Source organism: Paenibacillus amylolyticus (genome assembly GCF_050990605.1).
Taxonomy (GTDB): domain Bacteria; phylum Bacillota; class Bacilli; order Paenibacillales; family Paenibacillaceae; genus Paenibacillus; species Paenibacillus amylolyticus_H.
In genome coordinates this window covers 230,687-288,357 of record NZ_CP158832.1, presented here as the reverse complement: position 1 = coordinate 288,357, position 57,671 = coordinate 230,687, and the positions used below count along the sequence as shown (strand labels likewise).

Below are 57,671 nucleotides of genomic sequence, written 5' to 3'. Positions count from 1 at the left end.
ACCCCCGGGTCAACGGAGCCATCACCATTCGGTTTCTTAATTGCCACTGATGAATCGTTACCGGGCTTAATAGTGTTGAACGTTTATTCATGTTATCCATGTCATATCCCTACTCTCTTCGTCATTAAGGATATTGTACGGCGGCTCTGATATATCGTAAAATGATTGAAATATATAGTTGTATCTCTCAGAGAGATACCTGACATCACCATCTGCCGAATTAATTGAAGGTAATCCACGTTCAGGAGGATACAAATGGAGCTTTCCGATATCGATATTGTTCTCGCGGTGGCACGTTCAGGCAAAATCTCACAGGCCGCCAAAGAACTGAATTACGCACAATCCAATGTCACTACGCGCATCAAAAAACTGGAGCAGGAATATCAAATTCAGTTGTTCAACCGATTTCCCAAAGGTGTTGTACTGACCTCCAAAGGAGAACAGTTCGTCCAGTACGCCACACAGATTCACAACCTTTTGCACGATCTGAAGCAGGATATGACCGATCCGGGTGAGCCTTCCGGCACGCTAAAAATCGGCATTGTGGAAACGGCGGCATCCAGCCGTTTTATGGAGATTCTGAATGAATATCAGTTAACCTACCCGAAGGTATCCATCTCACTCGTTAATGCCACTTCACCCAAAGTACTGCGCAAGAAAATACAGGACGATGAGATTGATGGTGCCTTTATCAGCGGTGCTTGTGTGAAGGAGGGTCTGAAGGTGGAATATGAGATGCAGGACACGGTTCATATCATCTCCAAGCGCATGGATACACCACCCGAGAGCCTGTGCCAAGTATCCTGGGTTGTTTTCCCTGAGGGCTGTCCGTATCGTGAAATGACTGAAGAATTTCTGCAGGAAGAAGGGTTATCCGCACGCAATATCATCGAAGTGAGTACGATGGAAAACCTGCTCAGCTGTGTGGAATCTGGTGTTGCTTTTACCCTAATGCCGTGCAGCGTTATTCACAAGAAACCGGATCATTTCTCTGTATTCGACGTAGCCGAGCGATTCACACATACTTCAACGACCTTTGTTCGCAGTGAGGGTCGTTATGTCAGCAGTGCGCTGGATCAATTCATGAAGCTGCTGAATCAGAAGTGCATTACTTTTTGATGTAGGTAACTTATACTACTACACCATCACACGGAACATTGCCCTTATTACGCATTACTTAGATGGGGGCAGGGGTGCTGGTTGCAAACCAAAAAAAACACTCCGAAGAGTGTTTTTTTGTCGTCATTTTTCCCTCTACACCATATATAATTAACGCTTACTCCACCTTGAATCTTGCAGCTGATTCAGCCAGCTTTTGCGTCAATTGATCGATCGTATCGACCATATTCGCCAACTGCTGCACCGTGGAAGACTGCTCCATCATGGTTGCTGTTACTTCCTCAACCGAAGCTGATACTTGCTCTCCTGAAGCCGACAAGCTATGGGCTGACTCCAGTACGTCATCCTTGTTCTGCAACATCTCTTGCATCTGTCCTGCCATCGTGGCGATCTGTTGATTAATGACCGTCACCTTCTCCAATATCATATCAAATGCCTGACGAGTCTGAATGACAAGCTCATCCTGCCTGGACGAGATGGTGTGAATTTCGGCAACACTTTGGTTGTTCTCAGCGACATCGGCCAGATTCTGCTCGATAATGCTGGAGATTTCCTTGGACTGGCGGGAACTCTGCTCTGCCAGATTGCGGATCTCCTCGGCCACAACCGCAAATCCTCTACCATGCTCTCCAGCCCGTGATGCTTCAATCGAAGCATTCAATGCAAGCAGATTGGTCTGCTTCGCAATCTGACTGATGGCTTCCGTGATCTGACTAATACTGCCCGAACTTGTGTGAAGTTTGACGGTAATCTCCGAGATTTTCTCCACTTCCCGTTCATTCACCTCATTGATACGCATCAGTTCATTGACAACTTCATTCCCGTTGTGGAATACCGTTTCGATCTCATCTGCTCTTGCCTTCACATCCTGTGCACTGCTGTTCATGGCAGCCACTTTATCCCCAAAGCTGTTGAATTTGCCAGCAATCTGCTCGGTATCTTCCGATTGAGCCTCCATGGCTTTTGCAATCCCCATGGACGTCGCCGATGTCTCATCAATGGATCTTGCTGTCTGTTTGGATGTTTCCTCCAGTTCCTGAGTGCTTGCCTGGAGAATATGAATCGAACTATTCATATCGGTAATGAGATTCCTGTTCTGCTCCACCATACCATTAAAGCTCTCCGCCAGATCCTTGAATTCACTTTTATATCTGCCATTGGCCTTAACGGTCAGATTGCCTTGCGCAAGCTGTTGGAACAGCCCGATCAGACGAATGATAGGTCTTGTAATACTGCGAGAAATCAGCAATCCCACACCAATAGCCAGAGCAACTCCGATCAATGTCACGATAATCATCTGGCGCTGCATATCCTCTAGTGGACGTTTGATATCATCATAATCATCAATAATGACCACGGAGAGATCTGCACCAGGAATCTGATTAACGCGATAATAGATGTTATCTCGATCCATCGAAGTGATTTTCACTTTGTCAGTGGCTCTGGCCTCGATAATTCCCATCGCTTCCTTGTCCGCTTCCAGCGTTTGTCCCACAATGGAAGGGTCCAGTGAATCATACATGATGATGCCGCTCCGGCTTAGCACTTCAACTCTGCCTTGGGCATTGATTTTAATGTCTCCGAGTTGTCCCAGGAAAAAGCTGCTGTCCACCGACATGGCGAACACACCCAGTATATTCCCCTGTTCATCGGTGATAGGCTCCGAGAATACAATAATGAGCTTCTTGCCAGCCTTAGAGACGACCGCGTCACTGATGAAGGATTTCCCCTGTATGGACTCCTTAAAATATTCCCGATCTCCCCGTGACTGCCCAATGACTTCCGGCATGGTTCCTGCCACCATTGTTCCTTCCTTGTCAAACACGAACAAGTCCGGCTTGGAGCCTTCCGTATCAGATATACTGTCGGTGAGAATCGTATTTGCTCTATTGAAATATGGATTCTCATCTGTAAAAAAGGTTTCATCTGTCATTTCGTTCGTATCACGCAACTTTAAGAGTTCTTTAAAAGTATTATGTACGGATATCGCATGACTCATCTGTTGCTGAAGCTGCATCGCTGTCCAGAGCCCTTCCCCAAGGCGGTCAGCCATTACATTAATCTCATCTTTGCTTTTCCTGACCACAACATCAGATGAAATCATATAACTTGTGGTCGTTGCACCAAGCAGAACCAGAACGACCAATACACTGATCATGAAAGGCAGCTTGATTTTAAGCGACATATTTTTGACCTTATGCCCTGCCCCTTTTGTTTTCCCCATTTCCTTCTCCCCACTTCCCTGAACCATCTGCATCTGAACGATGTACATACATTATCGGAAAAATCCATAGTGAAATTGATCAATTAGGGAGATATTGCCACTGTTTTTCTTTTTTTATTCTGATAGCCACATAAAAAAATGGCCTGTTAGATCGACACTACCCATCTTTGGAATGGATGTTGCCGTTACCTAACAGACCGTTTACAGATTGGATAATATGATATGATTCTATTACGTTACTTGCGCAATCTCCGGGAACTCAATGCGTGGTGGCCATTCTGCAAGAATGTACTGCGCGTATTCTTCATCTGTTCGATCCGTCGCTCAGCCAGACGATCTGCGGCAACATAGGTAGCGATGCCCTCAGTACGTGAGCTTTCGAATATTTTCTCCAGATTCGAATAGATCTCTCCGATCTTGCTCCACGCTCGATCCGCATTATAACCATTCAACTCATCCGCAATGTTAATTACGCCACCTGCATTGATAACATAGTCAGGCGCGTATACGATGCCCATATCATACAGTTGATCCCCATGACGGGTCTCCAGCAGCTGATTATTGGCACAGCCCGCTACAACCTTTGCCTTAAGTGTCTTGAGCGTATCATCATTAATCGTGCCGCCCAGTGCACATGGGGCATAGATATCGCACTCCACACTAGTAATATCTGCGGGATCAACAGCTGTCGCGCCGAAGCGATCCACAGCCTGTTTCACCGCGTCCTTATGGATATCCGTAACGATCAGATGTGCACCTTCCTCATACAGATATTTGCACAGATGCATCGCCACATTGCCTACACCTTGGACCGCTATCGTTTTACCCTCCAGCAGATCGGTACCGAATGCTTCTTTGGCTGACGCCTTGATCCCACGATATACACCCCAAGCCGTTGCAGGTGATGGGTTACCGGATGAACCATAGCTCGGCGAGATGCCTGTCACATAATCGGTTTCCTGATAGATCAGGTTCATGTCCTCTTCCGTTGTTCCCACATCTTCGGCCGTGATATAACGTCCGTTCAACCCTTGAATATATCGTCCAAATGCCCGAAACATGGCTTCGTTTTTGTCACGCCGCGGATCTCCGATAATAACGGTTTTGCCGCCGCCCAGATTCAGGCCAGATACTGCATTCTTATATGTCATACCACGGGCAAGGCGCAGGGCATCTTCAATGGCTGCTTCTTCTGAAGCGTAAGTCCACATCCGTGTGCCTCCCAGCGCAGGGCCGAGTGTTGTGTCGTGTATGGCGATAATTGCTTTTAACCCTGAATTTCGATCCTGGCACAGAACCAGTTCCTCATAATCGTGTTGCTCCATTGCTTCAAACCAACTCATGTGCTAACCGTCTCCTCCAACCATTTTTGCGATCCAATCGCATTCTTCTCTGTTTATTTACCATCCTCTATTGTACCCACGAATACCCATTTTGTGCAAAATCACATCGCAATTAGAGAAGCATCGAACGATGTCTCTCATATGGCGGGAGCAAAGCTGTCGAATTTCAGATTATAATTTTATCGTCTATCAATAGAAAAACCTCTCTCCCTTACAGGAGAAAGGTACTCTTCCCTCAACATTCTCATCTTAATCACCCCAAGTAGGTCACTTGATCGTTCCATTTAAGGGAGCGTTTCAACCACATTGATTGGATGCAAATCGCCATCTACAGCGAAAGAAGCCTGTCCCGTCTCCTCGGAGACAACCAGCACAACCGCGTCCGTTATTTCACTCAATCCCAGTGCAGCCCGATGACGGGTGCCTATCTTTCGTTCATGCACTTCCGCCTGCGATAAAGGCAACACATTCCCAGCGGATACAATCTGATTGCCACGAATGAGAACAGCCCCATCATGCAGAGGCGCACCGGGGATAAACAGCGATTCCAGCAACGCATGCGTCACTCTTGCATCCACAGCCACGCCTGAGTGAATGATCGTCTCCAACGGAACTTCCCGTTCAATCACAATCAGTGCACCATATCTCCGGTCAGACAGATGCTGTACGCTTGATGTTAACTCGGCAAACTTCTCGGTAAAAGGTGACAGATAACAATCCAGATAAAAAGAAGAGGCGAGCACCTCGATCTGTTTAATCTCCGCTCGAATCTCTGCAAACTGCCCCAACAGACAGACACTGTCATTGTCAAAACGGGATAACGTCATGTTCATTCGATCCGCCACACGATGCAGATCTGCCTTGAGCTTCTGCCTCATCAAGGAACTGTTACAGTCTGCTTGCTGAGTCATCATTCGCCGCCTCCTCTGGTTGGGTTGGGCTTCACGCCACATCATTAGTACCCATACCTTCCCCTCCGGATCAGTTATTTATGCAATGGCAGGGTTGCAGGGACTAATCTTCGTCGTAATTGCAACTGGTATAGTAGACAAAAAAGAGCCTGTCCGCAAACCTTCACGGTCAGACCCTATCTGCAAGATGATTGATGCCCTGTCTATTTCACTTATTGTGCTTTGCCGTATGAACCTGCCTTAAATGTAGTCGGGTCATACCATTTGTACCCTGCCGCGGGTGTAGCCCATGGTTCAAGTTGCGGCTCGGTGGACGCAGCCGGAGCTTCGATAGGAAGCAGGCTTGTTGCCGTATCCAATGTCAGTCCTGGCACTTGTGCCAGACTGGTGTAGCTCTCTTTGACCGCGAGCCATTTCACAGTATTTACAAGGAAAGTGGCATCGTCCACTTCTTTGAATCCATCATAGGTCTTCTTGGTGGCGCCGGTCTCTTCACGCATATATTTCGGAGTCGCATCTTCTACCGGTGAAGAATCACCGATAAATGCGGCTTTACCCGCACCAACCTTTGCAATGGCAGCATATGCTCCTTCAGCTCTTCCACCACCATTGTATACGCCCTGATCCACAGCATTGCCCCACTTGGACACACCACTTGGTACATAAACCAAGCCTTTGGCCTTGTTGGGGTCTATAATTGCAATGGTCGATCCCGCATGCATGGCTACAGAGTTAACACCAGCCGTAATGCCGAAGGATTGTACAGGTGCAACGATATCCGATGCGTTCGCATCGCCGAGAGCATTATAGCGGAAACGAACACCAAAGTTGGTCGCGAGCCAGTCTGAGCTAATTACCCCCTGCATGGCAGGTGATTCCGCTTCGGCCGAGGACATGCCTTTGGCTGGATTCAGGAAGGCACCACGGCGATAACCGTTGAATACTTCGGACGAATCCCAGCGGTTTTTGTTACGATCTGCATTATAGTGATCGGAGATGAAGAAGATACTTCCTCCGTTCTGTACGTACTGCACCAGCGCAGCCTGCTCAGTCGCTTTGAACGGCACGTTGGCTTCGCCGATGACAAATACGTGGTAATCTTTCAATTTATTATAGGTGATGGCTTGCTCACCAAATGTGTACGGGATACTGCGTTCCAGCTGATCCACGGCAAAGCCTGCGTTTCGCAAACCATTAGCAAAATCCGAAAATGCCCCGTCAATAATCCAGTCGGCAGCACCTGCTGTCTGGGCGTGGGTATTATCGAACAATACTTTTTTGCCGGTGCCATCCGGCAGTGTTGTACCTGGGTTCGGTTCTGGATCAGGATTGGTTGTTCCGGAGGAAAGTGTGATGGACGTTGGGTTTTTGACTCCTGCATAGCTGTTGTAGGCACCCAGGGTTCCGGTTACGATGATCTTTTTGCCTACAAGACTCGGATTGGAAGCAAGTCCATATTGCGAACGGAAAGATGAAGAAATCTGTACATCCAGTAATCTGGCATTAGTCCGCTCTGACGCTGAATCTGCAATCAGAACATTAAAATCATTGGCATAAGGAGATGTAAACTTCGCTGTAAGTGACCCGGTAGCATGTCCAACAATGATTCCTTCGACCGTCGCCGTTCCTCCACCGCTCTGGGCAGCGATGGCCTGAGATACCGTAAGTGGTGCTGCAGCTTGTACCGGACTCTGTGAACCCGGCCCCAGCAGTGCAGTTGCCATCATGATAAAGACCAGGAATGCCCCGATCCAATGCTGCCATAACGCCTTTTTCATATTCCCTTTCTCCTCCTCCAAATTACCTGATAATGGGTTATCCTCCTTTAATTTAATGGTTCATATGCTGAATTCCTCTTTCTTTTTGTAAAGTTTATGAAAAAGTTTGGAAGTTGAGTCTATTTGCCCATACTGATTATCATTAGAATTCCATTTTAATGAACCTATTTCAGAAAAAAGTTAAATTCGATGCGGACTTGGGATTGCATTTTGCCAGCGTTCATTGCATAATGAATATATAAATGTGATAATGATTATCATTCTTGAACTTGCTCAATGTACATTTCTACTGCATATGATTTTACGATTTTATAGATAAAGGGGAACGAACATCGAATGAATACAACTCTGCAAAAGGCTGACCTGCAGCTTGACGATTATTTGGATCTTCTGAACCTGGCAACCAACCTGGGTGATACGAGATGGCAAAAGGAAATTATCCGTAAGCTGGCTTATACTTATCCCGCAGTTCAATGTAAACAACCACAATAGTATTCGACATCCATCATAGATACACAGCATAGCTCATGATCGATTCCTTCGTTGAATCCGTTATGAGCTTTTTTGTTGTACAATGTACAGTAAATTAATCCAACGTGAAGGAGTGAACAACGATGCAATTGGAGACCGAACGACTCATCATCAGGGATATTCTGGAGACAGACTGGGAAAGTATACATAGCTACACATCCATGACAGAAGTTACTCAGCATACAGCGTGGGGACCGAATACGGAAGAAGATACGCGAGAGTACGTGCAGTTTGTGTTGGACATGCAGCACACACAACCACGAGAGGGTTTTGAATTTGCGATATGTTTGAAAAGTGACGGGACTCTCCTTGGCGGAGTGGGTATCCACGTTATGGAGAAAACCAACGCAGAGATCGGTTACGTCCTCCATCCCGCTTATCAAGGAAAAGGTTATGCCGCCGAGGCTGCCCTGGCTATACTCGGTTTTGGTTTCAATGAATTGGGTATTCACCGGATTTACGCCAAATGTCGCCCGCACAACACAGCTTCGGAAAATGTCATGAAGAAGATTGGTATGCAGCGTAGGAACTGAAATTTCCTGTAGTTTTCTATTATGTCCGAAAGTGCCTTTATATCAGGGTTTTAAGGAGATTTTTAATGTTAGAATGAACTGTAGTTTCCAATAGTTCTCGATAGTGTGTGACCACGATGTGACCAAAGGGCGACCAATATTTTTGCGAGGAACTATATTTAGTTTAATGTAAATTAGTAAGATTTTGAGATGTGATAGTATGCCAATAATGTAATAAAAGTATAATTCCATTCTAAAACCGAATGTATCTGACTTAGGGGCATATCTCTATGGACCGTAGATTTACATACAATCCTAATAAAGTGCCGATACAAAGTAAATTGTATGCATAGATTGAAACATCAAATTATATATTGATAAGAATAAAAAAATAAAAGAAAGAAGGGTTTTAAATGTTTAAAAAGGCTAAAGAAAATAAACTAAGGGTACCGACATCAGGCACTAAATTTCGTTCAGAGGGTCCGAGTGGTCATATTGGTCCAATCGAGCCAAGTAATGAAGTATCCGCATTAATTAAAAAAGCCGTTTCTGACGAGGTCTTTAAGAATTCATTAGCCAAGGATTTTGATAAAACCATAAAAGAACACAATATTACATTAAATCCAACTGAGAAGGCTGCGTTGGCAATAGTTGATTGGAGTCAAAATATACCTACAAAAATAGAACAGCTATCCGGTAACGCATGGGTCCATATATATAAATAAACCACGAGTAAGGATAAATACTTTTTTTAAAAATAGAAGGGTGAGGTCTATATATGAATTTAGGTATATTACTATGGAATACATGTAATGCCATGTGCGACCATTGTGCTGTGAGTTCTTCACCTTTCGAAAATGGTTATATGACTGATGAACAAATCTTTCCTATAATTGACTCCGCTTTTTATGATTGTAAAAAACCTAAGATAGGTTTGTCGGGAGGGGAAGCATTCCTATATTTTGAAAGGTTGTGTAATATAGTCGATTACGCAATTAATAAAGGAGCAGAAATATCTATAAATACAAATGGCTTTTGGGGTGTTTCATTAGGGCGTGTCTTCAAACTCAGGCAAGCCACACCATAATGGATGCCAGAGTCAAAAAAGCCTTAAATGTACACGCTAATTTATCGTAGCGAGTCGCGAGACGACGATAGTTTTTCACTTTATTAAAGAAGCATTCAACTAAATGACGTTCTCTGTAAATATCTCGATCATAAGGCTGAATCTTTCGGCGATTCTTCTTGCTTGGAATGACTGAAATAGCCTGTTGCTCGTCCAAAAGCGCTCTGATCGCATTCGTATCATACGCTCGATCGGCCAATACCTGTTTCATTGTCAGTTTCATCGTTTGCAGAAGATCATAGCCTTGGACAGAGTCATGAGCTTCACCACCCGTTAATTCGAAACAAAGTGGATTTCCGAGCGCATCGACTACAACATGGATTTTGGTGCTTAGTCCACCGCGGGAACGTCCGATCGCTTGCTTGCTTTGCCCCCTTTTGCGCCCGATCCATGCTGATGAACGCGCACAATCGTGGCATCAATCATAACGCTTTCGTCATCCACTTCCAGGGAGACACACTTCAGCACGTCATCCCAAATCCCTGCTTTCTGCCAACGTCGAAAGCGAGTGTAGACGGATTTCCAATGAGGAAAGTAGTCAGGTAGATCACGCCAAGGGGCACCTGAACGTGCAACCCAAAGCATCGCATTTAGCATGATTCGGTTATCTATTGCGGGACGTCCTCCTTGTGGTTTTCGTTCAGGTGGAAACAGATCTTGGACTCGCTGCCATTGTGTCTCTTTTATTTCGTATCTTATATTCATCTAATATATTAACCCATGTATTACCATTTAAACGATTTGAAGACACGCCCTAACAAAAGCTAAAGAAAAAGTGAAGAAACTTAAGGAAATGGGTGTAAGGGCATTAATAGTATCAATTGATGATTTCCATCAAGAGTTTATTCATAGAGATCGCGTAATTAATGTAATACGTGCATGTAAAGAAATTCACCTAGAGGTTAAACTTCAGTTCGTTGCAACCAAGAGTTCAGGGAGACTTGCTGATTTTCTTCATGAGCATGGAGATGACCTACTTAATATAGAATGTAGAGAGATTCCTTGTCATCCTGTAGGCAGAGCTTCATTTAAAATAAAAGATGAATCGCTTTTTACTACTAAAGGAGTGCCCCAAGGACTATGCCCAAGTTCGGTTATGTCAATTTCTGCTTATGGAAAAGTTATACCCTGCTGTAATACTGCTGGTCATTTACCTAGTTTGGAAGTAGGAGATATATCTCAATCAATCATACCACTGCATAAAAAATTCCTTAAGGACCCTATATTTAACTTGTTACGCTTAAAAGGTCCTAAAGCCTTTTATGAATCTGCGATAAATATGGGTTATAATCCACGTGAAGATGGTTATATCGATCAATGTCACCTTTGTTATGATCTGTTTAAAAATAACCAACTGGCTGAAGAATTAAAAGATTTTGCTGCTGAGAATTTTGAACATGAATTGTATGAGACATACTTGGAAGAATATACAAATAATTATTCGCAAATATTGAACATGAACAACAAAGAGAGTAATACAAGCAATCATTCATTATGAAAGTGAAACATAAGGGGTAAAAAATGTGTGAATATCAAAATATTCTAAGGGATTGGTACATTGTTAATGACCAATCCTCTTTTTAGTGTATTATTTCATTCTATAATGATGACACGGCTCTTGGAATTACCATTAATTGGATTTAAAGTGAAGGAATGTGCATACTACCAGCATAGGAAGTGATATTTCCACTAGTTTTCTAAAGTGTCTCTAAATTCCTTTATAAAACGCTTTTAATGGGATTATAAATGTTAAAGTGAACTGTAGTTTCCGATAATTTTCAGTGGTATGTGATCACAGTTTTATCAGGGTGTGACCAATATATTGTGAAAATCTGATACTTAGTTTAATGTAAATTAGTAAGATTTGGAGATTTGGTAGTATGCCGAAAAATGTTTTATTCACAAGTGATTTAAAGAGGAAGATTATTATTAGGATTTAATTTGGACCTATTGAAAAAAGGGATTGAGTGACTTAAAAGTAATGCGATTGAAATAGTTTTTGTTGATCCGGATAAGTATAGAATGGGCCTAGGGGTTAAATTCTCTAGGCTAATTTCACTCAACTTCATTTGTATTTCACTTTGCAGTATGATTACAGTGCTATTTTTTAAAGAGTTCAAAGTATGACCAGTAAGGTAATTTTCATCTAAGTCAATGACCTACAAAAAGAAAAAAACCTTGCTACCCAAAGGTTTTCAAGTATGGAGACTAGCGGGATCGAACCGCTGACCTTTTGGCTGCCAGCGTGAAGGTCTGCTGCGGGAGCATTGGTTCTACAAAGGTTCCTTTCATGACTCGGTTCTCTATTCGATTCTCTCCAGGGAATATGACGCGGCCAATGGAGACCGAATGCTACATATGTAACTTTCCGCATACACCAAAAAAGCTGACACCGATTATACGGATGCCAGCTCTTTTTATAATTCTCCGTAACGACCCCAATCGCCAATGGAGGTGAAGCCTCTGAACAAGCTAATTTACAACCGGCACAACTCTACTGGACAGCTCGGGAATGTAGGACATCCACACATACAACGCAAGGCTGCCAGATCCCGAATCATCAGTTTGCCGTCCATCATATCCAGCGTACCTTGTTCCTTCCATGCCCCCAGCATACGCGTTACACTCTCCCGGGTAGCTCCAATCATCTCGGCAAGATCGGTATGGTTCAGCTTCATTTCCAGCACAATACCATCCGGTGTTACCCTGCCATACGAATTGCTGGCACGGATCAGTGTCGAAGCGAGCGCACCCGCCTTGCCATACAGCAGCAAATCACGGAATCTCGACTGGGTAATCCGCTGCGACAGTGCCATCCATTGCAAGAATTTCAAAGCAAGGTCGCCATGTTTGCTGAGTATACTTTCCAGATCGCCAAGCGAGATAATGGCCAGTTCCCCTTTTTCCGCCATCTCTGCACTATAGCTATGATTCAGTCCGCCGATGCCTCCGAACTCCCCGATGAGATCGCCGCTTTGCTGAATCGATAGGATAATTTCCTTGCCATCCTCCGTCGACTTGGTCATTTTCACTCGTCCCGAACGAATGTAGTACAGATATCCGGCTTCATCGCCTTCGAGAAAGAGACTATACCCCGACTTTACCCGTTTGGGCTGCATTTTCGCTTCAATCAGGTCCCATTGCTCAGGTGTAACGAACGAAAGGATTCCGCCTGTTTCTCGTGTCATTTTGCCCGCCTCCGTTTGTTTCTGCGCTGTTCTCTGGGTTGTTCTTTCCACAAATACTGTACTCATAACCTTCGTCCCCCTCGGTGATTCCTTATGTATACATCATATCGCGAAAGTAGCGTCAGGGTTATCGGGGGATTACCTGATCATTAACGAGAAACTCCCTGAATTTGCTGTGAGAAAAGTCACATTTCACCGATATGCCTCATGCTTCGCATTTCTTCAATCCCTTGGTGCACCTGATTCAGGAGTCCTCCACTGCCCAGGTTCAGTAGATTATGGAATGGAAATAGGGGTTTTCCCTGAATTACAATGTACGAGAAAGGGTCTACAATAGAACTACCATTGTAATACCCTTACTTTAAGATGATCCTGTCCAAAGGTTAATGATAATAATCACAACGTTATATACGTTATATTCCGAAAAAAAAGGAAGTGTTCTCCATGCATGATGAACTGCCATCTGGCATTCAGGAGATGATCGACGGCCTGCGCCTGAACACATCCAGCGACTTCTGTGGACTTGCCTGTCTGAACGGGACGATGCTACGCTGGAAGTATACCTCCGGGGCTAGTAATGAACGGGTGAAACGCATGGAAATGCGCCCCGGACAAGATCTGGTAGGCACAGCCCTTCGGACTGGACGCACAGCCCGATCTGATGCACAATCCACCGGGGAGCATACACCCGGTCGTTGCCCGTTAATGCTTGCTGAGCGGTTGGTAAGTGCCATAGCGGTACCTGTGTTCCAGGAAGGAAGCGTGCCTGGCGCCGTGCTGCTCGTTGGCAGCAGACTGCCTTGCACCTTCTCACCGGACATGATCCGGCAGACGGAGCAAGTCGCTCTACATCTTCAGCCGAAGGTGTTTGGATAACGACATCTGTCTTTAATACGGAAGAGGTCTTGTTATTTCCTTAGGGGAGTACCAAGACTTTTTTTATTATAGTTATTCACAGCGGAGCAAGCCTTAGTCTGTTCACCTGTCTCGCTCATCTGTATACATCGACGTCACTCACACAGATTGATATAATCGAGTCCATACATCCATATATTCATAGATAGAATATACAGTTAAGGAGGCCACAGATATGTTCGTACTGACAAATGCCAGTGTTATTCCATGGGAATCCACACGGCACAACAGTACCATTTCCATAAGAACGCCTTCATTGATTACATGCACAGCGACGGTGAACTATAGATATGGGAATGAGCACGGTGTTTTACATAAAGGACAATTACTTTTTCTACATCCCCAGTGCTCCCTGGAGTTGATACATATCCCGCCTTCTGCCTTCACCCTGCATCATATCAGTTTTCAGGATTATGCATTAACGGAAGAGAGTCCTGACAAGCGTGTTTATGAGCTAACATCAGTGAACTTGCCCTCACATGGTTCAAAAACCGGTGCAAGTCCACAAGTTCTGCGAATGCTGGCAATCATCCAGGAACTTTCCGAAAACCGGACAGGAAGTGTCCAGACCGAAGAAGCCAGATCCCATTATCTGCTGAGTGAATTGCTCGAATTATTCAAGCTGGCGATTAAACCTTCTGCAGAAATGGTAGACAGTATAATTCGTGAAGCACTTCATTATATGAATCATCACTATGACAGTCATCTCACCCGTGAAGAACTCGCCAGATTAACTGGTTTTAATGCGAGCTACTTCTCTAGGTTCTTTCAAAAACAGGTTGGACGCAGCTTTCAGGCTCACTTGACCCGAGTTCGTATGGACAAGACGAAGCAATACCTGTTGTCCACGCAGGCCACCTTAAATGAAATTGCGCTACTTGTAGGGTACTCCGACGGTTTATACTTAAGTCGAAAATTCAAGCAGTTCACTGGGAGCAGTCCAAGTGAATACCGACTACAGCCCCGCGCAAGACGAATTGCTACCGTACAGTACACAGGAGATCTCTTAGCCTTAGGCGTTCAACCCATTGCCGCCTCATTCCTACCATGGGCTATGTCACCGCTAATCCAAGACGAGTTGCATGATGTACTGGATTTGGATGAATATGGTGTGGAAGAAATCCTCCGAACGGAACCACCTGATCTGATCATCGCGCCAGATTATCTATACTATTTGCCCCATAAGCTCGAACAACTGGAACAGATTGCTCCGGTTATGGTCCTGCCATGGGACAAGTTAAATCGATTGGAGACCGTTCAACTTATCGGAAGAATCATAGGTCGAGAACAGGCTGCCGAAGAATGGATAGAGCATTACACCGCACTGGTCAGCAGTGAAGCTGAACGACTTGGGGCTGCAATCCAGCCTGATGAAACCGTTGGGTTATATGAACTCTGGGAAGATGGAACAATCTGTATCTGGAATGTAACCGCCAGAGCGGCATACAACATCTATTATGGACTCAATTTCACACCTCCTCCCAGTATTCTGCGTGACGTTCTGGAACCTAATCATCATCAGTTTATTCAGGAAGATCAATTGACGGAATATGCAGCAAACCATATGTTTCTCGTGCTTTCCTCACATGAAGGCGGTCTCTATCATGATGCAGAAGTCAAACTCAGGGAACGACCACACTGGAACAAGATTATGAATAACGGAAAGAGCCGGATATATCCTCTCAAACTGGAACAATTCTGGTGTAATGATGCGCTGGCACTGGAAAAGCAACTTCAGCTTATGGTAGATATCCTGATTCGGGAGAATGGTGAAAAGCACAGGTAACCATTGTCCATGCTCAAGAGGTCACATTTTGAGATGGACGATACTTGTATCCAAAAGCTACGATACTAAGGAGGTTTTGTTGAGAAAGATAATCATTATTGATTGGGGAGAAGCAGAATGACAGGGGTTAAATCAAAATGGTGGACTGGGCTTATGTTCCTGGTACTGGTGATTGGAATTATTGGCTGCTCAGGCCAAGCCGCAGAAACGACAGAAAACAAACCTTCCTCGACTGCAGCTACAGAAGAGCAATCGGCAGACAGCGCCTCAGAAATGCAGGTCATATCCACCGCTAATGGAGACGTTGAAATTCCAGCGAACCCGCAGCGGATTGTGACGCAGGGCTACCTCGCTGATTTTCTCGCACTTGGCGTCAAACCAGTAGGCGCACCTGATTATGAGCTAGAAAGCCCTTATGTGCTTGATCTGGTTGAAGGCGTAGCAGACATTGGTCGTATTGACGGTGGTTCAGTGGAAAAAATTCTTTCACTTGAGCCCGACCTGATCGTCACTGTAGGTGGAGATGAGAAGCTGAATGAGCAATATCGCAAAATCGCACCAACCCTCATCATCCCTTATGGTACATACGACAATGTGCACGAGGAAATCACTGCTTTTGGAGAAATCTTAAACAAACAAAAGGAAGCCGCAGACTGGTTGTCCCAATTCGAAGTAAAAGTGAAGTCAGCCAAGGACTCCATTCAAGGGCTGGTCAAAGAAGGTACGACTTTCTCCAACTTCAGTCTTTTTGGTAAGGATTGGTATGTTAACGGAGATGGTGTCAACCGCGGTGGGCAAGCCATCTACCAACAGCTCGGACTGAAAGCACCAGACATTGTACAAAAGGAACTGATTGATCAGGATAAAGATACTGTAACTGTATCCGAGGAGAAACTGGCGGATTATGCCGGTGATTATATTTTCCTGGATTTATCCAATGGTGGTTCGCTCGATGAAACATCACCCGTCTGGTCATCCCTGGACGCCGTGAAGAACAATCGAGTATTCAAGCTGGATGGGGAACGGTTCTGGCCATATGATCCTCTTGCCGTGGAGGCACAGGTCCAGGAAATTGCCAATATGATTCAGGAACGTTTCGGCCAAACAGAACATTAAGGTTTAATGTTTCTGTCCCACACGGGTTGAGTGAGAGAAGCTATTCGGAGATTAAAGCTCTGAATGGCTTCTTTTTTTGTTATGATATAGATAGAACTGAGGAATCGGACAGGGGGAGATCAAGTGATTCAACTATTAGTTGTAGACGACCATGTTGTCGTGCGTTCCGGGCTGATCGCCTTACTTGAAGGAAAGAATGATATACATATCGTTGGTGATGCCGCAGATGGCGATGAAGCCATTGCCAAGGCTCAAGAGTTGAAACCAGATGTGGTCTTGATGGATTTCAGCATGCCGCCAGGCAAAGACGGTCTGACCGCTACGGCTGAATTGAAGAAATTGATGCCGGATGTCTCCATTTTGATACTGACCATGCATGACGATGAAGAATATCTGTTTCGCGCCATCCACGCGGGAGCATCCGGATATATACTCAAAAGTGCACCGCATGAAGAATTGCTTGCCGCGATTCGTTCCGTAGCAGAGGGTAGCGCCTATCTGTACCCAAGTGCAACCAAGCGGCTGATGAGTGAATACCTGGACAAAGCCAAGCAGGAAAACGCCGGACCGTATGACACGTTATCCGAGCGGGAGAAAGAGATTTTGTCCTGGATTGCTAAAGGCTACGCCAACAAGGAAATCGCCGAACATCTGATCATCAGTGTCAAAACGGTCGAATCCCATAAAAGCAATCTGATGGAGAAATTAGGCCTGCGTACACGACCGGAACTGGTGAAATTCGCCATGAAAAAGGGGTTGCTGAACTTTGAGTAGTGCTCGCAAGAACAGATTAAGTGGACTCGCAGACCAGCCCGTACGCCTCCTGCTGAACGAAATCGATAATCACATTACGGATAATGAATTTCGCAGCAGGTTGAAGGGGTCCCTGCATCAACTGAGTGATCTGAAGTTTGCCTTGGATGAATCTTCCATTGTAGCCCTGACAGACCGCAAGGGTAAAATCCAGTATGTGAATGATAAATTTTGTGAAATCTCACAGTATGAGCGCGAGGAATTAATCGGTAAGGATCACCGAATCATTAATTCAGGATACCATGGCAAAAGCTTTATGAGAAACCTGTGGGAGACGATATCGTCAGGTAAAGTATGGAACGGGGAAATTCGCAATCGGGCCAGAGACGGCAGTTATTATTGGGTCAACACCACCATCGTGCCTTTCCTTGATAACGACGGCGAGCCATATCAATACCTGGCTGTACGTAGTGAGGTCACCAAGCTGAAATCTGTCGAAGGCGAATTGCAGAAGATGATGTCCCAAGTGATGAACATTCAGGAAGAGGAGCGACGCCGGATCTCGCGTGAACTGCATGACGGGATCGGACAGAGTCTCTTCTCTCTGGTGATCCAGATGGACCGGCTACTGGCAGATCAGCCTCACCCGGGCGTCGAAGCACTTCGTAAACAGGTCACGGGTATCATGGAAGATGTACGCGGGATGGCATGGGAGCTGAGACCATCCGTTCTGGATGACCTGGGTGTTGTTCCGGCGATTCGTACGTATATCGAGAATTACACCCGTCACTACGGGATCGAAGTTGATCTGGAATGTAATTTGCGCAAACGACTGGAGATGAACCGGGAGATCGCCATCTACCGGATTATTCAGGAAGCCTTAACCAATGTCGCGAAGTATGCCGATGTTGCCGAGGCACGTGTTACTATAGAAGATACTGAGGACATGACGATGGTTATTATTGAAGACCAGGGTGCCGGATTCAGCGAAGCAACGGCTGGCAATGGCGTTGGATTGTTCAGTATGGAAGAGCGTGCCCGTGGTGCAGGAGGAACGTTAAGAGTTTCTTCCAAGCCTGGTGAAGGGACCACCGTTACCCTTTTATTGCCCAAGACAGCCCAGGTATAACCGGACTTGCTTCGTATCACTCTTTGCGCTTCACTCCAGCTAACTATTATTTAACGGCTGCTCGCTATTGGACTGTGCGAGTGGTCTTTTTATTTCCGATTGGTCGAAATGACAAAATGAAGGCTCAAAATCAGTTAAATTCAATAATCATGATAAATAGATTGACGCAAGTTACGATTCGTCATTAAACTATGAATGCCACATACACATTGTATGTTTAGTAAAATCTCATTGTTCATTTCATATAGCGAAAGAAAAGGATGGTCAACATGTCAGAGAAACGCTCCACCAAAGGAGGAGAAATTCCACAAATGTACAATCTGGACGAGATGGATCGCAAAATCATTGCCGCGCTTCACAAGAACAGCCGAATATCCTATACGGACCTGGGTACACAGATCGGGTTGTCGCGTGTAGCTGTTCAGGCGCGCATTAATGCGTTATCCGAAAAAGGCATCATCGAACGCTTCACCGTGGTGATCAACCCTGGCAAGGTTGGGCTTCAGGTCTCGGCCTTTTTCAATGTCGATGTCGAACCGCCCTTCCTGGATGAAGTCGCTGAGAAACTGGACGAAGAGCCAGCCGTCACCAGCCTTTATCATATGACAGGCCCGAGTACCCTGCACATGCACGGTATTTTTGCGGATATGGAAGAGATGGAGCAGTTCTTGCTGGAGAAGCTCTATAAGATGCCGGGTATCGTCAAAGTGGAATCACAGCTGTTGTTGAAACGCTATAAAAGCCGGATGGGCATGAGACTCTAGGAGGAAATCAGCATGGGTTGGAAAGATTACAAGGGTCTCGTCATCGGAATGGTACGAACCGGAATTCTCGGATATGGTGGTGGCCCTTCGGTCATCCCGTTAATCCGTTATGAAGCCGTTACACGTTACAAATGGGTTAGTGATGAGGAGTTCGGCGAGATTTTGGCTATCGCCAATGCCCTGCCGGGTCCCATCGCGACCAAGATGGCCGCATATCTCGGTTATAAAACCAAAGGTGTGCTGGGCGCCATTGTGTCCGTACTCGCTCATATTTTGCCGACCAGTATTGCCATTATTGCGCTGCTCGGTTCCATGTACGCGCTGCGCGAGTCGAAAGTGGTCGCAGGCATGGTAGCCGCCGTGCGGCCGGTCATTTTTGTCATGCTGGGCATGATGGCTTATGAGTTTGCCATGAAAGCCTGGAAGGGACTCGGCAAAGTTTTTGCCGCCCTATTCGGGGTGATTGCCTTTGTATCGTTACAGCTGCTGAACATCCATCCGGGGATTGTGATCGCGGTTTTCCTTGGATATGGTGTCTTCCATCTGGAGCTGGTCCAGCGCTTCAAATCCAAAGGCGAGTCCGATAAGGGGGTGTCCTAAGGATGCTCCAGACCTGGTGGGAATTATTTTGGGGATTTTTCGTAGCGAACATCTTGGGATATGGGGGCGGTCCGGCTTCCATTCCGCTTATGCAGGAAGAGATTGTGAACCATTACCAATGGATGACTACAGAGCAATTTGGTGATGTACTGGCGATTGGTAACGCCCTTCCTGGCCCGATTGCAACCAAAATTGCTGCATTCGTCGGGTATCACGTGGCGGGCTGGTTTGGGGCGTTTATCGCAACTTTTGCCACAATCGTGCCTTCCGCAACCGCATTGATTTTATTACTTCGTCTATTGAACAAACACCGCACTTCACCGAAAGTCAAAGGCATGACCTTACTTGTGCAGCCTGTTATCGCTGTGCTCATGATTCTGCTCACATGGGAATTCGGACAGCTATCCACTGATTCCATCGGTATCTGGCAGACATTAGTCATTGCTGGCATCTCACTCTGGGTCATGACCAAGACCAAGCTGCATCCGGCCATACTGATCGTGATCGCTTTTGCCTATGGTGCACTGGTGCTGTCCCATACGATGTAGTAATAGAAACATATAGGGAACGTCATAGAATCTCTTGGTTATACATCTGCAATGCGTGTATGCAGGGGTTCTGGACGTTTCTTTTTTACATTAGTTTATATACAAAAAAAACGGTAATTCCAGCTATTAAACTGGGATCACCGTTTACTATATTTCATGATTTACGTAGGAACTGGGAGACCCAATTACTTCGCTTCAACCACTACCGTTACTTTGGTTTTCATACCTGCAAATGTCACCGTAATCGTTGCTTTACCTTTGCCGTTCGCCTGAATAACTCCATCTTTCACCGATGCTGTCGCAATACGGGAAGATTTCCAGAGAGCCGGTTTGGATACATTGGCTTCACTGCCATCGGCATACGTTGCAGTTGCCGCCACAGTTACTTTTTCACCTGGTTTCATGGTCAACGTTACTTTATCCGTCTGCAAATATTTCAGTGTATCCACATCGACCGCAATCGTGACAGACTTGCTGCCGTATTTTGCTGTGATTTTGGCTTTACCTGCACCTGTAGCTTTGACTTTACCTTTGGTTACCTGAGCAACCGTGTACTTATTCGTTTTCCATTCCGCTTTATCCGTAACATCACGCTCGCTACCGTCACTTAAGAAAGCAGTTACCGTCAGATCAGCTGTATCGCCTGATTTCAGGGAAAGAGCCGGCTCGGAAGCTTCAATCCGGGAGATGACATCCACTTCAACCTGGATCGTCACTTTTTTGGAGCCGTATTCTGCTGTGATGTTGGCTTTACCACTGCTGTTACCTGTGATCACGCCTTTTTTCACATCTGCTACACGTGCATTGCTGGATTTCCAGGTTGCTTCCGATGTAACATCCAGCGTGTTGCCGTCCTCATCCGTACCTGTCAGAAGGATGGTCTGTGTTTCTTTGGCAGACATAACAACGAAGTTCACATCTGCTTCCAGACCACTAGCCATACCTACTTCAACAGGCAGAGTCAGCGTTTTGCCCTCAATTTTCGCAGTAATCGTTACTTTACCTGTGGCAACACCTGTGATAACCCCTTTGCTATCTACCTCAGCGATTTTGTCGCTGCTGCTGCTCCAGGTTGCATCTTCGGATACATCTTTGGATGTTTCACCATACAATGCCAGTACTTTGGCATTGGTCGTTCCTCCAACGGCTACGGATGCTTTCTTCTTGTCCATCTCATACTTGTCCGGAACGTCTACATTTACTGTAAATTTAACCGTTTTACCGCCATAAGCTACAGTGATCGTAGCTGTACCGGATTTGTATGCGATGAGATCGCCGTTGGATACATAGACAACATCTGCATTGCTTGAAGTCCACGTTGCTTTGGACGTTACCACTTCTGTGCTTCCATCAATATACTCTGCATTGGCTACCAATGTTTTGGACTTGTTATCACCCGTAACACTCATGGCGATTTTGTCATTCACATCTTTGATATCCAGATATCTTGCCGTATCTACATCCACAGCAACTTCTACAGTTTTGCCACTATAGGTTGCTTTGATCGTTGTTGAACCTGCGCTAATGGCTGTAACTTGTCCCTTGAATACCGTAGCAACTTTCTCATTGCTCGATGTCCAAGTCGCTTGATCCGTTACATTCACGTCGCTGCTATTTGGATACGAAGCCGTAAGAACGATATTAGCCGTTTTGGTTGTCTCGCTCAAACGGAAGAAAATGCTTTGATTTACCACACTCAATTTGCTAGTCAGATCTACATCCACGTCAACGGATACGGATTTCGTACCATATTTGGCTGTGATCTTGGCAGAACCTGCCGAGTATCCTGTAATTTCACCTTTGAGAACATCTGCGACCTTCTCGTTGCTGGATGTCCACTCCGCCAGATCAGTTACATCTTTGGTTGTGCCATCTGGATACGTAGCCGTTACTTTCACACTTTCACTCTTGTTCAACAATAGATTAACTTGCTGTTTATCTACATCTACACGCTTAACCACTTCAACGTTAACATCCACCGTCACGCTTTGGCTGCCAACTTTGGCTGTGATCACTGCCGTACCCGCGCTTTGTCCAGTTACTTTACCATTCACAACGGTAGCAACCTTCTCATCACTGGTAGACCATTCTGCAGTACTTGCTGCTGCACTATTTGTTTCATTGTCACTATACGTTGCTGTCAAAATAATGTCTTTTGTGTCTCCCGTACGCAAGTCCAGACTTTGCACGTTTTTAGAAAGAGCTTTGACCTTCTTCGTTACTTTCACTTGAACGGTCTGACTCTGACCCTGGTACGCTGCGGTAATCGTAGCTGTACCTTCTTTTTTGGCTGTAATTGCGCCATTATATACAGTTGCTATCGAAGTATCACTGGTACTCCAGGATGAACTGATCGTTACGTTTGCCGATGTATTATCAGAATATACACCTGTCACCGTAACAGAACTGGAGTCACCAACTTCGAGCGACATTTCATTCTTGGAAACCACAATTTTGGACAGTTCTTTGTCTGCCGCAGCGGCCAAGCCTACGTTGGATATACTCAGTATCAACACCAGCATCATCACCATGTACTTGGTCAATCTTGGCTTTAACATCATTTCCCCCCGATTATCATCATTTTTTGCCTTATGTTTAATGTCGGCAAGTCCTTTCCAGATGTTTAGACTTTCAGGAAACTTTCAGGGATTCTATGGAAATTAATTTATCTCCTATCCCTTTCTCATCCGTTCATACCTGCGAATATTGCGCATACCTATGTATATTGACTGTCTTGAACTTCTTTTAACAGAATTGGAGGATACATATGTGTCAGCCTTTTGACTACAACGGGTATTGGGAGGAAACATATCGTTCGGGTGAAACTTCTGGGAGGGGGTCATACGGGATTTTGGCTGAATTCAAGGCCGAAGTCGTGAACGGACTGATTCAACGTGAAGGTATTCATCGTGTCATTGAGTTTGGATGTGGGGATGGCAACCAGTTGCAGTACATGAATTATGAGGACTACCTGGGCGTTGACGTCGCCGCTTCTTCGATAAAACGTTGTGCTTCCCAGTTTACCAAAGACTCGTCCAAGAGCTTCATGCTGTATACACCAGGCCTATGGATTAACCGAGGTTTCCTGCAAGCCGATCTGACGGTCTGTCTGGATGTGTTATATCATATTACGGATGAAACGGATTTTCGCAAAACCCTCTATAATGTTCTGCACGCTTCTACAGCATGGGTGGTGCTTTACACTCGTTTGAAAGAAAACGGAAACCCGGGGATTGATACAATCCAGGACCGTAATCTGTTTGATTATCTCTTCGACTACCCTGATTTCAAAGTGGATGAGATTATTCCGCAGCGATACCCGGATCAATCTTCTGCCGACTTTGTTATCCTGAGACGTACACCTTCGAAGTGAGATGAATTCTTCTCCATAAGATTCTCCATAAAACATATTACACATCATCAGCCTGTCCGCGGCCTCCAATAGAAAAAATATCATTCGTTCCTCGTATTGGATACAGCCTCAGGCGGACAGGTGATGATGGTTTGTTATTGTTGCTACTAAATAATCAAATGCTGAATAGTTCTTAACTCTTTTTTTAAAATAACCCCGCACGTCCACGCAGCTTCGCCAGCGCTTCCATATAGAAATAATCGCCGTATATAATCGGCACATTCAGCCCTCGCCCTTCCGGGTAATGCACCGTTCCCTGCATGATCAGACCTTCTTCCGCTGCCGAGTCGCCGGAGCTATAGTGCTCATGCAAGCCGCGGACGACGCGCTCTCCCGCGGCGGCATAGGTTTCCCCGCGTGGCGACAGCTTCGCCAGCTCCAGCAACCCGCTCGCGGCAATCGCCGCAGCGGACGAGTCCCACGCCACCTGATGCTCCGCAGGTGCGCGGAAATCCCACACCGGCACGATCTCTTCGCCAAGCATGGCGAGGAAGAAATCGGCCGCACGCTCCGCTGTCTTCAGATATCGGGCTTCGCCCGTATACCGGAAAGACAGCGCAAACCCGTGCAACGCCCAGGCGGTGCCCCGCGCCCAGGCGGAACCTGGAGCATGGCCCTGTCCGCCATGCTCTCGCAACTTCTGCCCCGTGAGTGGATCAAACTCCACCACGTGGCAGATGGACCCGTCAGCGCGGATGAATTCCCGCGCCACGGTGTCCGCATGCGCTTCCGCCAGCCAGCGGAAGCGAGGGTCGCCGCTCTGCTCGGATGCCCAGTAGAGCAGCGGCAGGTTCATCATGCTGTCAATGATGGCTACGCCGCGCGTATCCATTGCTGACGAGCTGAAGTTCCAGGCGCGGATGAACTCACCGCGCACATGGAACCGGGCAGCGAGCAAGTTCGCGGCGAGCATGCCTCGCCGCCGTCCATCCGTGCTGCCCGTCTGGCGGTAGTTGGCTACGCCACTAAGCAGCCAGATGAACCCCAGATCGTGATCTACCGATTCGGGATCACGCAGACAACCCTCCAGTTGGCGCTCACAGCTTTCGGCAATGCGATGCAGCGGAGCGACCGCTTCACTTTCCGGTGATTCCCCATAGACCAGCCATAACAACCCAGGCCAGAAACCTGCTGTCCACCATTCCGGATCATTCCGATCATACATCCCTTGTGGGGCAATGTGTGGAAATGTATCCTTAATCCGCTTTGCATTCCGAATTGTCTTGGCAGCCCCCTGTTGCCACGCTTCCTCGAGCCATTTTACCGACGTTGATGTGTTCATGAACATAACCCTCCTCGATTCAATACCAGAGACCTTTGCTATATAAGTTGAACTAAAGATTATTTACACTGACACTACGATGACAGAATAACCTTCCAATCGCTGTTATCCACAGATTTTTTTGATTCCCTTTTCCTAAAGGGAAAATCCGGTGATAGCGTATGCTTCCGATGCAGCTTTCTTTCAGAAAGCTTTTAGGCGAACGCTTCGCTTTTTCAGGTTTTTTCTGTCCTCTCCGTTATCGTGCAAATGATTAATTCAACTTATATAGATGCTCCAGTTCAGCCTAAACACTGTATTTGATAAACTTTCCCAATCGGATCGTAAAGGTTAGACTACGGGTACCACCCACTTCAATCCGTGCTTCTTTCAGCAACCCATTGCGGGAGGCCACGGCCTGCTCCTCCAGATGAATAATGGCTCCCTGATCCAGCGCTGTAGATTCTACATAAGCCCCCCGATACTCCGTTCGCACGCTTTGATCCGTATGGGTGATCACCGCTTGTTCACGGCCATCATGGAACAACAGCGGAATGAGTGCACCTGCCGCTACAATCTCACCTTCGAATTCATACGTTATGGTCAGCAAGTCTGCCTGTTGCACATAATGAGTACGCAATGTTTCAATTCCGGGTAATGGACCGACCCATGTCACGGCAAAAGAGTTCCCCACGGCATTTTCGCCATCTTCTTCGACTCTTTCCGCCAGATGCTGCTCCACTTGATTCCGGGTATCATGGTCCACCTTCTCGTACACAATGGAACCTCCTCCCTGAGCAGGGTCTAATCCAACATCCCGATCATATGCACCACCGGATGGAATCCCCTCTGCAAGACTGTGCCATACCCCATCTGGTGTCTTCCAGGCAGGACAGTAACTGAGCGGACGAACCGCCCCTTCGGCAAATTCCGTAAACCCGGCCTGCACATGGCTGGCAGCGGACGGACCAATCAGACCAGGTAACCCCATCTGCTGAATCCGTACCAAACCAGGGATCGTATACGGATCATTCATCGCCGTGTGTAATACCAGTTGCTGGCCAGGTACGGATGCAATCACGGTTTCGAACCATCCATCGGTCTGCAACACCCTGCTGCCCACCTCGGCAGGAAGGTATACTTCGCTCACATCGTCTCCCGGATCACTGAGACAGGCGTGGGCTAGTGCTGCTGCCGTCCACAGGTTGTAACAGGTATGGTTGGTATAGATTTCATAGCCGTGCCGATCTTCTGGCTTGTATTCATTGCGTACAATTTTCAGGCGCCCATCTTCCATCTTCCAGCGCTCCACAGCAGCAAAACACCGATTGGCCGCACGTGCAAAAGCACCCGCCATCACCGGATCTCCCGCCTCCAGAGCCTGCGTTGCATGTGTGGAGCATACATAAGCCGCTGCCGCTTCATTCCACTGGTGCTGGGAGCTGCGACCACGCGGTGGAATCTCACCTAGCGGCGAGAGCGACATTAACGAGCTGAAGGCACCATGGCGCAGCTGCTCACGTAACCTATCGGCAGTGGCTCCCTCGTAACCCGCCTCAAGCATCACCCCAAGGTGATAACGGGTGGCAATATCATAGGAAAATGGACAATTCGGACGGTCCAGCGGTCCATCCTGATACAAACCAAGTGCAGTAAATCGGGGCAGATGATAGGCTTCCAGATAACGATCTATCCACGCTGTATCCTCACTTGCCAGCTGTTCATGCCACCGCAGATATTCGCCAGAGATCATAATGGCGTTCCAATTAATCATACGATTGGGATTATTCATTTTGCTCATCGTGAACACATAATCTTGTTCAGGATGGATCGTCTTGAGTGCCTCAGCCCAGATGTTTGCTTGTTCAGGCAGATGTGACTTCAACAACATATACGCTCTCATCATGAGCACCGGAAAAAAATCAGGGTGATTGTCAGGTGCGCTACCATTGACCACGGCATCAATGCTCTGTGACAGGGCTATTGCCGCGGATTGGAGCAAATCTGTACGCCCTGCATCAACCAGAACTGCCGCAACCATCGCATAGGCCGGTGTAGAATAATATCTCTCCACACCCGAGAGCGGGTCGATAATTGCACCCTGGCTGTCCTGATATGGTGTGTAAGCGCGAACAACACTTTCAACAAGTGCCAACTTGCGCTCCCTATTCCAGCCGTCTGCCGGAGGAGGGCCCGCTTGCTCTGCCAATGAACGGTAACGTTCAAGTTCATCTTTCCATGGATACGTGGACGCGGATGTATATTTACTCACGCATGCTCACCTCGGTTTCTCCCATTTTCGGTTCAATGATGAAGCTTACCTCACATACCGTTTCAAGCGGATTTGGGCGTTCTATCCAAACATCCGTCTCATCGATCACACCTGTCCATGATAGTGACGTCCGATAGAATGTGACTGGAACATTGTCATGATCAACTGTGTTCATAACCTCCGTAAAGACCTGCCACTGGTTCGCATCATACGTCATATGGACCGTTCCATGTACACCTTGCCAGCGAAGGTTACCGCTCTTCACTACCTCAGGTTGTACTCTGCTCATCCATCGCTCCACAACGCTTAACCATCCTGCATCTGAATCATCCACAGAAGAGAATCGTTCTGCCGAAGACACATTCCTGCTCTTCCATTGAAAACGGTCAACTAGACGCAATTCTGCTCTGTCTCTGCTACCGACAGAAGCCATTGTCCAATGGAATTGGCGCGTATAACGAGCCAGTGAAGCTGCCCCAGAGTATGCGGATGTCAGATCCAATGTTGTATCCAGCTCACCGCCACCCTCTGCCAAATTTGCCTCTAAAACATGGGCTTGCGCTTGCCGACCGGAGCTTTGCTCCTGGCCTTCAATGAGCGGAACGTTATGCCCGGATGACGAGATGTGGAACAGGCGCTCCCTGCCTGGTGCAAAATACGCTTGGGTATACAACCCTGCTCCTGGATCACACAGAATATTCTCACCACCGCAATGGATAATGAACTGCCCCAGATCATTATGGTTGTGAGGTTCATCGTTATGCCCGCCTTTAACGGAAATAGCCACATGAAGAGGTCCGCCGTTTGTACGTTTTGTATCTGGAGAATCAAGCGAGCCTTTTGCAATCATCCAACCCAGATTCCGAAAATTAAATCCCCGTTCAGCCTGTGCAGAGGCACCTTCATCACCGAATACTGCCCGATTGCTCCACATCACGTTCCGCAACAGATGAGCCCAGCGATGACATGGATCATCGGTGAACAGTGGAATATGAAGCGGCAGATCCACCTGCAACCCAACCCTGGACGCGAGCAGCGAGAGTAATCCGGAAGGGATTTCTTCCTGTTCGGAACTGTCCGAATAATTTACAAATGTGCCGCCAGACAGATGAACCCGCAGCGGGAAGGCTGCGATGGCATTTATTTTGGAACCCGTCAGCAGATCTAGTTCGCCCTCACTGTACTCACGAAGCATCTCGGCATAATAGGTGAAATAACCGAAGCCATATACCCAATATCCAATGCCTTCGGCACAGCCGCCATCCTCGCCATATCCGCTCAAGAATGCATCCATACATTTGATCGTATGGGAGATCGATTCCCGTAGTGTGGATTCATCCTGAAGCAGCAACAAAGCGGCCATACCACAGCAGCAGCCGCAGACTGCTGACCAGTTATGATCCGCTGTCTGCCAGTGGAACTTCCGTAGATCGCGGTAAAGCAGGGTGAAGATTCGCTGCTCTGCTTCGAACCTGATTCGCTCTATGACAAGGTGGTTCAGCTGCCCGGCGTGAATCGTCACAATCTCGGCCAGCATATGTACCGTCTCTGCGGCGAACAAATCGATGTTCCCTTTCACCTGGTTGACCTCACCTGTACCCAGATGTGCGGGCAAACACCACGTATACTCACCACACACGTCCCACAACATTTCTTCCAGCGCTTGCAGTGCATCCGGCCTCGCCGTGTCCAATGCGAGCATCGCCACAGCAGCCAGCCTGCCCCTTCGATCGAAATAAGCCTGCTCATAAGCTTTCCGCTCACCCGTATCACTGAACTGGCGATATAGACGTAACGATAAGGAGGGCAAGGGTTCCTTCAAGGCGCTTTCGCCATAAGCCTTCAAGTCTGTGTATAACGTAGCCAATTCTGGCCGGAGCAACTTTTCTAAGAGTTTATCAGCACTTAGGGAGCTCGCTGCTTTGCTCTCATTTCCACGTTGGTTTATATGTTCATGTTCGACTTCCTGAATGGAATCTTCCACTGGATTCACCACTCTTCGTTAATGGATTGTCATAACCATATTATAATGTAATCGATTTCATTCTACCGGATATGATAGCATTTTTGAAGAATTATCCATTAAAACCCTTTCCACGATGTTACGTCCTTCTCCTTCCCAACACAAAAAAAACGGAGAACCTTTGTCAGGTTCTCCGTTGCATTCTGCCTGTCACCACAGGCTTTTTATGGCTATCTCATATTCTTAAGTATTCGTTTTGGTTATACAATTGCAAGCGAAGAACTCTGTACAACAGACAACCATTGGCGTGCAATCAGCTCATGACCTGCTGCGGTTGGGTGTACGCCATCCCATAACCAGTACGCTGCATCCGCCTGTTTCAGAGCGTCATTAAACGTCTGCTGCAATGGCACCCATACAGCTCCAAATTCTTCAGCAAGACCTTGAGCCAGCTTCTGATATTGACCGATATACGTCTCCCAGGCTTCCCATTTCTCCGCGGTCGCTCCGGTATTCAGGATAAACGGCTCCATTAAAACCAGCCCCGTATCCGGCATCACTTCCCGAGTTTCTTCGAGCAAATGGCGATACGCCCGTCCGAAACGATCCGTTACCCCGCTAGGTTCACCATTCATCGTGCGCCAGGCATCATTAACCCCAATCAGGATGCTGATCAGGTCCGGTTTCAGACTAATGGTATCCTCATTCCAGCGTGCGTACAGATCGGATGCTCGATCCCCGCTGATGCCCCTGTTATAGAATGTTTTATGTTTGCCCGCCAGTTCCATACCCAGTTTGCTGGAGATCAGATACGCATATCCGTGTCCGAGAAAATGATTCGGATCATCATTGCGTGATCTTCCCCCATCTGTAATCGAGTCTCCCTGAAACAATATAACGGATGGACTTGTACTCATGATTGAAATCGTTCCTTCCTCTTGTGCAAAATGGAAACACTGAACACCTCAGTCTCCATTTTATCCCTTTCGGTCGCTATAGAAAATAGCGTTTTCATCACTATCTACCCCATCCAATATCGCAAAATCATCATAGCCACAATACCGACCAATACGGTTCCCAGCAGACTGCGTGTCCAGATAGCTACTGCAATCGTAGGCAGGGATGCCCACAGAGCTGCATTGTGCGTAATTGGAACCAACTGGTTGTCCGACATGAACAGTTCCTGACCAATCAGTGCCGCCATGACCGCTACGGGTACATACTCCAGCCAGCGTAACAACCACATGGGAATCTGTATCTTACTGAACAGCATCAGTGGCAGTACACGCGGGATAAATGTTAACAGCGCCGACCCCATAATAATCCAGAATACATCCCATCTTACTTCCATCGTTCCATGAACACTCCCATCGTTGCCGCAATGACCGCAGCCACAATGACACTCATGCTGCCAAGTGAAGCCATGCTGGCGAAGATTACACAGACAACGGCGATAATAGCCACATTAATGTGTATTTTTTTGTTTTTACGATGCACCAACTGGAGTACAACCAGTCCAATAAACATCGCAGGCAGGGCATAATCCAGACCCAGCCGTTCCGGGTTGGTAATCCATCGTCCAAAGTACGCTCCCGCCATATTAGCCACGAACCAGTTCAAGTAAGCCGTGATATTCAGACCGTGCATCCACCGTTCACTGAGTCTTTCTCTGCCAATCGCACGTGTCATCGCTACGCCAAAAGACTCATCCGTAAGCAATGAACCAAGCCACATATTTTTAAGCGGGGTCAGATGCCGAAAATACGGCGATACAGCTGCGCTGAGCAGCAAATGACGAAGATTCACAAAAAATATGGTGAACATGATCGCTACTGCTGATCCATTCGATGCGAGCATGCCTGCTGCAATGAACTGAGCCGATCCTGCATATAAAATCAGGCTGAGCAGAGCCGTTTCCGCCAGACTCAGACCTGCGGTCATTTCAATGACACCCGCTGCAAAACCAATACTCAAATAACCAAGCAGGGTTGGAACACAATCTTTGACCCCCTGCATGAATGTAGCCTGATCCTGGACCTCTTCCATGTCCTCCTGTCCAGATATCTGTAGTGTACTTTGATCCAACTGCCGTACAACCCCTCTCCATTTCTGTCGCCATATACCGATATATAGATGTGTATCCATCCAGGTTCATTCTTCATGTCACATTAATTCAGAAATATACCACAAGATGTGCACTAAGGGAGAGACAGATTACTTTTTATAGAACAGATGTAATCCTAAATACCTACAAAACCGAAAAAATATTTTCGTAAAACTCATAAATTGTGTTGAATAAACGCGAAATTTGTCATACGATAGCACCAGAAACTTCTGGAAATGTTGGAAACATTACCAGATTGGATATATCCACCAAGGAAATGGTTGGATTACACAGAGGGGGAATGTGTATGAAGAAGATTCATAAACAAGGGGCCAAAAGAACGCTGCAGATGAGAGAGAAACTGATTTTGTCATTTGCCATCGTACTACTCATTCCCACAATCAGTCTGGGCATTATCTCGTTCCAAACAGCCGATGCCAAAGTCGAAGAGAAAATGTATGAGAACGCGATCAGCAGTGTTACTGTGCTCAATCAGACCATTGACCAAATTATTGGTGCAACACGCAAAAATGTTGATTTCCTGGCAAGTCAGCTGGATGCAGGCAATGTCGGACCCAATCAGGGTGACGAAACAGATACCATCCGTACCTTGCTCGACGCGTATAAGGAAACGCATGATGACGTGGAACTTGCCTCCATTGGTACTGATCAGGGCGTGTATATTAATTCCCCTGTAACTGCGGTGAACAAAGAAGGATATGACCCGCGCGAACGCCCGTGGTATCAGGCTGCTACGCAGAACAAAGATGTCCCTACCGTAATCACCCCCTATATATCAAGCAATACCGGCAATGTTGTTGCTTCGGTAGCTCAGACCTCAGCAGATGGCCATGGTGTTGTCTCTGTCAGCCTGTCGCTTGAAGCCCTCTCGAAGACGGTTAATTCCACCAAGATTGGCGAGAAAGGTTATATCTATATCATTGATAATGCCAACAAAATTATTGTCCATCCTACCGAAAAACCGGGAACGGAAGGAACCATGGCACCCTATAAAGATATTTTTGCACAGAAAAACGGAAGTCTGAACTATACACTAAATGGAAACCAGGAACACGCCTTTTTCTCCACCAATGAAACGACAGGCTGGACCGTGGTTGGTGTCATCGACAGTGGGGAAGTGACGGCATCTGTCCGTCCGATCCTATATACCACACTTATTGTTGTAGCGATTGCAATTGCGGTAAGCTCCATCATTATTTTCTGGATTGTGCAATCCATCACCAAACCACTGAATCGTTTAGTGAAGGCATCTGACGAAATTAGTAATGGTAATCTGACCATCGAGGTTGCTGTATTGGGACAGGATGAATTCGGCAAGCTGAGCACCAGCTTCAATAAGATGAGCGAATCCTTGCGAACCGTTATTCAGGACGTGCGACACACGGCTGACGAGTTAACCGCCTCATCCACACAATTGGCAGTCAATTCATCCGAGACAACCAAAGCAACTGAGCAAGTGGCCTTGATCACGGAAGAATCCGCAGCTGGACTTGAAAAGCAAGCAAGCAGCCTGAAGCATACAGCGCAACAGATGAATGAACTTGCTGGAGGTGTGGGACAGGTAACGAACAGCACACAGCAAGTATCCGAAGCTGCCATGCAAGCAAGTGAGCTCGCGGATAAAGGGAATGCCACCATGCACACGGCTGTATCCGAGATGGATTCCGTCAGTCGCTTTGTCCAAGGTATGGCAGATACTGCCGGACGACTTGAACAGCATTCCACATCCATTGGTGAGATGGTTTCGGTCATTACAGACATCGCTGCACAAACCAATTTGCTTGCGCTTAATGCTTCTATTGAAGCAGCACGTGCAGGTGAGCATGGACGTGGCTTCTCCGTTGTCGCCAGCGAAGTCCGCAAGCTCGCGGAACAATCCAGCCTGTCCGGTCAGAAGATCGTAGAGATGGTTGGAGCGATTCAACAGGAGATTGCAATGGCTAATCACAATGTACAGATCGGGCAACAGGATGTTAGCAACGGTATTCGTGCCGTTCAGTTTGCAGATGAAGCTTTTGCCCAGATTAGTCAGGCTGTCGGGGTCGTTAACCATCAGCTTGAGAACATTGCAGCTGCCTCACAGCAGATGTCTGCAAGTACAGCAGAAGTAGTGCAATCCATTGATCAGATCCACGCGATATCGGAAACCAATGCCGATGGAACAGAGAACATTTCCGCTGCTACGGAGGAACAGGTGGCTTCCATGCAGGAGATATCATCCTCTGCTGATTCCCTTGCCCATCTGGCTCACAAGCTGCAGAAGCTGGTGGAACAATTCAAGCTGTAGCCTATATAATAGGTAGTCTGTAACACCCAAAGCCCCTTTGCCATCATATTGGCAAAGGGGCTTTGGGTTATAAAGGGTCAGGCATTTTAGAGAGGATCATGTCCCGCTTAATCAGCAGATTGCTTTTTATCTCCGTGGTACCCTTGATCTCCGTAGGGCTCTAACTGTTCAAACCAGCGATTCAGACATTTGGCGAGTGCATCTTTGGGATCGTAATACGGGTTATCATCTGGCTTCACTGTCTCCAGCACCTCGATCACAAACGCATTCTCTCCATATTCATTCCATTCAGCCTGCAATCTTCGATTCAGATGGCTACCCATCTGTAACATAAACCGTTGTCCGTTAATGGTTTTCAGGTTAAGTGAGCTGTCGATATAAACTTTACCGTTACGTTCATTCCGAATCTGGTAGACGCCCGCTTCCGTTTTGACTTCTTTGGCCTGTTCCTGCAATTCTTTGCGACGATTCATCTTCTCCTGCTCCCCCTTTTCTTTATGCTCCTGTTTTCCAACTTCGGCGCTCTGTTGATCTGCGCGGCTTCCCAGCCAATACTGACTGCCGTCCGGCTCACGTTCCAGCAAACCATAGTCGATAAGATACCTCCGTATTTCCACGTAATCATCATTAACTTCCTTCAGCAGCTCATTGACCTGTTTTTCAGTATATTTGCGCTCTGTATCGAATCGTTTGGCAATCTCGGTGAGCACAATATATTTATGCTTTTGCTGCATATGAAACGTCGTCAGTGGACCGCTAGTACCCTCCGGAAAATATTTATTCAGCACCTTCTGCCGATCTTGTTCTGTAATATCAAATGAGCCAGGATGGATCGTATGTCCCTGTCTTGTCACAGGTGACACCCATTCAGCTGGAGCCTGGGTATCCTTACTCTTGAGAAGTTCCATTAGTGCCAGGAATATCTTGGCCTGCCGTTCCTTCTCCTTCAATACAAACCGATGATTCCGGATCGTGGAGGCACTCCCGATACCAAGGGCCTTCTGTACTTCAGCATCCTTCTTTCCTGCATGAAACTGGGCCAGCAATCCACGCTGGACATCAGACAATCCGGTTACGCTTTTATCCAGCTCCAGCAAGTATTCAAATACCGATCCATGAACTTTCTCAATATGCACTCGCATATATCGGGTTGCCTCATAGAGCACCCCTTCTTCAGGGTAGATAATTCCCGTTTCCGTCCTGTATCCGCAACAGACGCATATATAGGCGGGACCGTCTTCCATATAACCACGCTTGATCTCTTCCAATGAAGCTGTTTGCAACCAGGATTCCGATGATATCATGTAAAAGCTCCTTTTATTGTTATGGTCTTTTCAACCGAACACTAATTAACTTTTATATAAATACGTTTGTTTATTTATAGACATAATATAATTATGTTTGTTATATGTCAATATAACTAAAAAGAAAGCTGTGTTTGAAGACATAAAGGATGCCCCTTGTTCAACAGAAAAAAGACCGCAGGGTCGCAACCCTGCAGTCTCATTTCAATTCCTGTTACAACTTAAACCGTTCAATCATGCTTTGCAGATCTTCAGCCATACGTGACAATGCTGCCGATGATGCTGCGACCTCTTCCATTGTGGCCAACTGCTCTTGAGCAGCCGCCGATCCATCTTCCGTTCCAGAAGCAATTCTGTCTGACAGAACCATCGTATCATTTACTGCCTTGTTGATATGACCCATGCCTCCATCAATTTGACGGGAAGCCGCGGATACTTCTCCAGCTTGTGCAGCCACTAACTGTACGGCAGTACGAATAGTCTGGAAGGCTTCGCCCGCTTCCGTAACCATTTGCGAACTCTTGACCATACCTTCTCCTGTACGGGCAAAGGTCGATTGCACCGCATTGGTTTTCTCCTGCATCTCATGCATAAGCTCATTAATCCGCTCGGCTGAAGCGCCAGAACTGTGAGCCAGTGACTTCACTTCGTTGGCTACAACCGCGAATCCTCGCCCTTGCTCGCCAGCTCTTGAAGCTTCAATGGATGCATTCAATGCGAGGATGTTTGTCTGTTTGGCAATGGCCGTAATCTCGGCCACAATCACAAGAATCTCTTCATTTTTCGCACGCAGATCTTCAATCACCACAGACATGGCTTTGCTCTCGTCATTCACCTGCTGAATATGGGTAACCGCTTCTTCCACTGTAACCATACCCGCTTCCGACTTGGTGGAAGCATCCAGAGCGATACGAGCGGTGTCTTCAGCACTTGATGAGATTTCTTTGACTCCAATGGACATTTCGCCTACGAGTTGACCTGTAGCAGCAAGACTATTGTTCTGCAAAGTCGTTCCTGCAGCTGCATCCTGCATCAGTTCAGCCACTTGTTCTGTGGCCTTGGATGTCTGTTCCGAACTTGCCATTAGCTCTTCAGAAGATGCTGCCAGCTGGCTGGACGTGTCATGTACTTCTCCAAGCACACTACGTAGTGAAGTCGTCATCATATCGAAACTTTCTCCAAGCTGTCCGAACTCATCCTTACGCTGCAAACCTACACGAACCGTTAGATCCCCTGCGCTTACTTGGGATGCTGCCTGCGTCAATTGCAGCAATGGCCGGTGAATGCTGCGAATAATGAAAACAAGCAAAATCAAGCCAATAACCAATGCAGATGCCACAATCGTAATTGAACGGATCAAAATAGGCATTACGGCTTCCGTTGCTTCCGAAGGAACCATTTCACCAACAATTTTCCAACCCGTCACCGGATTAGTAAAATACACAGCTTCCACTTCGCGACCATCATATGTATACTTCACCGTTCCGCTTTCCTTCGTATACATCTCATTAATATAGCTTTCGTCCGACTGTGTGCCGGATTCAATATTGTAGTGGAACAGGAATTTACCCCCGTTATCCAGCATATACAGTTTTCCTTCTTTACCAATGTGTATCTGATCAACGGATTCTTTCAGATGATTGAGACTGACATTGGCTCCGAATACCCCTTTGCCATCAACCAGTTTGGCCGCCGCGGTAACAACCCATTCACCCGTCGAAGCCGACTGGAACGTATCCGAGATTACAGGTTCATCCTGAGACATGCCCATCTTATACCATGAACGTTCTCGAGGATCATAATTCTGTTCCTCAGATTCTGGGGATTTCATCCAGCTGCCATCTTCGGCACCTGCGGTGAGTACACCGAGCTCCTTATGATTCTGAGACATCCGATCCATCTGCCTTTGCAGTGCAGGGGATTTATTAATAATATCGTTTGAAGTAATACCTGCAGCCATCTGTGCCGCGTTATCCTTCTCCATATCCAGCATTTGATTTATCTGCAGACTAAGCATTTCCGTTTTGGCCTGAGCGGAACGAATTATTTCCAGCTTAACCTGGTCAGCTGCTTTTTGATAAGACAACCAACCGACGGTAATGCTCGGTACAATCAGGAACAGGAGTAATGCAGCGATCAGGCGTTTTTTTACGGTTAAAGTAAACCAGTTTCGAATCCTTTTCTTCATTTAACTATCCCCCATCATAATCTTCACCCATCCTTTTATCGGACAATCGCTGTAAAAATATTATGTATGGATACTAAATTGGTACAAATTTAATTTAATTGATCTGATCAGATGATATGGATTATATCCGCTTAATCGTTTTGACCCTCTACGCGAGATCGTTTACAATGCTCATAAGCTGGCTATTCATGAAACGATTGGAAGGAGAGGATTCAAATCTTACGCAAGTCACACGTGCAACAACCTGTTTTCGCGGTATATTCATCCGTATTCCGTATCCTGTTAGCGTTCATCCTGTGCGCAGGCCCGATTCTGGGACAAGCCGGTATCACGGCATCCGCAGCGCAGGCAACGCAAGCAGTTCACATTGAAGTGAATGGTGAGCAGCAGTCCTGGAAGAACGCACCACTTATCATCAAAGGCTCAACGTTTGTTCCACTGCGGGATGTGGTCACATCCGTCAAAGGCACGTTGAAATGGGATAATCGCACCAAGACAGCTACCATTACCGTTGGCAGAGACAAGCTGATCCATCAGGCTGGCAGCAATTCCATTAGGGTAAACCAGGTCAATCTGGCTACAGGTGTGAATTCACGTACGGTTAACGGTACGTTGATGGTCCCTGTCCGTGCCATGGCTAATGCAATCAAGGCAGACATCAAGGTCCAACGTACGGCTACAGGACAGATGAGCGTGAATATGGTCACGGATCAGGTCAGTCTGCTGAACAGCGATGTTGCCAGCGTAGATGCGTACCTGCGCGAGATCAACTATCCAGGAATGGCGCTGATTGCCCGCGATGGTGAGGTTCTGTTAAAACAAGGCTACGGACTTGCCGATGAACAGACGCTGAATCGCCCGGATCAGAAGACCCGAATCGCATCGCTGAGCAAATCCTTCACGGCCGCGTCCATTCTGAGTCTCGTGGAGGATGGTAAGATTCAGGTGAAAGACCCAATCTCCAAGTATATTTCGGGTATACCGAAGGGAGATCAGATCACACTGCATATGCTGTTATCCCAGACTTCAGGTCTGCCCTCCGCATTTGGTCGGAGTGAAGGAACTTCCATGGAAGAGACTGTGGAAGAGATTCGCCACAAAACGCTGAAGTTTGAACCAGGGAGTGCATATCTGTACAGCAACAGCGGGTATGTTTTGCTTGCATACGTCGTTGAACAGGTGTCCGGCATGAGTTATGCCGATTACGTGCAGCAGACGATACTGAAGCCACTTGGCATGAAAAATTCGGGAGAGGCTTCCCGTAAAGTGCATACGATTAGTGGTTTTGTTCAACAAGATAACGCCTGGGTAACTGCCCCTTATTATGTTTCTCAATCCGGATCAGGAACCATCTATTCCACGGTGGACGATATGTTGAAATGGGATCGTGCACTGTATACGGACCAGATTCTAAGCCAGGATACGATTGAACAGATGTATGAGCCCTACTCCGATAAAAATTATGGCTATGCCTGGATTCTCAAAGAGAATGGCGCCAACCGAACCGTCTTCCACAACGGTAGTGGCGGCGGGTTTGCTACAGCCTTTTCACGTAATCTGTCCGATGACATCACGATTATCCTGCTCGGCAACCACGCAGGTATGGACATGACTTCACTTTTGGATGAAGTGGAGGCCAAAACAGCCACAGCACTGCAATTGCAATAATCTATAATTAATCGTTTATACAGAGCAAAGAGACGGTCCTTTAAAGGATCGTCTCTTTGCTCTGACCAACATTCATTTCTTCTTCATCCTGCAAAAGGCTGAGTAACTCATATTCTCATCACTGCCTAGTCACCATCCGTTCGTTCATCATCCGCCTACTTTATCGTCACAGGAAGTTTCCCCGCAAAAGGAATACGTCCCATCAGCGCCTGAGCGACGCTATCCATGGCAAGTGGCCGGCTTTCGTAAGCTGCTACATAGACCTGGGCATCCGGAATTGCGAGCAGATCATAGGGGCTTCGCAGTGCTACAACAGCCAGCGGTTTACCCAATTGCTGTATCCAACCAATCAGCCTGCACTGTGGATCGCCGGAGGGGCTTCCCGCATTATAGGTTCCTACCACGATCTGCCGAATGTCATCCTCTTCCGCCGCCTGAAGCAGACGTGCTGAACAAATGGCGACTTCCTCGGGCGTGACCGTCAGATCAACAACATTCAGACCATAATTGGATAAGGCTGATCCCAAGGTGAACGTGTGAGTCAACTGTTCGTCGGCAATTGTCGTCACGGACGTGGTAACCGTTATGACCAGTGTGCGTTCCGGCTTCAAAGGCAGCATATTCAGCTGATCGCGTACCAGCGTGATACTGTTCTCGCTAATTCGGCGGGCAACCTCTTGGTGTAATGAACTGTTGCGCTCAGACCCGCTGGAATGTGAAAGATCCTTTGATGAATCCGGGGAGGACATATTTGAGAATGTACTAATCACTTCATCATCGTCTGCACCGTGCAATTCATTCTCCAGCAACCCATGTTTCGCCTTGTACATCAGCAAGCGGGTCACTGATTCATCTACACGACTTTCGCTAATCCGTCCGCTCTCCACAGCTGCTAACAACGCTTCAAATGCCTCTGCCTGAAGTTTGGCCGTATGGCTAATTAACACCAGATCCGCTCCGGCCTCTACCGCCATCACAGCTGCATCGACCGTGCCATAGTTCACCGCAATGGCATCCATCTCCATGCAATCTGTCACGATCATGCCCTCATAACCCAGTTCCTGGCGAAGCAGACTGCTTAATACAGTATGCGATAGCGTTACGGGCAGACGATTTGGCTCCAGTGCAGGGAAATAAATATGCGCCGACATCATGGCATCAACACCTTCGGCAATGGCGGCTCGGAATGGAATCAATTCCAGGCGCTCTACCCGTTCACGATCATGAGTGATGATCGGGAGGTCCAGATGAGAATCGGTATCCGTATCCCCATGCCCCGGGAAGTGCTTGGCTGTCGCTGCAATCCCAGCATCCTGTATTCCCGCGATCGTTCTGGCCCCATATTCTGCAACAGATTGTGGAGATTCGCCGAATGATCGTACACCAATGACCGGATTGGCCGCGTTATTGTTCACATCCAATACTGGAGCAAAATTCATGTTAATGCCCATGGACTTCAGCTCCAACCCACTGATATATGCCGCCTGATATGCATCGTCCATGGAACCTGCAGCGGCAATGGCCATTGGTCCAGGCATCAAGGCGATTCCTTCGGTAACCCGTGCAACCATGCCGCCCTCCTGATCAATGGATATCCAGAGCGGTACAGTACCGCTGCTTTTGGCAATCTGTTGCAGCCCTGACGATAACCGCTCTACCTGCTCTGGCGACTCAACGTTGCGCGTAAAATAGATTACGCCACCGATTGGATACTTTCGGAGAAAGGGTTCCACATCGCCAGCAGCTTCAGTGCCATGAAAGCCACAAAGCAGCATTTGCCCGACTTTCTCACGCAAAGTCATCTGTTTCAGCTTCAACTGGTATAACTCTTTTACCCCACTCATTTCATACCTCCCTCCGATGACAAACATCCGGTCATGAATATAACAAAAATGGCTTTCGCCGCTCCTTCCATTCCGCTGCCTGTACATTCCATGTTTCCATTAAACGAACAAATTCCTTCCGGTCATGAATGGTTTCCCTGACTTCCTTCCCCCCTGCCAGCAGGTCAATAAAGTACCTCGAACCCGGCAATGGTGGCTCCAACCAGCAGAATTGCTCCGGATAAAGGGATACCAGTTCATGCAAAAGCACTAGCCCCGTCTCTACCGCCCGGAATTTCCTGCTGTCCGTTACAAAAATCCTTACGCCACCACACAATTCACCTGCATGTTTGGAGAATGTTGGGGACATGTACACTGGATGCACATGCACACCTTCCAGCTTGTATTCCCGAAATCGTTCCGCCAAACGCTGCCCCTCAACCCACGGGGCTCCAATCCACTCGAATGGGCGGGTCGTGCCCCTGCCCTCCGATACATTCGTGCCTTCGAACAGGCACGTACCCGCATATACCCGCACACTGTCCAGCGTAGGCATATTGGGAGAGGGTAGCATCCAAGGAAGCCCACAATCTGCAAACTCCATGGAGCGCTGCCATCCTTCCATGGCAACCACGTCCAATTCGCAAGGTACATCCATCTCGCTGTTGACCATCAAGGCCAGTTCACCTACCGTCAATCCGGTACGTACAGGTACGCGCCATGCGCCAACAAGTGATTCATACCCCGCGTTCAGCACACCGCCTTCCACAACGTTTCCCCCCAGCGGATTGGGACGGTCCAGAATCAACATGCGTTTGCCTGCTCCAGCACAGGCTTCCATCATATGGAACAAAGTTGAGGTATACGTGTAATAACGGACGCCCACATCCTGAATGTCAAACAGGACCGTATCAACTCCAGCCAGCATAGCGGGTGTAGGCTTCTTGTAATCTCCATACAGGCTGAACACCGGAATGTCCAGACGCAGATGAATCATGTCTCCAAATCTGACACCCGCCTGAAGCTCTCCATCCAGTCCATGCTCACAGGCATAGAGCGCTGTAAGCTCGGCATTAGCCAGTCCTTCGCACACCTCTATTGTCGATACAAAATCCGCTGTAATACCCGTCGGGTTGGTCATTAGACCGATTCGATTACCCGTAATCCATGGATGCGATAACCCTCCGGACAGAAGATCAACTCCCGTTTGTACAGCCGGCATCTGCTCGGTTCCATTCAACTGGGCCATCACACATTCCCCTGGCTGATCCAACCCGTATGTTGATGATCGTTACCGCCGGTCACGACAGGTTCCTCTCCAGGCTCCAGCACATTTTGAGCTACCTTATGCTGATAGATGGCAAACATGCCTCCAAACAGCGCTCCGAAACCAACAACAGTCAGCATCAGCAAAGCAGTCAGGCACATGGCCTGAAAACAGGCGCCCATCGTGTATCCCGGGTGACGGAAGAACAGCTTTACACTTTCCCCCATCGCCTGAACGATGCCCATGTTTTTTTGTAAAACAAGCTGCCAGGTATAGAACTGTGACATCAGCGCCATGAGAACAAAGAACGTCTGGAATACGCCCACTGCTGTACCTGTAATTCCGCCCTGTCCACCGTAATACCACCAGGTTGACCATAGAATGAAACCAAGCACCGCAAAAAGCACACCCACCGACACTCCCGGGATTATTCCCTTCAACGTTCCGATCCAGATATCCTTAAGTCCATTGCGCCGTTCCTTACGCTCCAGCCTGTGGTGCATGGCATAACAGACCCCGAACAGGATGGGCATATATATCAGGGCCAGAAGCAGCACCGCGATCGGCAGCGGAGCAAACATCAGAATGGGAACCAATACGATGGAGCTAATGACACTGTACAAGGACACCGGAATAATATCCCGATAAATTTCTGCGCCCGACTTGATCAACACTTCACTCAACTTACGCATCATCACCCTCCCCTTTCCCACAGTTCCTTCTTCGCCGGCTTCGTCTCTTACTCCCGTCCAATCGCAAGCTCCGTCTCTGGATCGAAAAAGTGCGCCTTACGCAGGTCCAGCACAAAATTTTTGTCCATACCTACATATGCATGTGTTTCCGGGTGAACCTTCGCCGTAACGGTACGGGCACCGGAATGGAAATACACCAAATTCTCGGAGCCCAGATGTTCTACAACCTGAACTCGTGCCTGCAGCATATGGTCTGTCGGGATGTTCGGAGCGACATCATCACCAAAAATATGCTCTGGACGCAGACCCATAATCACCGACTTACCTTGATGACTCTGAAGACGAGCAAGCACATCTGCTGGCAAGGTGAATGATGCACCGTCCACGACAACCTGCGTGCCTTCAATCCGGGCATCAATGAAGTTCATCGCCGGGGAACCGATAAATCCGGCAACAAACATATTCCGCGGACTCGCATACAGCTCTTTCGGTGAAGCCACCTGCTGAATATCTCCATGATTCATGACCACGATGCGTTCCCCAAGTGTCATGGCTTCTACCTGATCATGTGTCACGTACACAATCGTGGCACCGAGACGTTTATGCAGCTCACCCAACTCCACCCGCATCTGTACCCGCAACTTGGCATCCAGATTGGACAGTGGTTCGTCGAATAAAAACACCTGCGGATCACGGACGATCGCCCGTCCCACCGCAACACGCTGGCGCTGACCACCAGACAGCTCGCGTGGTTTGCGCTCCAGCATCGCTTCCAGTCCCAGAATGGAGGCCGCATTCTGCACCTGTTCATCAATATAGGACTTTGGCTTTTTTAGATTTTTCAGGCCAAAGGAAAGATTCTCACGGATAGTCATATGCGGATAGAGTGCATAATCCTGAAACACCATTGCGATATCCCGATCCTTCGGATGCAGATCGTTTACAAGCCGGTCACCGATCACAATATCACCGCTCGTTTGTTTCTCAAGTCCGGCAATCATCCGCAGTGACGTTGTCTTGCCACAGCCCGAAGGACCCACAAACACTACGAATTCCTTATCTTCTATAACAAAGTCCGAGCCGGCCACAGCCGTGAACGTTCCTTTATGATCGTCTTTGAATTCTTTGCGCACTTGGCGAAACTCCACGCGTGCCATAGATAGATCCCCCTTTACGTTGTCGCTTGTCCTGAACTAACAGTTCAACTTAACCTTTTACCGCACCGATCGTAATGCCCTGAAGGAAGTAACGTTGCAGTGAGAAAAACAGAATGATCATGGGCAGCGCACCTATTGTTGCCCCCGCCATCATCGCGCCGAAATCGGTTGATTCGGCAAACACGAACGAGGCCAGTCCCACTTGAATCGTACGCATCTCATTCGAATTGGTAATCAGGAACGGCCAGAAGAATTCGTTCCACGAAGCGACAAACGTGAAAATCGCCAGCACCGCAATTCCCGGCTTTGCCATCGGCAGAATGACTTTCCAGAAGATACCGAATTCACTACATGCATCGATACGTGCCGCATGGATCAGCGATGTGGGCAGCGTAGACATGAACTGTTTCATCAAGAATATGTTCCCTACGCTAACGGCAGCAGGCAGAATAATGGCCGTATACGTATCCCCCAGATCAAACACATTGACCATCAGAATGTACAAAGGAATCAGCGTCACCTGTGCCGGGATCATCATGGTCCCCAGCAATGTCCAGAATACCGCCTGACTACCCGGAAACTTCAGTTTGGCAAATGCATATCCCGCCAGGGAGGCGAAGAATACATTAGTTACGGTCAGTATGATCGAGATGAGCAGCGAATTGTACAGCCAGCGCCAGGCATCGGTTTTGGCAAAAAAGCGCTCATATGGCGATAGCGACAACTGCTCCGGAATCATCTGTGGTTTAAACGACGCCGACATCGCGCTATCCTGCACCGAACCGACGAGCATCCAGTACATCGGAATGACCGTCACCAGTGCCCAGACCACCAGCAGAATGGATGCAACCACTAGCAGGATCCTTTTCTGTGTTGATTTCATGAATTTGATTCACCCCCGGATGCTTAATACAACGTGCTCTAATCGTACGTGTTCAAAAAGGTCGGTTTTCAGTACCGAGAAGATGGGATGAAGCTAGAAATGGAGTAGCGGAGCGTAGGGAAAACTACGTGAGCAACCGCAATGTTTCCAAAGGAAACATACTTCGTAAGCACCCACTTATTTCGGCTAAATTCCATATTCGATGCTGATGATGCCGCTAGGCATCCTTCGTAATCAAAAGCGAACTTTTTGAACTACCTCTAATACTCAATATCGCTGGAGAAATATTTGAACTGTATGACGGAGATGACTATGATGATAATCGCCAATATGAACGACTGTGCCGAAGCCAATCCGAATTCATAGAACTTAAATGCCGTCTCGTAGATCAGATAAGCGATTGTAGTTGTCGCAAAGTTTGGTCCACCCTGTGTCATCAGATATACCGAGATAAACACCTGGAAGGATGTAATAACACCCGTGACGAGCAGATACAGCGTCGTTGGTTTGAGTAGTGGCCATGTAATCTTGCTGAACTGGGTCCAGCCGCTGGCATGATCAATATCCGCCGCTTCGTATAGCGATTTTGGAATACCGCCCATGGCCGCCAGGTACAGAATAATGCCCGCCCCGTGCGATCCGAGCCAGTTCATCAGAATGAGGGAAAAGAGTGCCGTTCCCGACTGGCCGAGCCAGATCACCGGATCAAGGCCAAACAAGCCGAGAAAACGGTTGAGTAGCCCCGAATCCGTCGGGTCAAAGATCGCCAACCATACAATGGAGATGGTTACCCCGGAGGCTACCGCAGGCAGATACATGGTAGCTTTGAAAAAAGTCTGCCATTTCGTTTTCATCTGATAGATAAAATAGGACAGTACAAATGTAATGAGAATATTGACCGGGACTGTGCCAACAGTGAAAATCACCGTATTTTTGATTGATTTCCAGAACGTCTCATCTTTCACCAGTCGCTCGTAGTTGTCCAATCCAACCCACGTCGAATTCATAATGTTGTATTTCTGGAAGCTCATAATAAGAGCCGTAAGTACTGGATACAGCGTAAAAATGAGAAACAGCAGGACAGGCGCCAAAATGAACAAATACGCCCACCCGTAATCCCGCCAAAACCGGGCAACCCGGGAAGTCCTGGGTACGGACGGTTTTGGCGCAAGGGCGGTCTGCATGGCGAATCCTCCTCTCCTAATCAGTGTGGTTTTGCGTTATGTTTTATGGTCCGAGTTATTGTCCAAACATCTGCTGGCCTTTGCTCTTGAAGTCTTCTGCGATCTGCTCAGGTGTTTTCTCACCCGAGAACAGCGCCTGAATGTTAGGCTTCACAACCTGTTCCTTGAATTGTTTTTGCTGAGCTGCTTTGTCGATATCCAGTTCAAGCACTACCGGCATAGCGATATTCTCTGCCATCACTTTCGCAGCAGCCAGATTATCCGGTTGACCAAGCTCTTTTCCTTTAAACAGATCCACTTGGGATTGTCTTACGAATGGGAGCGCCAGTTCATTGGCTGAGTTTCCTGCTTTGGCACCACTGAGCGCCTCCATCACCAAGAACGTATTTTTGGCATGTTGTTCACCTTTGTCCTTCTTCTGTTTGAAGGCTACATACCCTTCGCCGCCCATTGTTGTGGCCGCAGGTTGATCATCATTATGCGGTACAGGCAACAGGACAAAATCAATCTTCTCTCCCTGCACCTTGCCATCATCGATGTCCTTGTTGCGGTTCTGAATCATCACATCATAATAAGGAATCGCTTTGGAGATGATCGCCGTTTCCCCTGCGTAGAACATATCCGTCCGTTTCGCTGGAGCGAGAGCCGCCGTTTCCTTCGGCATATACCCTTGATCCATCAGATTTTTGATAAAAGAGAGGGTATCCAGAATGCGACCATCATTCCATTGGAACGTGCCGTCTTTGTCAAGAACATCAATCATCCCATTGTTTCGGGATAACATTTCAATGAAGTCAAGCGAAGTTCCATCCGTAACCAATGCATACTGCTTAGCCCCGCCATCGAGCGTTTTGGTCAACTTGGCCGCGGCATCGTTGAATTCGGACCAGGTCCAGCCATTTTGCTGAATGGATTTCCAGTCGATACCTGCTTCCTCCAGAATGCGTTTATTGCCACCCCAAGCCCATTGGAATTGATATAAAGGCAGTCCATACTGTTTCCCCTGAATCTGGCCTAATTCAAGCGTACCTGGCAGGTAGTCGTCCTTGATCTCAGATGTCAGGTAGCTGTCCAGTTCAAGCCCCAGCCCCGTATTCACATACGTACCATCTACACTGTGGAAATACAGATCCGGCGGGTTCCCGGCATTCAGAGCGACATCGAATTTTTTGGGGCCTTCCGCCCAGGAGAGCATTTCCGTCTTTATGGTAATGTTCGGGTGTTCTTTATTGAAATCAGAGATTAGATCCTTCAGTTCATCTTCATATGTGCCATGTACAGGATAGGTCCATACCGTTACCGTATCGTCAGCATTCGGGTCATCCGAAGCAGCCCCTCCGCTATTCCCACAGGCAGTAACCAAGACCATCATCAACAACATTGTCCATACCAGACCCTTCTTTTTCATCCCTTCATCCCCTTCGCATGTCGTCTTCCGATTCTTTCATTTGCCTAACCATGCTACCCCTTTGTGATCATTCGGCCTTCAAACGCCATCCACCTATACACGCGGCAGTAAGGAAAAGCACCTCCTCTGTAGATTGGGCCTGCTAGTTACGCCAGGCTAAATCTCTTAAATGCAATATTAACGTCAACTTAGTTAACATTAACAGTATTAATTCCTTCCAAAATTGTAGATTGAGTTCATTATATGAGCTATAAAATAAAAATTCAACAATGTTTTTTATCATAAAATTTAATTTTACTTTTTCATTTTATGCCTCTATACTATGTAAAAAGAAAACTCAAGCAATCGAGGTGAGCCACTTTGCGAGTATATGTTGGCGTAGATGGAGGCGGTACCAATACTGATGCAGCAATCATTTCTGATTCTGGCGAAGTACTTGCCCGATTCCGTGGCGGACCCACCAATCCTCATAGCGTACCGCCCAAAGAAGCCATTTCGGAACTGTATCGGGTGCTGGATCAACTCTTTAACCCAAGAAATGATTTATCGACAAAATGTGAAGGTATATGTCTAGGGATGTCAGGTATAGACACGATTCAAGAACGCCAAATGATTGTTAATGCAGTGCATGACTATATGAAGAATCGAAATTCGAAAGGATTAGGAGCCTGTTCAGTTTGGGTTGTATCGGAAGGTGAAATTGCGCTGATGGCCTCCCTCGGCCACACTCACGGTGTATTGTGCATCTCTGGAACAGGCTCCATCGTCTACGGCTTCACGCCAGAAGGAAAACAGTACCGCACAGGAGGCTGGGGGCATCTGCTTGGAGATGAAGGAAGTGGCTATCGAATCGGACAAAGGACTCTTCAAGCCATCATGCAGAGCCATGACGGCATTCTTCCACCGACTCTGCTAACCACGCTTCTCATACAGAAGCTGAATCTTCAAAATTTATTGGAGCTAAAGGTACGGGTGTACCAGACGGATTGGGGCAAAACTGAGACAGCATCCATCGCCCGTCTCACAATAGAAGCTGCCGAATCAGGCGATGAGGTAGCCCGGATACTGATCGTTGATGAAGCCGGGCAGTTGGCCAATACCGCAAAGGCACTGATTGCACGCCATCAAGTATTCGCATCCGCACAGGTTGTCCTGTCCGGATCACTATTTCGTTACTCTGAGCTGTTCCGAGATACATTTATTCAGAGGCTTTCGGAATTTGGTGGAGAGCTGAGATTTGTTTACCGGGAGGATGCACCGGCTCCGGCAGTCGGTGCGGCACAGTTGGCAAGGCAGCGCTGTTCCCAGAATGGATCATTTTGATAGAGATAAGGAGGCCATACGAATGAATCACATGCTTAACTTATTGATAACCGAACAACCGAATCCACTGACAGATCATATAGATGAACTTCCCTCGGCAGAAATTATGGAACTGATTAATAGCGAAGACCAACGAATTGCACAGTTAATTCAACCGCTCATTCCTGTGATTGCACAGGCTGCCGACCGGATTGTAGAAGCCTTTCAGTCAGGTGGCAGACTGTTCTATGTGGGTGCAGGTACCAGTGGAAGATTGGGGATTCTGGATGCTTCGGAGTGTCCACCTACCTACGGCACCCCTCCCTCCATGGTACAGGGTATTATTGCAGGTGGGTTTCGGGCAGTGAAGGATCCGGTGGAAGGTGCTGAAGATAGCGAGGAATTGGGAGCAGCCGATCTTGATGAACATGGTTTAGATGAGAACGATGTCGTGGTCGGCATTGCCGCCAGTGGACGAACACCATATGTGCTGGGTGCGATGAGACACGCCAAGGAGATTGGAGCTACGGTGATCAGCCTGAGTAATAATGCAGGCACACCGATGGCCCTGCTGGCTGATGTGAGCATTGAGGCTGTTGTCGGCCCGGAAGTTGTTATGGGGTCAACACGTATGAAGGCAGGCAGTGCCCAGAAGATGATTCTGAACATGCTCACCACGACCGCCATGATTCGTCTGGGCAAGGTCTACCGCAATTTCATGGTGGATCTGAATCCTTCAAACGAGAAGCTTGTCCATCGCGCCAAACGAATGATCCAGCTGGCAACAGGCGCAAGTGAAGCAGAGATTGAACAAGTATTTATCGCAGCTGATGGACATGTCAAAACGGCGATTGTCATGCTGATGGCAGACGTGGGCGCAACAGAAGCCCAGCGCAAGCTTGATCTGGCTGACGGATTTGTCCGCAATGCCATATCCGTTAAATAACGCAGGTAGCTATGGTCAAACACGAAGGAGCCCGACATTGGTCTGGGCTCTTTTTTTGATCTTCTTTATGTCACGCGAGTGTGCTTAATCTCAATCTATTAAAAAAACCCCTCCTGTATAAAACAGCAAGGGACTTGTCTATTCTTATTTATGTTCCAGTATAGCCTGTCGGCTCTTCTCCAGATACTCCACCGATTGGTTGTAATCCCGACTGGCAATCGCCAGATACAAAATATCGATCACGTTCAGCTGTGCAATCCGTGACGAAGTTGCTCCGCTCCGAATATCACTTTCGGTGGAAGTAATCATCAGGGGCACATCCGCCATACTACTGAGTGTATTGCTGCCCCACTTGGTAATACTGATTGTCGCTGCACCGCCTTCGTGAGCATGCTTGAGACAGGAGATCACGTTGGAGGTCTCCCCTGAATACGAGATACATACGACCGCATCATCTTCACGAAGCGTTGTTGCAGACGAAATCTGCATATGCGGATCGGCAAACGAAAAGCTTGTGCGATTGATTCGCATGAACTTGTAATGTGCATCCAGCGCAATCAGGTTCGAGGCCCCTACCCCATAGAAAAAAATCCGTTTCGCCCGATGAAGTACGTCCACTGCCTTTTCCACCAGACGTGGGTCCAGAATATGAACCGTATCCTTCACCGACTGAATATTGTTAGCCGACACATGCTGAATAATACTCTCCATGGAGTCCTGGGGACGAATCTCCGTATAATTATATTGCTCATCCGTCTGCAAATCTCCGGCAATCTTGAGCTTCAGTTCCTGAAAACCCGCTACCCCGAGCGATTTGCAGAGACGAATAATAGCCGCCGGGCTCCCCCCGCTACGTTCGGACAACTGTGCCACCGACGACTGGACGGTTTCTTGAGGGTGATCGAGAATATAAGCTCCGATCTTCCGTTCCGATGGGGTCAGGTCATCCATTAATGCGCGTAAACGTACAAGTCCACCTTTCATGCTCTCCATCCGCTCCTCCTTTCCATACTGCATTCATGTACAAGCATTTTATCTTATAACTGTACTTGCTCAAAATCAGTTCCAATAAATAGAAAAAGAGACAAACTTGACTCTCTGCGTAAAATAGAAGTACCACCAAATACCCTACGCAGGAGAGAAAAGACATGTCTCATACGTATACTTTATCACAATCAAATCCTTGGAACAATCGGTTAGACGAGTGGAAACTTCCGCTCTATTTCTCCAAGCCTGCTCTTCACCACATCAAACACTTCGTGGATGGCATGCTTTCGACTGGTTTTACAGGTACGTTAACGGATATTCATCGCGAAAGCTTGCAAGAGCGAGATCGCCGAACCCTGAGCCATTTCTTAACTCATGGGAACTGGGACAGCTCGTACCTCAAACGCATCGTTCAACGTGTCGCTTTTCAGCAGATTAAAGCGTGTGCTCAGCGTGATCACAGTCCCATTTTCGTGATTCTGGATGATACCGTGTGTGAAAAAACCAAGCCTTCGTCACAGGCTACCCACACGATTCAAGGCGCTTCGTTTCAGCATTCTCATCTCAAGGGGCGGCATGTTTACGGGCATGCTGTGGTTCAAACGCTACTCCGCTCGGGTGAGCAGGTGTTTCCTTTTGCTTCAGAACGTTACGATCCGCAAGGGAAAAGTAAAATCGATCTGGCTTGTGATCTGATTCAGGCCGTTCCGATGTCTTCCTACCGAACCTACGTCCTGATGGATTCTTGGTATCCGTCGGCTTCCGTGCTTCAAACGAGTGCGGAGCGTGGATTTCACGTCATTAGTGGTTTAAAAACCAACCGTATCTTCTATCCGCAAGGCATCCGACAATCGCTCAAAAGCTTTGCTTCCTACATCTCGAAAACGGATACCGATCTGGTGACCATCGGCTCTTCCGATTACCGGGTATATCGCTATGAAGGCAAGCTCAATGTCGTAGAGAACGCCGCTTTGCTCCTCTGTTGGAAAGATGGAGAAGGCTTTGATCCCAAGCAAATGAAAGCCTTTTTAAGTACGGATGTTTCCCTAAGTAATGAAGAAATTCTGAGCTATTACAGCAAACGTTGGGCGATTGAAACGTATTTTCGGACAGCGAAGGTTAGGCTGGCTATGGATCGTTACCAGGTTCGATCGACTCAGGCGATTGACCGTTACTTGGCCCTGCTCCTGTTTGCCGCGCTATGCTGCAGTTATGGTAGCCATGGAAGCTTGATTGATGGGCTACATCGCTACCACATTCAGAAAAAGCATGACATGATTGAGTATATTTACAACCAAACCCAAAGCGGAGCTACATTAGACCAAATTAAAACGCGCCTCATAGTGGCATAAGGATACTGTCAGGCTTTTTAACTTACAAATATTTGAAGCGATTATTGGCAAGTACAGTTATAATTTCACTCGCGTCTAATTGAATTCCTTGTCCTTCCATAACTGAACTCCATTCGAAGGCAGGTCTCACTAGAGTGTCAGGTTGCCTGAGATTACGGCGTTTCTCGCGCCGGTTACTGCCGGGAGCGTATTGGTTCTCCCCATAAGTGCCTCATGGCCAAGTAAAGCAAATCCAATAGCTTCCCGAGCATCATCGGGTATGCCATAATCTGCTGTTCTCTCCAAACGGATATCCTTTGGAAGTCTATGACAGATCATCTCCATTAACGTGGTATTGGAGGTGCCACCACCGCAGGCGAGCATGGCCGATATGTGCACCTTGGGCAGGATAAAATCCTTCACGGCACGCACGATGGTCTCCGCGGTCAGACAGGTGGCAGTAGCCAGCGTATCTTCCAGCGTTAAGGAACGCGTTGCGGCCATCTCCATCAGTCTCACTGCATACGCGGCGCCATATACTTCCCGCCCGGTACTTTTCGGTGGAAGTCTTTTGAAATACTCATCTTCTAAACAAAGGTCTACCAGACCCTGATCGATCTTCCCCTGTGCGGCAATGCTTCCACTTGGATCATAATGCTGCTGCCCATCCGTTGCCTGCCGCACAATGGCATCCATCACCATATTGCCTGGTCCCGTATCAAAAGCCGAAATACCCTCGGTAGATGACTCGGATGGAAGCACCGTCACATTGCCAATACCGCCGATATTCTGCACTAGCCGCCCTTCCGTCGGGCTGCGGAACATCAGAGCATCCGCATAAGGCGTAAGTGGAGCACCTTCCCCACCAGCTGCCATATCCCTTGCTCGCAGATTTCCAACAACTGGCAGCCCTGTCCGTTCTCGAACGACAGCACATTCACCGATCTGTAATGTCGATACCACATCCATACTTGCTCCCGATGGACCTGGAAACGCAGATGCTACAGGAGCATGCCATACCGTCTGTCCATGCATGCTAATCACATCCACCTGCTGCATTGAGATACCGGCAGACTGCATCAATTCCTTAACACTATGCGCATACCACTCCGATACACCAAAATGTGCGGCAGTCAGCTCGTCGACACGAGCAGTCCCCGGTGAACATAACCGGATCAGTACGTCTCTCAATCCATTCGAATACGGCACACATACGAAATCAACCAGCTCGATCTGCTGTAATGCCCCGCTCATATCGGTTTGAATACGCACCAGCGCTGCATCCGTTCCGTCCAGAGATGTCCCTGACATTAGTCCGATGACCAGATGCTCCTGCTTCAAACGATACTTCTCCCACATCGGATAGCTGCCTGTATCCATCCATTTCCAACCTCCTGCAAGACCCGATGATCACATCATCTGCCAACATTTTACCCAGTATATGATATAAAATTTCACAAGTCAAACTTTACGTGAAATTAAATTACATACGATAAAGGTTAACCACTCTCTATGTATCTTTTCCTACGTTTTCCGATTTGTAGACAGAAACGGCACGCCAAAACAGGCTCTCGCCCTCAGCGAAAACCTGTTCATTCGTCAGTAGACACTATATGTAATCAAGCACATTAAAGATCAGAATCAGCCCTGCAATGCACATTATCCAGGAGAGAACTGACCCGGACTGTTCCTCCAGTTTTCTTTGCAGCTTTTCCACGATCCCCTGCACCCTGGAACCCAGCCATGTATGCAACACATAGATTAGAAGGGGTGGCGTGATCATGATCAGATTATATCCAATAAGAATGAGTATCCACCCCGTTATTGGGAGTCCCTCCGTGGTCATCAGACTTACCGCTGTATAATAGGGAAGAGCAGTTCCCGCTTCCAGCAAAAATGTAGTGATACCCATGATAAATAATCCCTTGAACCCGGTGGTACGGGGAACACGATATTTCTTTCTTCCACCTGCCTTCGGTTTGATCCAGAAACTCCCTGTAAAGAGTATTCCTCCTACGATCAAAAGGGCCCAACTCACAACTTTATGTTGAAAAAATGACGTGAAGGTGGCTTGTAACAGATCCAATCCTGCCATCATTAAGCAGCCCAGGACAAAGTATAAAAACATGACGGTCGCCACATAGATCATGAGTCGTGAGCCAAATCTCCGGTTCTCTTCAATCATTAAATATAACGTCACACCGATCAGCGTTGGACTTAACGTGTCCAGTATTGCAAGTCCCCCAATATAAAACAGTAATTCAGCTTTCATGAGTAAGTCCACTCTTGTTCTGCATAAAAATATCATAAGCTTCTTCCATATAACTGAGCAGTTCTGGCTCCAAAGGATAAAATCCTAACTCATTGGATGCTTGAGCAGATTTTCTGGCATCCCATAATTTATCCAAAAAAGCGTCCTCTCCCTCAAACTGTTCCTTCTGCTTCTCCATCATACGACGAATGACATTCTGGACTTTATCGGAATCAGGAGCTTCATTCATATGACTTTTTAACTGGCCAATCAGTGCAATCCATTCCAGAGAATCGGGATCATTACCCTGCATACGGGGCAGTTTCTCCCATAGTTCCAGCTCATCATGGCTAAACCTGTTTTCTTTATATGATCGTAGCCTGTCCATATTCGGCTTGGAGAGCTGAATCAGCTTCTCAAGCGTATCCTGCTTATTACCTTGCTCCATGATAAGACTGTTTAACATTTCTCTCAGAGATGAGGCCATCGAGTCCAACCGCTGTTGTTCTTCTATAATATAGGAAAGCTGATTCCTTAGAGACTGTTCCCAATTCCATGATTCATCGGTAAGCATCTCCCGAATCTCCTTTAGCGAGTAACCCATATTTTTGAAAAACTGAATCTGCTGAAGCTTCTTTAAATCCTCTTCTACATATAATCTGTGCCCGCCTTCCGTTTTGGAAGAAGGACTTAAGAGATCAATCGAGTCGTAATATCGTAATGTCCTTACCGTCATCCCCGTTCTGCGTGCGAGTTCATGAATATGAATATACAATGTGTTATACACCTCCTACAGCTCATATATCATTTTTCTTTTTCCCATCTATCATCGTATACTTCAACAGATAGCCTACCCCCAACCCAATCAACACACCTGGAAATACATGATCCATAATTAGTCCTAACCCTGCCCCGATAATAACACAACTATATATGAGAATATCTCCCGTTTTCATGTTCATTTCCCTCCTTTTCCCTGTATATCTGAATTCCTGACCATTATACATAATGACGTTGCGTCAACTTCAACCCCCATTTTGTTCGGAAAACACCTTGATCCTGACGTTACGTCATCGTATAACATGAAGTCATACAAAATTCAAATTCATACCCGAGGTGATCTGATGACCAAAGTTATGCCCATATGGTTCTGTCTGCTCTTGGTTTTAACATCCTGCAGCCTGTCCAGCACTGCCATTACCGACACACAACAGGTATCCCTGAATTCCATTGACCTCATTTCGATAGATAATGGGAGTACTCCCGTAACCGTGGAGACTGCAGCCGATATTACCTCTCTGGAAGTATCAAGCAACGCATACGATCACAAGCCCGTTTTTAATATGGTCCGCGGCCAAAGAGACGTAAGGATCTCTGCAAGCAATCATATGATTCGGATCTTTAATCTGGCGAACCAACCTGTGATCACTGTGAAAGTACCTCTTCATTATGAAGGTGATCTGCGTATTAACAGTTCCTCCGGAACAGTCAAGATCAACCATATTCAATCCGACTTATCGGTTGATGGGACTAGTGGTTCAATTGAACTGACTACTGAACGTATTCTATCCAACATTCACCTTGCCTCAACTAGCGGTAATATAACACTGAGCGTCGTGGAAGAAAATCCGGATGTAAACTGGACATTGGAATCGCGAAGTGGCAGACGTTCCCACTCCCTTGACTTGCAGCATATTCGTGATAACAAACACACCTCCAAAGGCACTACAGGACAAGGGACATATCAAGTCCATATCCTCACCAAATCAGGTAATATATCAATTCAATAAGACATGCCAAATATCCAAAACGCTTAAATTTGGACGACAAAAAGAGGCGCACAAAGGCGCCTCGGACGTACTAGAATCAGATATGCAACCACTTTTAAAAAAACAACTCATCTCCTGGAGACAACGCATAGATATCAGCTCCCGCAGATGAACTTCCATCAAGCAGACCTTGTCTCAAACGTTCCGTCTCCGCAAGGTCGGTATGTACAAGCACCGTATGTCGAGCCGAAATCCGGTCCAGCATCTGCTCGACATCCCTCCAACCCTGATGAACTTTGTAACGTAATTTCCTTACTTCACATTTTCCATACGCCTCTGGATTTCGCAATAACTCATCGGCAAATGTTCCTGCAGCAACATGCCCGGTGAGCAGAATCAGATTTTTTTCATCCGATGACCATCTCTCGTAGTACCAATGTGCAAGTGAGGACTGCATCATGCCATCCGGGACAAACCATAGGGAAGCATGATGTTGTTCCAGCAACTGCAGACGTTCCTCCTCCGTAGATGCCTTTTCCCAACCTTCTCCGCTCAGAAAATGTTCGATGCTGTCCGCAGGCGAAGCTCCCCTAACCTGCTCTCCCTTCCTGAGCCAATAGGGAACACGATGTAACTGTGTCATCCCATCCACCAATTTCTGTTCCACAATCATGGGAATGCCCTGAAAACATTGCTGTGCCCATAGGATCATCTCCTGGCCGCGGCCCACCGCAGGCATGGGTAATAACACCCTGCCACCCCGAGCAATCGTATTGCCGATAGCGCTCTCCAGTTGTTGCAGTTTATCGGCCTGCGTATCCCGGTCCGTACCATAAGCAGCATCCACGATCGCCAGATCAAGCTTAACCTTGGATGAGTTAGACATGGATGCCATGGCTCCTATACTTTCTCTCATGTGCATTGGCTCGGTAAGGATTCTGCTGTGTATTCCTGTAGATGAGCTAAGTGCTGTCTCTGATCCGGTAGATCCTGTAGCAGCAAGGGTCTGAGCATATGCTGCTTGATCAACCAGTGTTTGTCCCATGACTTGGCCCCCTACCAACTTCATGGCCTGTTCGCTGCTCACATCCGTTTTTTCATTGAGCGCGCTGGACTTATCCTGAAGGCTTTCAATTGGAACAGGAACAGCCCATATGCGACTATGGCGATTCAGATTTGCACGCAGAAATCCGTCCGCAACATCATCATCCTCTAGAAGCATGGACTCCGACGTATAATCGCCGGAGTACAGAACCCGCTTGCCCTCCATCTCAAGACCGAACCAGACCGAACCCGCCAGATGCCCGCTACGCCCCCAGACTGCCGCCACCCCAGGTATAATTTCAAACCAGTGGCCTCGCTCTGCTTCGTTTTCCAGGAACCTGTATCGAATACGCTGCTCATCAGCTTTATCATATGGTATTACATGTCCTGCACGTTCCATGCTGCTGCGCCATGCCCGAAAATACGTACCCAGCTGCTCCCTCGTCTCCCTTGTCGTCAACACTTCACCCTGGTAGCCCATCTTATACAGCAGTGGGATGGCGACGGAATGATCTTCATGGGCGTGGGACAAGAGGACCGCGTCCAGTTGAGGGACAATCTCCGGGTCAATCAGCGGATACTGGCCTGCGCCTTCTTTTTTGACACCACAATCCAGCAAAAGGCGAAACCGGCTCCCGCTCAGGAGATAGGCGGAACGTCCATGTTCGCCTGCACCGCCCCATACGTTCAGTTTGATCATGATGCATTCCACTTTCTCTTTGAATTCAGCATTTCGATTCCAAGCAGCATGAGCACCGTCATGCCTACAGTCACCACGGCCATCGCCATTCCGAGTGATACCTG

49 protein-coding genes and 2 pseudogenes (2 of these 51 running past the window's edge) are annotated in these 57,671 nt (G+C 47.4%); 21 read left to right on the top strand and 30 right to left on the bottom strand.

Translation table 11 applies throughout. From position 1 onward, the window contains the following. Window positions 1-22 (bottom strand): annotated as a pseudogene (locus ABTV53_RS01375) (alkene reductase) (it extends 961 nt beyond the left edge of the window). 233 nt (window positions 23-255) lie between these two features. Between ABTV53_RS01375 and ABTV53_RS01370 the strand changes: the two are divergent. Beyond that, window positions 256-1,119, top strand: a complete 864-nt coding sequence (locus tag ABTV53_RS01370) for a LysR family transcriptional regulator (protein ID WP_433749763.1) — start codon at window positions 256-258, stop codon at window positions 1,117-1,119. A gap of 157 nt (window positions 1,120-1,276) precedes the next feature. Here ABTV53_RS01370 and ABTV53_RS01365 read toward each other — a convergent pair whose 3' ends face one another. The 4 genes from ABTV53_RS01365 to ABTV53_RS01350 all read right to left on the bottom strand — a co-directional run bounded on the left by ABTV53_RS01365 (window position 1,277) and on the right by ABTV53_RS01350 (window position 7,324). Then, a complete protein-coding gene (locus ABTV53_RS01365; protein WP_433749760.1) occupies window positions 1,277-3,343 on the bottom strand; it encodes a methyl-accepting chemotaxis protein in 2,067 nt (688 codons plus the stop codon). Window positions 3,344-3,579: 236 nt separating this feature from the next. Then, window positions 3,580-4,686, bottom strand: a complete 1,107-nt coding sequence (locus ABTV53_RS01360) for a Glu/Leu/Phe/Val family dehydrogenase (protein ID WP_433749757.1) — start codon at window positions 4,684-4,686, stop codon at window positions 3,580-3,582. A 284-nt stretch (window positions 4,687-4,970) separates the two neighbouring features. Then, a complete protein-coding gene (gene cdaS / locus ABTV53_RS01355) occupies window positions 4,971-5,600 on the bottom strand; it encodes a sporulation-specific diadenylate cyclase CdaS (protein ID WP_433749754.1) in 630 nt (209 codons plus the stop codon). A gap of 209 nt (window positions 5,601-5,809) precedes the next feature. Continuing rightward, the gene (locus ABTV53_RS01350) at window positions 5,810-7,324 is read right to left on the bottom strand and encodes a DUF6359 domain-containing protein (protein WP_433753999.1); all 1,515 of its coding nucleotides are present in this window, start codon (window positions 7,322-7,324) and stop codon (window positions 5,810-5,812) included. A gap of 387 nt (window positions 7,325-7,711) precedes the next feature. Here ABTV53_RS01350 and ABTV53_RS01345 point away from each other — a divergent pair, with 387 nt between their 5' ends. The 4 genes from ABTV53_RS01345 to ABTV53_RS01330 all read left to right on the top strand — a co-directional run bounded on the left by ABTV53_RS01345 (window position 7,712) and on the right by ABTV53_RS01330 (window position 9,505). Next, window positions 7,712-7,867, top strand: coding sequence for a hypothetical protein (locus ABTV53_RS01345; protein WP_017691064.1), 156 nt, complete (start codon window positions 7,712-7,714; stop codon window positions 7,865-7,867). A 122-nt stretch (window positions 7,868-7,989) separates the two neighbouring features. Continuing rightward, window positions 7,990-8,439 carry a GNAT family N-acetyltransferase gene (locus tag ABTV53_RS01340; RefSeq protein WP_433749752.1) on the top strand — a complete coding sequence of 150 codons (450 nt, stop codon included), beginning with the start codon at window positions 7,990-7,992 and terminating at the stop codon, window positions 8,437-8,439. A gap of 392 nt (window positions 8,440-8,831) precedes the next feature. Next, a complete protein-coding gene (locus tag ABTV53_RS01335; protein WP_433749749.1) occupies window positions 8,832-9,143 on the top strand; it encodes a hypothetical protein in 312 nt (103 codons plus the stop codon). A gap of 53 nt (window positions 9,144-9,196) precedes the next feature. Further along, window positions 9,197-9,505 (top strand): radical SAM protein, encoded by a 309-nt coding sequence (locus ABTV53_RS01330; RefSeq protein ID WP_433749746.1) that lies wholly within the window; start codon window positions 9,197-9,199, stop codon window positions 9,503-9,505. Here ABTV53_RS01330 and ABTV53_RS01325 read toward each other — a convergent pair. Next, window positions 9,486-10,249, bottom strand: a pseudogene (locus ABTV53_RS01325) (IS5 family transposase). The gene ABTV53_RS01330 and the pseudogene ABTV53_RS01325 overlap by 20 nt on opposite strands. A 70-nt stretch (window positions 10,250-10,319) precedes the next feature. On the opposite strand from ABTV53_RS01325, the gene ABTV53_RS01320 reads away from it, so the two are divergent. Then, window positions 10,320-11,042, top strand: a complete 723-nt coding sequence (locus ABTV53_RS01320) for a hypothetical protein (protein ID WP_433749743.1) — start codon at window positions 10,320-10,322, stop codon at window positions 11,040-11,042. A 979-nt stretch (window positions 11,043-12,021) separates the two neighbouring features. Here ABTV53_RS01320 and ABTV53_RS01315 read toward each other — a convergent pair. Further along, complete coding sequence (locus ABTV53_RS01315; protein ID WP_433749740.1) at window positions 12,022-12,798, bottom strand: Crp/Fnr family transcriptional regulator; 777 nt, start codon at window positions 12,796-12,798, stop codon at window positions 12,022-12,024. Between the two features lie 378 nt (window positions 12,799-13,176). On the opposite strand from ABTV53_RS01315, the gene ABTV53_RS01310 reads away from it, so the two are divergent. From ABTV53_RS01310 to ABTV53_RS01275, 8 genes are all read left to right on the top strand, one after another. Next, window positions 13,177-13,608, top strand: a complete 432-nt coding sequence (locus ABTV53_RS01310; protein WP_074093163.1) for a GAF domain-containing protein — start codon at window positions 13,177-13,179, stop codon at window positions 13,606-13,608. Between the two features lie 214 nt (window positions 13,609-13,822). Then, window positions 13,823-15,433, top strand: coding sequence for a helix-turn-helix domain-containing protein (locus ABTV53_RS01305; protein WP_433749737.1), 1,611 nt, complete (start codon window positions 13,823-13,825; stop codon window positions 15,431-15,433). A 117-nt stretch (window positions 15,434-15,550) separates the two neighbouring features. Further along, window positions 15,551-16,549 carry an ABC transporter substrate-binding protein gene (locus ABTV53_RS01300; RefSeq protein WP_433749735.1) on the top strand — a complete coding sequence of 333 codons (999 nt, stop codon included), beginning with the start codon at window positions 15,551-15,553 and terminating at the stop codon, window positions 16,547-16,549. 123 nt (window positions 16,550-16,672) lie between these two features. Beyond that, the gene (locus ABTV53_RS01295) at window positions 16,673-17,323 is read left to right on the top strand and encodes a response regulator (RefSeq protein WP_017691068.1); all 651 of its coding nucleotides are present in this window, start codon (window positions 16,673-16,675) and stop codon (window positions 17,321-17,323) included. After that, window positions 17,316-18,431 (top strand): PAS domain-containing sensor histidine kinase, encoded by a 1,116-nt coding sequence (locus ABTV53_RS01290; protein ID WP_433749730.1) that lies wholly within the window; start codon window positions 17,316-17,318, stop codon window positions 18,429-18,431. Before ABTV53_RS01295 ends, ABTV53_RS01290 begins: the two co-directional genes overlap by 8 nt. Before the next feature lie 269 nt (window positions 18,432-18,700). After that, entirely contained in the window at window positions 18,701-19,195 is a 495-nt protein-coding gene (locus ABTV53_RS01285; protein ID WP_433749727.1) for an Lrp/AsnC family transcriptional regulator, read from the top strand. A 12-nt stretch (window positions 19,196-19,207) separates the two neighbouring features. Then, complete coding sequence (locus tag ABTV53_RS01280; RefSeq protein WP_433749724.1) at window positions 19,208-19,795, top strand: chromate transporter; 588 nt, start codon at window positions 19,208-19,210, stop codon at window positions 19,793-19,795. 2 nt (window positions 19,796-19,797) lie between these two features. Beyond that, window positions 19,798-20,343, top strand: a complete 546-nt coding sequence (locus tag ABTV53_RS01275; protein ID WP_433749721.1) for a chromate transporter — start codon at window positions 19,798-19,800, stop codon at window positions 20,341-20,343. 185 nt (window positions 20,344-20,528) lie between these two features. Here ABTV53_RS01275 and ABTV53_RS01270 read toward each other — a convergent pair whose 3' ends face one another. Further along, window positions 20,529-22,904 carry an Ig-like domain-containing protein gene (locus ABTV53_RS01270; RefSeq protein ID WP_433749718.1) on the bottom strand — a complete coding sequence of 792 codons (2,376 nt, stop codon included), beginning with the start codon at window positions 22,902-22,904 and terminating at the stop codon, window positions 20,529-20,531. Between the two features lie 290 nt (window positions 22,905-23,194). On the opposite strand from ABTV53_RS01270, the gene ABTV53_RS01265 reads away from it, so the two are divergent. Continuing rightward, a complete protein-coding gene (locus ABTV53_RS01265) occupies window positions 23,195-23,716 on the top strand; it encodes a methyltransferase (RefSeq protein ID WP_433749715.1) in 522 nt (173 codons plus the stop codon). 184 nt (window positions 23,717-23,900) lie between these two features. Here ABTV53_RS01265 and ABTV53_RS01260 read toward each other — a convergent pair whose 3' ends face one another. The 6 genes from ABTV53_RS01260 to ABTV53_RS01235 form a co-directional block, all read right to left on the bottom strand. Then, complete coding sequence (locus ABTV53_RS01260) at window positions 23,901-25,037, bottom strand: glycoside hydrolase family 88 protein (RefSeq protein WP_433749712.1); 1,137 nt, start codon at window positions 25,035-25,037, stop codon at window positions 23,901-23,903. A gap of 286 nt (window positions 25,038-25,323) precedes the next feature. Beyond that, entirely contained in the window at window positions 25,324-27,288 is a 1,965-nt protein-coding gene (locus ABTV53_RS01255; RefSeq protein WP_433749709.1) for a glycosyl hydrolase, read from the bottom strand. After that, window positions 27,281-29,272: a heparinase II/III domain-containing protein gene (locus tag ABTV53_RS01250; RefSeq protein WP_433749706.1), complete on the bottom strand. Its 1,992-nt coding sequence runs from the start codon at window positions 29,270-29,272 to the stop codon at window positions 27,281-27,283. Before ABTV53_RS01250 ends, ABTV53_RS01255 begins: the two co-directional genes overlap by 8 nt. A gap of 239 nt (window positions 29,273-29,511) precedes the next feature. Next, window positions 29,512-30,168: an SGNH/GDSL hydrolase family protein gene (locus ABTV53_RS01245; RefSeq protein ID WP_433749703.1), complete on the bottom strand. Its 657-nt coding sequence runs from the start codon at window positions 30,166-30,168 to the stop codon at window positions 29,512-29,514. Window positions 30,169-30,272: 104 nt separating this feature from the next. Continuing rightward, window positions 30,273-30,602, bottom strand: coding sequence for an AzlD domain-containing protein (locus tag ABTV53_RS01240; RefSeq protein WP_433749700.1), 330 nt, complete (start codon window positions 30,600-30,602; stop codon window positions 30,273-30,275). Beyond that, on the bottom strand, window positions 30,593-31,297 hold the full coding sequence (locus ABTV53_RS01235; protein ID WP_421893703.1) for an AzlC family ABC transporter permease: 705 nt from the start codon (window positions 31,295-31,297) through the stop codon (window positions 30,593-30,595). Before ABTV53_RS01235 ends, ABTV53_RS01240 begins: the two co-directional genes overlap by 10 nt. Window positions 31,298-31,662: 365 nt before the next feature. On the opposite strand from ABTV53_RS01235, the gene ABTV53_RS01230 reads away from it, so the two are divergent. Then, window positions 31,663-33,663, top strand: coding sequence for a methyl-accepting chemotaxis protein (locus ABTV53_RS01230; protein ID WP_433749697.1), 2,001 nt, complete (start codon window positions 31,663-31,665; stop codon window positions 33,661-33,663). A gap of 107 nt (window positions 33,664-33,770) precedes the next feature. Here ABTV53_RS01230 and ABTV53_RS01225 read toward each other — a convergent pair whose 3' ends face one another. Further along, complete coding sequence (locus ABTV53_RS01225) at window positions 33,771-34,967, bottom strand: DUF2087 domain-containing protein (RefSeq protein ID WP_433749694.1); 1,197 nt, start codon at window positions 34,965-34,967, stop codon at window positions 33,771-33,773. Window positions 34,968-35,181: 214 nt separating this feature from the next. Next, window positions 35,182-37,155, bottom strand: coding sequence for a methyl-accepting chemotaxis protein (locus ABTV53_RS01220; RefSeq protein WP_433749691.1), 1,974 nt, complete (start codon window positions 37,153-37,155; stop codon window positions 35,182-35,184). Window positions 37,156-37,389: 234 nt separating this feature from the next. Here ABTV53_RS01220 and ABTV53_RS01215 point away from each other — a divergent pair, with 234 nt between their 5' ends. Beyond that, window positions 37,390-38,823, top strand: coding sequence for a serine hydrolase (locus tag ABTV53_RS01215; protein ID WP_433749689.1), 1,434 nt, complete (start codon window positions 37,390-37,392; stop codon window positions 38,821-38,823). Window positions 38,824-38,978: 155 nt separating this feature from the next. On the opposite strand, the gene nagZ is transcribed toward ABTV53_RS01215, so the two are convergent. The 7 genes from nagZ to ABTV53_RS01180 all read right to left on the bottom strand — a co-directional run bounded on the left by nagZ (window position 38,979) and on the right by ABTV53_RS01180 (window position 47,237). Further along, window positions 38,979-40,667, bottom strand: a complete 1,689-nt coding sequence (gene nagZ, locus ABTV53_RS01210) for a beta-N-acetylhexosaminidase (RefSeq protein ID WP_433749686.1) — start codon at window positions 40,665-40,667, stop codon at window positions 38,979-38,981. 31 nt (window positions 40,668-40,698) lie between these two features. After that, on the bottom strand, window positions 40,699-41,895 hold the full coding sequence (locus tag ABTV53_RS01205) for an exo-beta-N-acetylmuramidase NamZ family protein (RefSeq protein ID WP_433749683.1): 1,197 nt from the start codon (window positions 41,893-41,895) through the stop codon (window positions 40,699-40,701). Then, on the bottom strand, window positions 41,895-42,608 hold the full coding sequence (locus tag ABTV53_RS01200; RefSeq protein ID WP_433749680.1) for a hypothetical protein: 714 nt from the start codon (window positions 42,606-42,608) through the stop codon (window positions 41,895-41,897). Before ABTV53_RS01200 ends, ABTV53_RS01205 begins: the two co-directional genes overlap by 1 nt. 44 nt (window positions 42,609-42,652) lie before the next feature. Further along, on the bottom strand, window positions 42,653-43,762 hold the full coding sequence (locus ABTV53_RS01195) for an ABC transporter ATP-binding protein (RefSeq protein ID WP_433749677.1): 1,110 nt from the start codon (window positions 43,760-43,762) through the stop codon (window positions 42,653-42,655). A 49-nt stretch (window positions 43,763-43,811) separates the two neighbouring features. After that, a complete protein-coding gene (locus tag ABTV53_RS01190; RefSeq protein ID WP_433749675.1) occupies window positions 43,812-44,645 on the bottom strand; it encodes a carbohydrate ABC transporter permease in 834 nt (277 codons plus the stop codon). Between the two features lie 260 nt (window positions 44,646-44,905). Continuing rightward, window positions 44,906-45,829 (bottom strand): carbohydrate ABC transporter permease, encoded by a 924-nt coding sequence (locus ABTV53_RS01185; protein ID WP_433749673.1) that lies wholly within the window; start codon window positions 45,827-45,829, stop codon window positions 44,906-44,908. Between the two features lie 55 nt (window positions 45,830-45,884). Next, window positions 45,885-47,237 carry an ABC transporter substrate-binding protein gene (locus tag ABTV53_RS01180; protein ID WP_433749670.1) on the bottom strand — a complete coding sequence of 451 codons (1,353 nt, stop codon included), beginning with the start codon at window positions 47,235-47,237 and terminating at the stop codon, window positions 45,885-45,887. 360 nt (window positions 47,238-47,597) lie between these two features. On the opposite strand from ABTV53_RS01180, the gene ABTV53_RS01175 reads away from it, so the two are divergent. Next, window positions 47,598-48,560, top strand: coding sequence for an N-acetylglucosamine kinase (locus ABTV53_RS01175; protein WP_433749667.1), 963 nt, complete (start codon window positions 47,598-47,600; stop codon window positions 48,558-48,560). A 22-nt stretch (window positions 48,561-48,582) separates the two neighbouring features. Further along, a complete protein-coding gene (murQ, locus tag ABTV53_RS01170) occupies window positions 48,583-49,485 on the top strand; it encodes an N-acetylmuramic acid 6-phosphate etherase (protein WP_433749664.1) in 903 nt (300 codons plus the stop codon). A 144-nt stretch (window positions 49,486-49,629) separates the two neighbouring features. Here murQ and ABTV53_RS01165 read toward each other — a convergent pair whose 3' ends face one another. Then, complete coding sequence (locus ABTV53_RS01165; RefSeq protein ID WP_433753997.1) at window positions 49,630-50,469, bottom strand: MurR/RpiR family transcriptional regulator; 840 nt, start codon at window positions 50,467-50,469, stop codon at window positions 49,630-49,632. A 164-nt stretch (window positions 50,470-50,633) separates the two neighbouring features. On the opposite strand from ABTV53_RS01165, the gene ABTV53_RS01160 reads away from it, so the two are divergent. Then, window positions 50,634-51,824 (top strand): IS701 family transposase, encoded by a 1,191-nt coding sequence (locus tag ABTV53_RS01160; RefSeq protein ID WP_433749661.1) that lies wholly within the window; start codon window positions 50,634-50,636, stop codon window positions 51,822-51,824. Between the two features lie 129 nt (window positions 51,825-51,953). Here ABTV53_RS01160 and ABTV53_RS01155 read toward each other — a convergent pair whose 3' ends face one another. The 4 genes from ABTV53_RS01155 to ABTV53_RS01140 all read right to left on the bottom strand — a co-directional run bounded on the left by ABTV53_RS01155 (window position 51,954) and on the right by ABTV53_RS01140 (window position 55,010). After that, window positions 51,954-53,183 (bottom strand): anhydro-N-acetylmuramic acid kinase, encoded by a 1,230-nt coding sequence (locus ABTV53_RS01155; RefSeq protein WP_433749658.1) that lies wholly within the window; start codon window positions 53,181-53,183, stop codon window positions 51,954-51,956. A gap of 229 nt (window positions 53,184-53,412) precedes the next feature. Beyond that, a complete protein-coding gene (locus tag ABTV53_RS01150; protein WP_433749656.1) occupies window positions 53,413-54,075 on the bottom strand; it encodes a GAP family protein in 663 nt (220 codons plus the stop codon). Continuing rightward, window positions 54,065-54,829: a MerR family transcriptional regulator gene (locus ABTV53_RS01145; RefSeq protein ID WP_433749653.1), complete on the bottom strand. Its 765-nt coding sequence runs from the start codon at window positions 54,827-54,829 to the stop codon at window positions 54,065-54,067. The genes ABTV53_RS01150 and ABTV53_RS01145 overlap by 11 nt, the downstream gene beginning before the upstream one ends. 22 nt (window positions 54,830-54,851) lie before the next feature. Continuing rightward, window positions 54,852-55,010, bottom strand: a complete 159-nt coding sequence (locus tag ABTV53_RS01140; RefSeq protein WP_421893636.1) for a hypothetical protein — start codon at window positions 55,008-55,010, stop codon at window positions 54,852-54,854. A gap of 168 nt (window positions 55,011-55,178) precedes the next feature. On the opposite strand from ABTV53_RS01140, the gene ABTV53_RS01135 reads away from it, so the two are divergent. Further along, window positions 55,179-55,844 carry a DUF4097 family beta strand repeat-containing protein gene (locus tag ABTV53_RS01135; RefSeq protein WP_433749650.1) on the top strand — a complete coding sequence of 222 codons (666 nt, stop codon included), beginning with the start codon at window positions 55,179-55,181 and terminating at the stop codon, window positions 55,842-55,844. A gap of 94 nt (window positions 55,845-55,938) precedes the next feature. On the opposite strand, the gene ABTV53_RS01130 is transcribed toward ABTV53_RS01135, so the two are convergent. Then, on the bottom strand, window positions 55,939-57,567 hold the full coding sequence (locus ABTV53_RS01130; protein WP_433749647.1) for an MBL fold metallo-hydrolase: 1,629 nt from the start codon (window positions 57,565-57,567) through the stop codon (window positions 55,939-55,941). Beyond that, window positions 57,564-57,671: the 3' end of an ABC transporter permease gene (locus tag ABTV53_RS01125; protein ID WP_433753995.1), read on the bottom strand. It continues 1,563 nt past the right edge of the window; the window shows 108 of its 1,671 coding nt (coding positions 1,564-1,671); its start codon lies beyond the right edge, outside the window — the gene reads right to left on this strand; it ends in the stop codon at window positions 57,564-57,566. Before ABTV53_RS01125 ends, ABTV53_RS01130 begins: the two co-directional genes overlap by 4 nt.

Excerpts from the sequence above, each read along its gene's own strand:
- ABTV53_RS01285 (WP_433749727.1), top strand. The coding sequence starts at position 18,701 with ATGTCAGAGAAACGCTCCACCAAAGGAGGAGAAATTCCACAAATGTAC.
- ABTV53_RS01310 (WP_074093163.1), top strand. The coding sequence starts at position 13,177 with ATGCATGATGAACTGCCATCTGGCATTCAGGAGATGATCGACGGCCTG.
- ABTV53_RS01135 (WP_433749650.1), top strand. The coding sequence starts at position 55,179 with ATGACCAAAGTTATGCCCATATGGTTCTGTCTGCTCTTGGTTTTAACA.
- ABTV53_RS01200 (WP_433749680.1), bottom strand. The coding sequence starts at position 42,608 with ATGATGCGTAAGTTGAGTGAAGTGTTGATCAAGTCGGGCGCAGAAATT.
- ABTV53_RS01365 (WP_433749760.1), bottom strand. The coding sequence starts at position 3,343 with ATGGGGAAAACAAAAGGGGCAGGGCATAAGGTCAAAAATATGTCGCTT.
- ABTV53_RS01235 (WP_421893703.1), bottom strand. The coding sequence starts at position 31,297 with ATGGAAGAGGTCCAGGATCAGGCTACATTCATGCAGGGGGTCAAAGAT.
- ABTV53_RS01330 (WP_433749746.1), top strand. The coding sequence starts at position 9,197 with ATGAATTTAGGTATATTACTATGGAATACATGTAATGCCATGTGCGAC.
- ABTV53_RS01155 (WP_433749658.1), bottom strand. The coding sequence starts at position 53,183 with ATGGATACAGGCAGCTATCCGATGTGGGAGAAGTATCGTTTGAAGCAG.
- ABTV53_RS01225 (WP_433749694.1), bottom strand. The coding sequence starts at position 34,967 with ATGATATCATCGGAATCCTGGTTGCAAACAGCTTCATTGGAAGAGATC.
- ABTV53_RS01280 (WP_433749724.1), top strand. The coding sequence starts at position 19,208 with ATGGGTTGGAAAGATTACAAGGGTCTCGTCATCGGAATGGTACGAACC.
- ABTV53_RS01240 (WP_433749700.1), bottom strand. The coding sequence starts at position 30,602 with ATGGAAGTAAGATGGGATGTATTCTGGATTATTATGGGGTCGGCGCTG.
- ABTV53_RS01180 (WP_433749670.1), bottom strand. The coding sequence starts at position 47,237 with ATGAAAAAGAAGGGTCTGGTATGGACAATGTTGTTGATGATGGTCTTG.
- ABTV53_RS01160 (WP_433749661.1), top strand. The coding sequence starts at position 50,634 with ATGTCTCATACGTATACTTTATCACAATCAAATCCTTGGAACAATCGG.
- ABTV53_RS01205 (WP_433749683.1), bottom strand. The coding sequence starts at position 41,895 with ATGGCCCAGTTGAATGGAACCGAGCAGATGCCGGCTGTACAAACGGGA.
- cdaS (WP_433749754.1), bottom strand. The coding sequence starts at position 5,600 with ATGATGACTCAGCAAGCAGACTGTAACAGTTCCTTGATGAGGCAGAAG.
- ABTV53_RS01130 (WP_433749647.1), bottom strand. The coding sequence starts at position 57,567 with ATGATCAAACTGAACGTATGGGGCGGTGCAGGCGAACATGGACGTTCC.
- ABTV53_RS01190 (WP_433749675.1), bottom strand. The coding sequence starts at position 44,645 with ATGAAATCAACACAGAAAAGGATCCTGCTAGTGGTTGCATCCATTCTG.
- ABTV53_RS01230 (WP_433749697.1), top strand. The coding sequence starts at position 31,663 with ATGAAGAAGATTCATAAACAAGGGGCCAAAAGAACGCTGCAGATGAGA.
- ABTV53_RS01220 (WP_433749691.1), bottom strand. The coding sequence starts at position 37,155 with ATGAAGAAAAGGATTCGAAACTGGTTTACTTTAACCGTAAAAAAACGC.
- ABTV53_RS01245 (WP_433749703.1), bottom strand. The coding sequence starts at position 30,168 with ATGAGTACAAGTCCATCCGTTATATTGTTTCAGGGAGACTCGATTACA.
- ABTV53_RS01195 (WP_433749677.1), bottom strand. The coding sequence starts at position 43,762 with ATGGCACGCGTGGAGTTTCGCCAAGTGCGCAAAGAATTCAAAGACGAT.
- ABTV53_RS01140 (WP_421893636.1), bottom strand. The coding sequence starts at position 55,010 with ATGAAAACGGGAGATATTCTCATATATAGTTGTGTTATTATCGGGGCA.
- ABTV53_RS01305 (WP_433749737.1), top strand. The coding sequence starts at position 13,823 with ATGTTCGTACTGACAAATGCCAGTGTTATTCCATGGGAATCCACACGG.
- ABTV53_RS01165 (WP_433753997.1), bottom strand. The coding sequence starts at position 50,469 with ATGAAAGGTGGACTTGTACGTTTACGCGCATTAATGGATGACCTGACC.
- ABTV53_RS01260 (WP_433749712.1), bottom strand. The coding sequence starts at position 25,037 with ATGAACACATCAACGTCGGTAAAATGGCTCGAGGAAGCGTGGCAACAG.
- murQ (WP_433749664.1), top strand. The coding sequence starts at position 48,583 with ATGAATCACATGCTTAACTTATTGATAACCGAACAACCGAATCCACTG.
- nagZ (WP_433749686.1), bottom strand. The coding sequence starts at position 40,667 with ATGAGTGGGGTAAAAGAGTTATACCAGTTGAAGCTGAAACAGATGACT.
- ABTV53_RS01315 (WP_433749740.1), bottom strand. The coding sequence starts at position 12,798 with ATGAGTACAGTATTTGTGGAAAGAACAACCCAGAGAACAGCGCAGAAA.
- ABTV53_RS01360 (WP_433749757.1), bottom strand. The coding sequence starts at position 4,686 with ATGAGTTGGTTTGAAGCAATGGAGCAACACGATTATGAGGAACTGGTT.
- ABTV53_RS01275 (WP_433749721.1), top strand. The coding sequence starts at position 19,798 with ATGCTCCAGACCTGGTGGGAATTATTTTGGGGATTTTTCGTAGCGAAC.
- ABTV53_RS01345 (WP_017691064.1), top strand. The coding sequence starts at position 7,712 with ATGAATACAACTCTGCAAAAGGCTGACCTGCAGCTTGACGATTATTTG.
- ABTV53_RS01340 (WP_433749752.1), top strand. The coding sequence starts at position 7,990 with ATGCAATTGGAGACCGAACGACTCATCATCAGGGATATTCTGGAGACA.
- ABTV53_RS01185 (WP_433749673.1), bottom strand. The coding sequence starts at position 45,829 with ATGCAGACCGCCCTTGCGCCAAAACCGTCCGTACCCAGGACTTCCCGG.
- ABTV53_RS01335 (WP_433749749.1), top strand. The coding sequence starts at position 8,832 with ATGTTTAAAAAGGCTAAAGAAAATAAACTAAGGGTACCGACATCAGGC.
- ABTV53_RS01370 (WP_433749763.1), top strand. The coding sequence starts at position 256 with ATGGAGCTTTCCGATATCGATATTGTTCTCGCGGTGGCACGTTCAGGC.
- ABTV53_RS01350 (WP_433753999.1), bottom strand. The coding sequence starts at position 7,324 with ATGATGGCAACTGCACTGCTGGGGCCGGGTTCACAGAGTCCGGTACAA.
- ABTV53_RS01300 (WP_433749735.1), top strand. The coding sequence starts at position 15,551 with ATGACAGGGGTTAAATCAAAATGGTGGACTGGGCTTATGTTCCTGGTA.
- ABTV53_RS01270 (WP_433749718.1), bottom strand. The coding sequence starts at position 22,904 with ATGATGTTAAAGCCAAGATTGACCAAGTACATGGTGATGATGCTGGTG.
- ABTV53_RS01150 (WP_433749656.1), bottom strand. The coding sequence starts at position 54,075 with ATGAAAGCTGAATTACTGTTTTATATTGGGGGACTTGCAATACTGGAC.